This is a genomic window from Sulfurimonas sp. (assembly GCF_026988655.1).
Classification (GTDB): Bacteria; Campylobacterota; Campylobacteria; order Campylobacterales; family Sulfurimonadaceae; genus Sulfurimonas.
Genome location: NZ_JALSKT010000085.1, coordinates 1 through 57,671, shown reverse-complemented (window position 1 = coordinate 57,671; position 57,671 = coordinate 1). Strand labels below are relative to the sequence as shown.

Here is a 57,671-nt window from a genome sequence, read left to right as displayed (position 1 = left end):
AATCTTGAAACATACTTAAAAAATAAAACTTTCATCTTAGTTACTCAAAAAATGAATCTTTTAAAAATAGCAGATAGAGTTATGGTCATAAATGAAGGAAAAATCATCATTGATGCACCTAAAGAAGAAGCCATACTCAAACTTCAAGCTGGAGGTAACGAAAATGGCAAAAAATAAACCTGCAAAATTCGATGAAAAAGATTATGAGTTTATGAATTCAATGAGCGCTGCGCTGTTGCAACAGTCACCTTCACGTATGAGCATTGTTCTTAAGATATGGCTCTTTACACTTTTAGTAGCAATCATATGGGCTTCTTTTGCCGAGATAGATGAAGTAACAAGAGGCAATGGTAAAGTAGTGCCTTATGGTCAAAACCAAGTTATACAAAATCTTGAAGGGGGAATCGTTGAATCAATCTTAGTCAGAGAGGGAGAAGCTGTTAAAAAAGGACAAGTACTTCTAAAAATAAACAATGCAAAATCACTCTCAAGTAGCGAAACAAACCAAATGAAATATGCTGAGCTTTTCGCTAAAAAGGCTAGACTCTCTGCAGAAGCAAATAACTTCAACTTTAAAGAGATAAAAACACAAGATGAAGAGCTAAAGAGACAAATGAAGTTAGCAAAACAGCTGTATGAATCTGACAAGATAGAAATCTTGGCAAAAGACAATGCTATAGTCAACCAAATAGAGCAAAGAAAACAAGAGCTTAAAGAGGCAAAAGCTAAGATCAAATCTCTTGAAAAATCATTAGAATATGTTACAGAAGAGATAGCTATGACTGCTCCTATGGTACGTGAAGGTGTAAAATCAAAAGTAGATTTTCTCAAACTAAAACGCGAAGCCAATGGCATCGAAAATGACATCGAAGCTGCCAAGCTATCACTCCCAAGACTACAGTCTGCTATACAAGAGTACAGAAGCAAACGTATAGAATCCAAACAAGAGTTCATCAATAAAGCAAAAAAAGAGTTGAATAAAGTAACAGCAGAACTCTCAAGAATTCAAACGCAGCAGATTGCTTACACAGACCAAGTCAACCGAACTGTAGTCAAGTCACCAGTCGAGGGAATCGTTCAAAAACTTTTTGTCAATACCGTCGGTGGGGTTGTAAAACCAGGACAAGACTTAGTTGAGATCGTACCTACGAGTAAAAAGCTGTATGTTGAGATAAAAATCAAACCAAGCGATATTGCTTTTATTCATCCTGGGGCGGAAGCTATGATAAAGATATCGGCTTATGACTTTGCTATTCATGGTGGGCTTAAAGGGAAGGTAGTTGATATATCTCCAGATACCATAACAGATAAAAAAGACAGTACTTACTACATTATTCATGTCGCAACCCAAAAAAACCATCTTGGTTCAGATACACACCCACTCAAAATCATTCCTGGAATGACTGCAAGTGCTGACATAGTAACAGGGAAGAAAACGGTAATGCAATACATCCTAAAACCTATACTCAAATCAAAACAGTATGTCTTTTCGGAGAGATAAGATGCAAACTATATTTTTAAGTACAGATATGGATATGATAAGTGAATGGAAAATGCGTCATGGGCTTGACAATACTTTAGATTTTGATGAGTGTGATGCACTTCTAAACGCAGTAAAAGAACTAGATAAATATATCATAGTGGCGGATTATGACACTGTATCACACAGTATCAACAAAATGATAGCTGCAAACTTGTTGCCACAAAGAGTAATAGTTTTAGAGAGAGTTCCTGAAATTATTACAGGAAAAATGCTTATATCTAAAGGTGTAAAAGCCTATGGAAATTCCAGAATGTTAAAAATGCATTATGAACAAATGATAGAAGCAGTTGAAGATGATAAAGTATGGACCTACCCCGAGCTGACACTAGCCCTCACAAAGAATCTACGCCAACAAAACATCTCTCAAGAAGCACAAAGTTTGATACAACGCAGACTAACAGCTAAAGAACAAGAAGTAGTTTATGCTGTGCTTCAGGGTCTGACAAACGATGCTATAGCCAATGAGCTTCACATCACTCCAAGAACCGTAAAAGCCCACATAGGTTCTGTCTTTTCAAAACTTCACGTTAATGATAGAGTTTCTCTTATTTTACTTTTAAGATAGAGCTAAAAAAACTCTATCAACTTTGATCAACGTTTATTTCTGTATTTACCTCTAATATTACTGTTTGATCCTCATTTGTATATACATCATGTGTTTCACTAGTCATTTCATCAGTTGTTTTATGATTACCTAAAATAAATTCAGTGTCTTTTCCTTCTGTATTGTCTTCTTCTTCTGTGTTCTCATTTTCAAGTCTTAAAATATCATCATCAGTAATAGTTACAACATCTTCGAGATTAATATTTGTATGTTCATTATCAGTTCCATTGAGATTTTTTATATCAGAGTGTGCACTATTATCATTAAGGAAAGCTCCTAAATCTATATTCATATGATTATCAGATCCAATAAGTGAATCAGAATCATCTATATTATTGTGGCTATCATCATCGTTATCAGATTCTATGCCATGGTGACCTTTATCTTCATCATCATGTTGTCTATCATCTCCTTTCTCATGCTCTTCATCTTTTTTGTCATGATTTTCATCATTTTTGACTGACTCATCTTGTTTGACTGACTCATCTTTTTTGTCAGATTCATCTTTCTTGTCAGATTCATCTTTTTTGACTAACTCATCTTTCTTGTCAGATTCATCTTGTTTGACTGACTCATCTTTTTTGTCATGATTTTCATCATTTTTGACTGACTCATCTTTTTTAGAATTTCCTGCTACTAAATCGACATTTGATACAGTTGTATCTGCAAACTGAATGTTTTCAACATCATCATATATGTATTGAATCTCTTGAGTATCAATATTTTCAACTGTAAATCTTCCATTATTATCTTCATGATTTACTGTGTAATCAGCTCTATTTCCGTCCAAGACAACAGTGTCATTTCCATCACCACCTCGAACTACTTCATATTCTGCTCTGGAATCACCCTCTGTGATATTTATTGTATCATCACCTGAACCTGCTCTAATTACATCATCTGTATCGCCTGTTACTACTGTATCATTTACGAAGTTCTCGTTTATTGTTCCATCTTCATTAAATGTGACACTTTTTCCATCTTTACTAACTTCACCCCAGTCACTAACATCTGCATGTTCTGTAAAATGTTTCGTTCCCTCATTATCTCCAAAAGTACCAATTTTCACATCTTTGGTAGCCTCTACAGCACTCTCATCAGGTGTAAAACGAACTTCAGAGTCAGCTTTATATTCTTTGCCAACTTCCATAGTTTGCCATTCACCATTGGAGTCTTTAATTTCAATAGTACCATGTTCTGGAGCATCATCAAGATGAATATGTTCAGCTTTTCCAACTTCTATAGTCTCAGTTTTCGTCAGTTTTGCAGTTTCTTCATAAATAGGTTTTGAGTAAGTTCCATCATCATTTTGTATAATACCTTGTGCCTGCATAGCTTCTGTATCTACGACTTGAACATAATCATTATTTCCCGTAACATTAAGAGTGACATTTGCAGTAGACTCTGCCTGACCATCACTTACTGTATAGCTAAATGTTACATCTTGATTCTCTCCATCATTCATTGCTTGAAGATGTTGGCTTGGAGTAAATTCTACTTTGCCATCAACTACCCTTGCAGTTCCTAAAATTTCATCCCCATCAGTTACTTTTACAGTTTGTCCATCACTTACATCTTGACCTTGGATTTGTGTGATACTTAGAGCATCTCCATCTGCATCTGTATCGTTTGCTAGGACATCTATTGTTATGGAGCTATCTTCGTCTATTTCAATACTATTCGCTACATTCGTATTTTGTACGACAACATTATCATAGTGAACGCCACCATCATTATCTCCAGTATTTAAACCAAAAGTACCTATTTCTGGGTGTTCATTTGGAGCTGTAAGTTTTTCTTCGCCATCTACGCTTACAACTATACCGCCATCCTGAGAAACATCAACAGAAAGAGTAAACTTATCACCTAACTCTGCTTTATCAATGGTATCTAATATGGTTTTATGCCCATCTTCTACTTTAACTAAGTTAAAATCTTTATGTGTATTAGCCATATTATTTTCATAACTAGTAGAATAATCAACCCATTGCACAGTATAATAATTTTGTGCATCTTCGTATCCAAAAGTAACCCCAACATCATTGTTGTATGTATTCCCAGTATTTGCATCAACATCAACCGTAATGTTATAATCACTCATATGAGCATTATCACCCATATCATGCGCGATGATACCATCTGCGAAATTACTTTTTTCACCAACAGTACCATTATCAGCTTCCCAATGCCCAGTATCTCGATTATTAAAACTTATCTCTTGCCAGCCATCAGTATTATTATCATTAAAATTATCACTAAATACAGTTTCAGTAGATGACGTATGCGCATCATCTGCAGCAACTGGAGCATAATTATCCGTACTTCCAGTAACATTAACAGTAACATTCGCAGTTGATTCTGCCTGACCATCACTCACCGTATAGCTAAATGTTACATCTTGATTCTCTCCATCATTCATCTCTTGGAGATGTTCGCTTGGAGTAAAAGAGACTTTTCCATCATCTGTAAGTTTTGCAGTTCCTAGTTCGTTACCATCACTGTCTTTTATAGTTGCTTCTTTACCATCACTTACATCTTGACCTTCAATTTTTGTGATACTTAAGGTATCTCCATCTGCATCCGTGTCGTTTGCTAAAACATCTATGGTTATTGCACTGTCTTCATCAGTTGTGATATTTTGACCTGCAGCTGTTACATCACCTGTAGTGGTTAAATCAAAATTGCCTACACTGTCTTTTATGCTTCCATCAGAGGCTACACCATTCATATCCCAATGAGCAACTGGTGAACCATCTACTGAGATAGCTACATCTTGATATTCACCTTGAAATATTTGATTAGTATCCAATCCTCCACCAACACTATCTTGTTCTTGACCCAACATAAGAACACCATCACTATCGATAGTGTGACCTTGTCCTATAGTCTGTGTTCCCTCTAAATTTCCATCAAGATAAAACTTTGCTTCACCTGTTGCACTATCCCATGAAACACTAAATTCATGTTGCTCATCATCAAAAAGTTCATTACTTGTAATACCTGTATTTACATTAGCTCCATCGATATATAATTTTACATTATTACCATCACTAAATACTAAGAACTCATTACCTGTATTTCCTTCAGAAGCATATGAGAATACTGATGCTTGACCTTGATCTGCTTCACCAGTTAGACTTATAGTAAGATCAACAGAAGTTGCTCCACCAAGTAAATCAGGATTATCACCTCTGCTATCCAATACTAAAGCACCATCAGTTCCTGTACTATTTACTTTAATAGCACTTGTTACATCATCACTTGCTTCAGGAGCATAATTATCCGTACTTCCAGTAACATTAACAGTAACATTCGCAGTTGATTCTGCCTGACCATCACTCACCGTATAGCTAAATGTTACATCTTGATTCTCTCCATCATTCATCTCTTGGAGATGTTCGCTTGGAGTAAAAGAGACTTTTCCATCATCTGTAAGTTTTGCAGTTCCTAGTTCGTTACCATCACTGTCTTTTATAGTTGCTTCTTTACCATCACTTACATCTTGACCTTCAATTTTTGTGATACTTAAGGTATCTCCATCTGCATCTGTATCATTTGCTAGGACATCTATAGTTATTGCACTATCTTCATCAGTTTCTAAACTACCTAAAGTAGTTGAAAGTCCATTATCATCATATCTTGGTGCATACTCTTGATCTTTTACACTCCAGCTATCTCCTTCATGCTCACTTTCTAAAAGGAAAGAACTTCTAAAATCTGCACTATCTAATACCTCTCTATCAGCACCAATACTTACTAAAGCATCTTTTGCATCATCACTAAGTTGACGTGTCCATTCATCTGATGTTGTAATAATTACTTTAGAAGCATCTTCCACATTGTCTAAATTTGAAATGGCATCTACTAAATTTGTTGATGCAGATGCATCCCCATAAGTATCAAAGGTTTGCGTAGATACTAAAGAGTTGTCTTCGTCTAAAACTGTCACTGTGATACCTCTGTAGTTACCCCCAACATGCTCACCATCAATTGTTACACCTCGATTTTCTGTTCTAAAAGATGCATCATCATAACCTGATGAATGTATTTCGATAGTTGCCGTAGTCGTATCATCTGCAGCAACTGGAGCAACATTTTCTACAATATCATGCACACTTACACTAACTTCTTGCGTAGAGCTCGTTCCATCTGCACTCGTAGCAGTTGCTGTAAATGTATAACTGTCTTGTGCTTCAAAGTCTATTGCATTATTACCATCTACGACAACTCTACCATCATCTTCAACTCTAAATGGAACATCATCAGGGAGAGAATATGTAATCGCATCACCATCAACATCTGTTGCACTAAGTGTTACTCCTGTGTATGTTCCATCAGCTACGTTCTCATCTACTGCGTTTGCTGTTGTATCACTATCGCTAACATTTGAAATCCTATTATTTACAGCAGTACCTGACTCTGTTGCAGTAGCACTCGCATTTGTAGCAAGTGTAACCGCATCTTTTGCATCATCAAAATTCACACTCTCACCAGCCGCATCTGCAGCAGCACTTGTTGTCTCAATGGCCGCACTAAGCGTTGAAGCTGCATTTGTAGCATTCACAGCTGCACTATCTGCAGCTACTTGCGCAGACTGAGCAAGTGCTAAATTTTCTTCTGTTGGATTTTCTTGTGCTGTTTGTGCTGCTTGATCTGCTGCTGTTGCTGCATCATTTGCTGTTTGGGCTGCAGTGTTTGCTGCCTCTGTTAGGTCGGCTACGTTTTGGATATCAGTTGCTATTACTGAGTCTATTCTTGTTTCAGAGTTATCTGCTGCATCTGTGGCTGTTGTTGCTGCTGTAGTTGCAGCTTCTACTGCTTGGCTTGCATCTCTTGTATCTACTGTTTCGTTTGCTGCATCTGCTGCAACGCTAAGAGTATTAATTGCGGCATCTAGGGTATTGGCTGCGTTTGTGGCTGCTGTGGCTGCCTCAGTTGCTGTAGCTTGTGCATCTTCTGCGGCTGCTAGGTTTGCTGGAGTTGGGTTTGTTGCTGCTGTAGTTGCGGCTTGATCGGCTGCTTGGGCTGCATCTGTTGCTGTTTGGGCTGCAGTGTTTGCTGCCTCTGTTAGGTCTGCTACGTTTTTCTGAACAATAGAAAGCTCACTAAGTAAATGTTCTCTATTGACATCTAAAATAATATTTTCACTTCCAATTGCAGTTGCAACCGTACTTGTATCCTGTTCTATATTACGTAATGTTGTATTAAGAGTCTCTGTGTGTGTATTTATTGTGTCAAATTCGGTAGCTGCATCAAGAGTTGAAACTGATTTAGTGTCGTTACCATAAGATGTTTCTATATTATCTTCATTAAAAGCATCATCATTTACAAGAGTTTCAATTGAATCAATATTGCTAACGACTTCATCTTCTGCAAAAATATCAGGGGCTAAAGAAGCATCAAATAACTGTTGATTATTTCCAAGAAGGATAAGGTCTGTACCATCAGCCATTGCCAAGATTAGGCTATCTCTAGGAGTATTAGAGTCGGCTCCAACAACTACTTCACCTTCATGAATTTTATCGCCTTCTGACAATTCACGTAAAGATCCGTCTGCTGCTTTTACATAGAATGTACCATCTATACTTGAAACTGTTCCGATTACTTTTGACATAAAAAACTCCTAAAACTATTGAATTAGGAAAATTATAGGACAATGAAAAATTTATTGGTATTGTACTTAGGTACAGTATGAATTTTGGGGATTGTTTTGGTGGTGGACGAGGAGAGATTCGAACTCTCGGTACCGTTACCAGTACGCATCCTTAGCAGGGATGTGGTTTCAGCCACTCACCCACTCGTCCGTTTGAAGAGTGAGATTATAGTCAGAGTTTCATAACAATTAGCTTAAATTTGTGCTAATATCTTTGCAATTACCTCTGCAGGTTTTTTTGCCTGATAAATTGGACGTCCTACAACGATAAAATCTACAAGAGCATTCTTTGCAAAGTTTACATCTGCAACACGTTTTTGATCACCTGCGTCTTCACCAAATGGGCGGATACCAGGAGTTAAAGTCATAAAATCTTCATTTGTTATATTTTTAATGCTCGCACTTTCAAATGCAGAGCAAACAACACCATCAAGTCCACTTTGCATAGCATCTTTTGCAAATTGATCAGCTTTTTGCGAAATACTAGACTCATATACTGCATGAAATTCTTCCTCGCTAAATGAAGTAAGCGCTGTCACTGCTAAAACAATAGGACGGTTTTCATACTTCTCTAATCTTTGCATTACAGTCGTCATAGCACGACGACCAGCACTTGCATGTACATTAAACATATCCACACCAAGCCCCATGATAGACTCTGCAGCATCTGCCATAGTATTTGGTATATCATAAAGTTTAAGGTCTAAAAAAATTTTAAAATCTGGATTGATTTGTTTGATAGCTTGAAGAAAACTCTCTCCATCACGGATATATGTACGAAGTCCAACTTTAAGCCAAACATCATAATCTTTTATTTTTTCAATAAGTGCTAAATTTTCTTCTTTTGTGGGTAAATCAAGGGCAACGCATAATTCCATAATAATTCTCTTAGTAATTTAATTATGAAATTATAGCATTTTTACGCGGTAGAACTATTTAGACTTGACCATAGCTTCAATTTTTGCAACGATTGAAGGGTCTTCAAGTGTTGAGATATCTTGCGTAATTGGCTCACCTTTAGCGATTGAGCGTAAAATACGACGCATGATTTTTCCACTTCTTGTTTTTGGAAGTCCTGGAGCGAAAAGGATATCATCACATAAAGCGATATTTCCTATCTCTTTTTTGATGATGTTGTTGATGATTTTTGCCTCTTCAACCTCATCTGCTACACCTTCATCATCTTTTAAAACAACATAAGCGAAGATTCCTTCTCCTTTGAGTTCATGTGGTTTCCCAACAACAGCAACTTCAGCAACGTTTGGATGTTTTTTGATAGCTGCTTCAACTTCTGCAGTTCCCATTCTATGTCCACTTACATTGATGACATCATCAGTACGACCTGTGATTGTGATATACCCATCTTCATCATAGTTTGCGCCATCACCTGTAAAGTAGACCGCTTTACCATCTTTTTTTACATCACCAAAGTAAGATTTTACAAATCTCTCTTCATCTCCCCACACACCGCGAATCATCGAAGGCCAAGGACGCGTTACACACATGTAACCACCCTCTCCGACTTCAACTTTCTCACCCGTAGCAGGGTCAAGTATCTCTGCCATTATTCCAGGAAGAGGGAATGTTGCGCATCCCGGTTTAATAGGCGTAGCTCCCGGAAGAGGAGAGACTATATGCCCTCCTGTCTCAGTCTGCCAGTATGTATCAACGATAGCACATTTGCTTCCCCCTACCTCTTCATAGTACCATTTCCACGCAGGCGGGTCAATAGGCTCACCAACAGTTCCAAGTACTTTCAGGCTTGAGAGGTCATACTTAGCCGGTTCATCTTCACCCATTTTATGCAGCACTCTAATAGCAGTCGGAGCAGTATAAAACTGATTGATTTTATACTCTTCCACCATTTTCCATGGACGACCCGCATCAGGGTACGTCGGTACACCTTCAAACATGATAGTTGTAGCACCCATTGCCAAAGGTCCATACACTATATATGTATGTCCTGTAATCCAGCCAATATCCGCAGTACACCAGTATGTATCATTCTCTTTTACATCAAACACCCATTCCATTGTCATCTGTGCCCAGAGAATATATCCCGCAGAGTTGTGCTGTACTCCTTTTGGTTTTCCTGTCGAACCAGATGTGTAAAGCAAGAAAAGCGGATCTTCGCTATCCATAACTTCGGCTTTACATGTAACGTCCTGCATCTTTATAAGTTCATTATAAGAGTAATCACGTCCTTCAACCCATCTTATATCTTCATTGTTTCGCTCAACAACAAGAACTTTTTGAACGGGACCACCTTCTGCCAAAGCTGCATCTACTACCGGTTTTAACATATATGGTTTATCTTTTCTGTATGCACCATCAGCAGTTATAACAACTTTCGCATCAGCATCTTCTATTCTGTCTTTGAGTGCTTCAGCAGAAAATCCGCCAAATACTATAGAGTGAATTGCACCGATTCTCGCACAGGCAAGCATTGCATAAGCAGCTTCAGGAATCATCGGCATATAGATAACAACTCTGTCTCCCTTTTTAACCCCAAACTCATTTTTGAGTAAATTTGCAAAACGATTAACATTGTAATAGAGTTCCAAGTAGGTAATAATCTGCTTGTCTCCACGATCACCTTCAAAAATAATCGCAGCTTTATTTTTACGCAGATCCAAATGACGATCAATACACTGTTCTGAAACATTTAACTTTCCACCTTCAAACCATTTGACAAAAGGGTAATTTGACTCATCCATTACCTTTGTAAACGGTTCTTTCCAGCTCAGCTTTTCTTTGGCAAATCTGCCCCAAAATCCTTCATAGTCCTCAGTAGCTTCATCCTGTAAATCCTGATATTCACACATGTTTTTGATTCTGGCAGTCTTTGCCAACTCTTTGTTTGGTTTAAAAATCGATTTTTTTTCTATTTCTGACATTTATTTCTCCTGTGTTAGTTTTAAGTAAATCATTGCTGTCATAATGGCATCATTGACAGCATTGTGTGCGCCCATATTGGGAATATTACAATTTTTTAAAATTGTATCAAAACGCAAATCAATATTAGCTTGAGGCATTAATGCTATCGTTTTGTCAAAATATATTTCAGAAACTTCAACCATTTTATTTGGCAAAGTTATTCCGAGCATAGGCTTTATATATTTGTTTATCATTGCAACATCAAACTCAAGATAGTACCCCACCAAAGTGGCACCTTTGATATAATGCAAAAACTCTTTAATTCCCTCCGACGGTTCTTTTGCATTCTCTAAATCACATGGACGGATACCATGTATTGTTATGCTTTTAGCATCAATATCACCAAAATTTTTCAAATACACTTCAAAAGTTTGTGATGTCAGTATTTTATTATTTTTAATCTTAACTGCACCTATAGAAAGTATTTCATCTTCTTTTGGGTTTAAGCCTGTAGTTTCTGTATCAAAAACTACAATTTCATCACTTTGTTCAAAAAGAGAAGAAAAAGATTTATCCTTAAGCATTGAGAGATTTCTCTTTTTTTTCATCTTTTCAAACACAGAAAAAAGCATTATGCAACCATCTCTAAATGAAAATGAAAGCTAATAAACTTTTTGAATCTGTTTACTACTTTAAAACTGTCTTTTAACAGGTCTCTGCTGGTCTTATCCAAATCTTTGGGATTGATGTAATTCAACTCTTTTTGATTGTTGGCATGAAGCATCGCTTTGAGTCTTATAGATAAAAGCGTATCAAAGCTTTCTATCAGTTCTGTTGCAAAAACCTTGTCAAAAACACCTCTGTTGTTCAACTCTTTAATGCGTTCTATTGTATTGGTTGTTTTGATTCTGTTTTCAAGTGCCAGACATCTTATACCGTGAACAATTGCAAAGATGCCGCCTTTTTTCAAATCCAGTTTGTTTTCATGCTCTTTTTCAAGCTTAAAACCGCTAAAAAGAGAAATCGGTGTTTCAAAAAAAAGTGTTGCTTTTGCAAGATGTGCCAAGACATCATTTCTTTTCTCAAAACCCTCAAACAAATACTTTTTTGTTTCATCAAGTAAAGCACAATCGCCTGCAACACACTTTGCATCTAAAAAGATACTCAAATTTTGCAGACTTCCTGTTTCAAAACTCGCGATCCAGTTATCTATTTCCTTTTTGAAACTCTGCATATTACGACGCCAGTATGCATTACTGACCATCACATTGCCTTCACATTTTGCAAAGCCAATTTCCAAAAGAGCACTATTGAGCTTTTTCATAGGCTCTGTAAACAGTTCTGTATCAATATCATCGGTAATAATAAGGGCATTATCTTGATCAGTTTTGAGTATCTGCTCTTCTCTGCCCTCAGAACCCATTATAATTAGAGCACATTTGTCCTGTAAAGACTCATCAACATAGATTTCAAAAACTTTCGCATAAATTTTTTGATTTAATGTTGCAACAAGCTTACTTATATAGCGTACCTTTACACCATTGGAATCAAGTGTAGTTACAAGATTTTTCAAACCATTTTGAATCTCTTTTAAATCATCAAGAGACTCTGCTTTGTCTATTTGAACAGAAATCAAATAGGAGTGATTTGCAAAATAGCTCAATAAATCCAACTGTTCCAATATTCCGACAATTTTATCTCCGTCTTTTACAACCAAACGCTTAATCGCATTATGTGTCATAAGAACCAAAGCATTAAATAAAAAATCATTTATCTCTATGCTAATAATATTTTTAGATGCTATATTTACAATAGCATCACTCACATTAAATGAGCCCATCAAGACATTTTCTCTCAAGTCCGTATCTGTAACGATACTGTACTCATCATTATCTGCAACAATGATACATGTTGCTTTTTTCTTTTTCATCTCTTTGAGTGCATCAATAATGCTTACATCTGCCTCAACTATATAAGCCTCATGAAGATAAATATCTCCTACTTTGGAGACTAAAAACGGGGTTAATTGACTCTGCTGTGAATGTTCTTTTAAATGCTGGTGTCTTGTGACGAAGTCTTGTAAAAAATACTCTTGTATGCGTTTGTTTTGTATCAAGTCAAGAAAGTCATCTTTTTGAATCTCATAACAAATCAAATCTTCGCTGACAACAAACTTGCTCTGCGTTGTACTATAAATCAGAGCATCTGCATCAAAACTGTCCCCTTCACCGTAAACCGTATACAAAGTATCATCAATATATTCGGACACATATCCTTTTATAATGATATAAAAAGCAACAGATGGAAGGTTTTTGCTGATAAGCAGTGTATCTTTAGGATAGTATGCAATGTCGATTTTTTGCATCAGGCTACTCAGTTCTTTTGAACTAAGTAACTCAAAGGGGTGAATAGACTCAATAAGTTTTTTTTGGTCTAAAATACTCATGATTAATGCTCGGATGCACCCTCAGCGCCAATACCAGTTTGACTTCTGATGTATTGTGCTTCAAAGGCTTCCATCTCTTCTTTGGCAGCATTTGATTTGTCAGTTACTGAGAAGAACCAGATTCCGACAAAGGCAACTGTTACAGAAAAGAGTGCCGGGTATTTATACGGGAAAATCGCTTCAGCATTGCCAAAGATCTGTACCCAGACAATCGGACCAAGAATAACAAGCATTACAGCAGTTGCCAATCCTAAAGTTCCACCGATAACAGCACCGCGAGTTGTAAGTTTTTTCCAGTACATTGAAAGTAACAGTACAGGAAAGTTTGCAGACGCCGCAATAGCAAAAGCAAGACCGACAACAAAAGCGATATTTTGTTTCTCAAAGGCAATACCCATGATAATAGCTACTATTCCTAAAACTACAGTTGCAATTTTTGAAACTTTCATCTCTTTAAGTCCGTCAACTTCTCCTTTTTTATATACAGAAGCATAAAGATCATGAGAAATTGCAGAAGCACCGGCAAGTGTCAAACCTGAAACAACAGCTAAAATCGTTGCAAATGCTACAGCTGATATAAAGCCCAGAAAAAAGTCACCGCCAACAGCATGTGACAAGTGAATAGCTGCCATATTGTTTCCGCCAAGAATTGGAAAACCACCGCTTATTGCCTGTTTTGCCAGATCCAGATACTGAGGGTTTTTAAACACCATAACGATAGCACCAAAACCGATGATAAATGTCAATATGTAAAAATATCCGATAAAACCTGTTGCATAAAAGACTGATTTACGTGCTTCTTTGGCATTTCCAACTGTAAAAAATCTCATAAGTATATGTGGCAGACCGGCTGTACCAAACATCAAGGCGATTGCCAAAGATATTGCAGAAACAGGGTCTGAGACAAGTCCCCCCGGAGACATGATTTCTACCCCTTTTAATTCTGTTGCATGTGCAAAGAGTGCACCAAAACTAAAGTCATAGTGTGCCATAACAGCAATAGCCATAAAAGTAGCACCTGAAAGTAGTAAAAATGCCTTAATAATCTGTACCCATGTTGTTGCAAGCATACCGCCAAATGTTACATACAAAATCATTAAAACGCCGACCAAGATAACCGCGACTTCATACTGCAAACCAAACAGAAGCTGTATCAGCTTTCCTGAACCGACCATTTGTGCAATAAGATATAAAATAACAGTTGCAATAGAACCAAAAGCTGCCAATATACGAATAGGTTTTTGACGCAGTCTGTACGAAGCAACATCAGCAAAGGTATATTTTCCCAGATTTCGCAATGGTTCTGCAATTATAAAAAGAATAATCGGCCAACCAACTAAAAATCCTATAGAGTAGATAAGACCATCATATCCTTTAAGATAAACAAGTCCTGAAATTCCCAAAAATGACGCTGCAGACATATAATCACCTGCAATAGCCATACCGTTTTGCAGTCCTGTGATGCCACCACCCGCAGTATAAAAATCTTTTGCAGATTTTGTTCTTTTGGCTGCCCAGTATGTTATTCCCAAAGTAGCGCCGACAAAAATAACAAACATCACAATTGCTGGCACATTCAGTGGCTGTTTTTGAATCTCACCGCTGATAGTTCCAGAAGCAAAAGCTACGATACTGCCAAAAATTAAAAATAAAAATATTCTGTTAAACATCTAAACGTTCCTTTAATTTGTTTTTTACCTTTTCTGCGAGATCATCAAACTCGCTGTTGGCTCTTTTTGTATATATACCTGTCAATATGAAAGCAAATACAATTATCACCATACCGATAGGGATACCTATAGTTGTAACTGTCTCGCTAGAAAGTGTTACAGCCAATGCTGAAGGATCAAAAGCTATCGTAAGTATAAATGCAAAATAAACTACAAGCATAGCTACCGTTAATTTCAGAGCAAAACCCTGTCTTGTTTTTACAAGTTTTTGATAATCAGGATCTGCTTTCACCTGTTGTATTTGTTCTTTAGTCATAATCGTTCCTTTTCTTAAAAGTTATAGTTTGCAATAAGTCTGTACTCATTCCAACCAGTGTCATTTCCTGGAGTTGCTTCCGCAAATTTTCTAGGAAAATTTCCACGAAAACGAAGCTGCAGTTTTTCAATTGTTTTTGGATAGTATTTAATATCAAATCCAGCCTCTGTTGCTGTTCTTTGTATACCGTATCCAGAGTTTGCATCTGTATCAAAAGAGGCATAATAAGCAGCTGTTGAAAGACTTACTCCGTGTTTTTTAAAATTATATACAGCAGCAACCTTTGTTGCCTTTGTTCCAGCTAAAAACATATGACGAGTCACCATACCCTGCGTATATGCCGGCATACCACCAAACTGTGTGAGTATGGCATTTTTATAAGAATCATCTCCAGCTGCATTTGAAGATGTTTGTGAATACGCTAGATATGCAGCAAAACCTTCATATTTTACCCCAACTTTACCCGCCCAGTAAAAAGAGTCTATCTCACCAGTTCCCCCAAGTGGAGAGTACTGCATATATTTTCCGCCAACACTGTTTTGTTTAATCATCTGCAGTTTTACAAATGGTTTTACATCACTGTTTAGCAAACAATTCCAAGAGATACCAGCATCAGCATAGAGTGTATTATAAAGGTCCCAGGCATAATCATTTGAGAGATCTATATGGAAATTCTTCGCTGTATATTTCAGTTGAATATTTGTAACACCGGCAGTTTTTCTTCCTGTTGTTGCACTCCCCAAATTCAAGTATTCTCCCGTTTGTACTCCAGTTGTATCATTAATCCCTCTTGAAGTATACCCTGAAGTAGCAGCAAGTATTCCGCCTGTTGAATAGATATTTGCAAATGTTCCATATGCGATTTTATCTACATGTGCTATTTGTATAGTAGTATTTTCTATATCCTTACTTACAAATTTATATGCTCTAAAAGTATTAGGAAGTGTTCTTGCATCATCTGATCCCATCATCAAAGAATCATATCTCTGATAACCAAGCTTTGCATCACTCTTTAGTCCAACTTCACTGAAGTTATATCCAAGATAGCCCTCCCCAAGGATTGAATATGATTTATATCCAGTTCCAAGGAGTGCTGGTGATTGTGTAGCATGTTGTTGCAGTCCTAAGTTTTGAACTGTATAAAATGCAGTAGCTAATCGAATACCATTAAGTGTAGCTGTCTCATACTTAAGATGCCCACCCAAAACAGTAGCATCTCTATGCGTATCTGCTCCTGAACCACCTTGATACTCTCTATCTACATAGAACATTCTTATCTGTCCACTTGTTTTTCCTTTGCCAAACATCTCTTTAATATCATCAGAAAGAACATGCACCTCTGGTGTTTCCGTAACACCATGTTTTAACTTTATATTTACACCATCGTAATCAGCATATACATTTGTCAGCAATGCTGTAACAAACATACTTAATACAATTTTTTTCATAAATACCTCCACTTTTTGATAGGCTAATCATAAATCCAAAACATAGCATGAACGTAGCAATTCATATTTTTAGCATAAAATTGCAATCTTATTTTTACTGTGTATCAAAAAGTAACAACAAAGACTCTAAGTACCTTACTTACTTTTCTATCATATATCCCATTCCACGGACATTACTGATGATATCTTCTTTTAAACTTTTTTTCAGTCTGTTGACCTCTGCTCTTATAGTTGCATTATCTATAATTTGCTCATCCCATATATAGATACGGAGCTGTTCAAAGTCTACTATTCGCCCTCTGTTTCTTGCTAAGATATCTATAATTTGTGCTTGTCTTTTTGTAAGAATCTGTGGGGTATTGTTAAACAAGAGTGTATTACTCTCCTGATCATAGGTATAATTTTTTGAAAGCCTTAAAAAAACTAAAGGGACATCTCTATCTATCAATATCCTGTCTATTTTTAAAGCGAGTTCCTTTAGATGAAAAGGCTTTTTTAAGTAATCATAACAGCCTAAATCATAGGCACGGGATATATCTTCTATATCTACAAGAGCACTAATATAAATTGTAGGTATATGTATTTTACGCTCATGCAATTTTTCCAAAAGCGTCAATCCATCTATATTTGGGACATTTATATCCAGAATCAGTAAATCATAGACATCATTTTGTAAACTTTGGAATGCTTCAAAACCGTCTATAAAACTTACTATTATATGGCCCTGCTCTTGAAGATACTCTTGTATAGACTCATTTAACATTATTTCATCTTCGAGTAAAAGAAGCTTCATTATAGACCCATCATTTTAAATTTATACGTGAAAGTAGTCAACTTATCGCTTGAATCGATTTCTATACTCACATTATCCTCTTGACAAATATTTTTCACCAGCTGTAAGCCCAAGCCAAACCCTTTTACATTCTCATTTTCCCTATAATATGCATCAAAAATTTTCTCTGGATTTTTAATAATATTAGACCTGCTTGATACACTAAAAGTCACATCTGCTCCTCTTTGCTTTAGATACACAAAGACTGTTTCTTCTGCCAAGGTATATTTGATTGCATTTGTTATTGTATTGTCTACAATACGTTGTAGTTTTGTTTCATTAAAATAGATGTAAACCTTATCTAAATCGCTATTATATGAAAAATTCACTTTAGAAAGATTGGCGACATCTCTAAAAAATTCTATCCGTGTATTAAGATAAGAAACCAGTTCAATAGACATTTTCGGATAAGGCACCTGATCTTTTTTTACCAAATAACTTAAATCATCATATATATTAAATATATTTTTTGCAGCTGCCTCAATTTTAGCAAGCTGTCTATCTTTTTTATTTTTCATTTCATACAATTCAATACTTGTTAAGATAACACTAAGAGGAGTGCTTGTTTCATGCACAGTGTAACGCAAAAACTCTTTTTGTGCTAAAAGTATCTCCTCAGAAAACTTTTTTTCTTCTAAAAGTTTTGCATTAACTTGTTCTAAATACAATGTTTTCTTTTGTACTTTTTTTTCAAGAATAGTATTTATCTCTCTAAGCGATGCTTTTTGCTTTTTTATTGTTTCTACCATATCATTGGCATAGACAACCATCTCTTTAAATTCCTTAAAATAAATTGTATCTGAATGCAATAACTCATCAGTATGCGCTGCATTCTTAAAAAAATGCAAAAATGCATGAATATCATTTTGTATTGATGCATAAAATATTTTATATAATCCAAGCATTATTGCAAAAAGTATAAAAGAAAGAGTCGCAATTGCCAAAGTATTTTTTATCAGAAGTCCTTTCAACTGTTTCTGTGTATCGCCTTTTTGAGAAACAACATGTTCTTGTTTGTAGAGTGCTCTTTCGTAATCCTGATAATTTTCTTTTATCAATAAATAAGCGAAGACAAGAACAAAAATTAACATAAAAATAGTTGTAATCGTATTTGCCTGATTGATAGTCAAAGATTTAAATTTTAGTTTTTGCATTTTTCAGTCCCTTTTTCTTATCCAAATTATACCTATTTTAATCACAAACTTAATTTTAAAAGTACAAGACATATTTATAAAAATTTCACTATAATTTCAAAAATAAAATACAAGAGGTATAAAATGTTTACAAAACAATTAAAAGAATACGACTTAACAAATGTAGCAAAAGATCAATACGCGAAATTCTCTACAAGTAAAGGTGATATCTGGATTAAACTTTATCCTGAAGAAGCGCCAAATACAGTTGCAAACTTTGCACACTTAGCAAACAGTGGTTTTTACGACAACTTAAACTTTCACCGTGTAATTCCTGGTTTTATGGCTCAAGGTGGTTGTCCACAAGGTACTGGAACTGGCGGACCAGACTGGGCAATAGCATGTGAAACTGACAAAAATGTACATAAACATGTAAAAGGTACACTTTCAATGGCACACGCTGGACCAAACACTGGTGGTAGTCAATTTTTTATCTGTTTTGTTCCATGTCCTCATCTTGATGGTGTTCACACAGTTTTTGGTGGAATTGAAGAAGATGATGCAGAGAGCTTCGCAGTTTTAGACTCTATTGAAGGTCAAGATGCGATTAACTCTATCTCTGTAGTAGAAAAAAGAGACTAGGAAAAAATATTTTAGTACATATCTGTTGTAGTGTTGACTCACACTTTTTTTTAGAAAAACTCCAAAAGGATTATCCAGAAGAAAAACTTACTGGTTTTTTTTATGATCCAAATATTCATCCATATTCTGAATATCAACTGCGTTTACTTGATGTCAAACGCAGCTGTAAAATGCTCGGGATAGACTTGATTGAAGGTGAATATGACTATGAAAGCTGGCTAGAAGCTGTTCGTGGACTAGAACGTGAGCCTGAAAAAGGCGCTCGCTGTGAAGTCTGTTTTGACAAACGTTTTACAACAAGCGCAAAAAAAGCACTCGAACTTGGTGAGAAAAAAATCACAACTACTCTGCTTGTAAGTCCTTTAAAGTCTCAAGAACAACTCAAACGTGTCGGAGATGAGTTTTATGCTTCTCATGGTGTTGAGTTTATTGCAGTTGATTACAGAAGTGGTGGTGGAACACAAGATCAAAGCCGTGTCACAAAAGAAGAACAGCTGTATCGTCAAGATTATTGTGGTTGTATTTTTGGACTCACAATGCAAAGAGAACAACAAGACAAACTTATGGATGAGATGTTTTCGCCTATTTCTGGACAAACTCTGCCTGCTTCCATTGAAGAGCGTATAGAAATGTACACGAAACGTAATAACCTAGAAGATGAAGGTAAAGAGTATAAAATTACAAAACAAAAATTTTTAAACTATAGACAGTTTAATTTTAAACTTATCTCTGGTAAAAAAGATCTCATAGAAGCTTATGCTTTAAGTTACTCTACTCTACCTAGAAAAAGAGCACAAGGGCGTATAGAATTTTCTTATAATGATATTCACCATTTTAATCGTGAAGAAGTTAAATTTATCACACTTCAAAGCTACAATGAGTGGACAAATTCAAGCTATTTGAACATTAATGAACTCATCTACAAACCTTTAGACTTCGACCAAGAGCAATTACTGCGTTTGAAAATCACTCAAAGCAACTATGACCTAACACCAATCATTGTTGTAGATGAAATCCCTCAAACTAAGCTCACTATTTATCTTGATGCAAAGACTTACGAGGACACTAAAGAAAAACTTATTATCTTTTCTTAACAATAAATTGGATAAAATAGCATAAAATTATTACTATAAGGCTATTTTAATGCTAATGGATGTTACAGAAATTCAAAAAATATTACCACACCGCTATCCTTTCTTACTTGTTGATAGAGTTACAGACTTGGTGAAGGGTCAATCTATTACTGCTTACAAAAATGTATCTATTTCAGAACCAGTTTTTCAAGGGCACTTTCCGGGTCATCCTATCTACCCTGGTGTTATGATCTTAGAAGGTATGGCACAAGCTGGTGGTGTACTCTCATTTTTAAGTATGGGAGACCTTACAGAAGAAGAAGTGCAAAATAAAGTTGTTTACTTTATGAGTATCGACAAAGCAAAATTTAGAACACCAGTAAAACCTGGAGATAAACTAGAATACAGAATTACTGTAATCAAACAAAAAGGTACAATCTGGATGCTTAGAGGTGAAGCTTACGTTGATGATAAACTCGTCAGTGAAGCAGAACTCAAAGCTATGATTGTAGATAAATAAGAGTTTATTTTGTCAAAAATATCTGAATTAGCCGTCATTGAAGATGGTGCAGTAATAGGAAAAGATGTTGAAATCGCTCCATTTTGTTTCATCTCAAGTGAAGCGACTATTGGTGATGGAACAACGATAGCCCAAAATAGCTGCGTTTACGGAAAAACAACCATTGGTAAAAATAATAGAATATTTTCTCATGCCGTTATAGGTTCTATTCCTCAAGATTTAAAATTTAATGGAGAAGATGTTGAACTCATCATTGGTGATGACAACACTATTCGTGAGTTTACACTTTTCAATCCAGGAACAAAAGGTGGTGGTGGTAAAACTATCATCGGTAATCATAACCTTTTTATGGGCTATGTACATTTAGGTCATGATGTCATCATAGGCAACCACTGTATCCTAGCAAACGCAGCGACATTAGCAGGTCATGTTGAGCTTGGTGATTATGTTGTTGTTGGTGGCATGACACCGATACATCAGTTTGTTCACATTGGTGACTATGCCATGATTGGCGGAGCAAGTGCCTTAGCGCAAGATGTGCCTCCATTTTGTATGGCTGAGGGCAATAGAGCGACATTACGTGGGCTTAATCTTACAGGACTTAGAAGAAACATCCAAAGAGAAGATATTAATGCACTTAAGTCTGCATATAGAGAACTATTTGAGTCTGGAAAACCACTCAAAGATGTAGCAAGCCAACTGCTTGAGAGTACAAAAAGTCGTCATGTTATCGACTTATGTAACTTTATAATAAAAACTAAACGCGGTATTCCGTTTGAAAGGAAGGGTGTATGATACATAGACACTGTAGTTTTTGTGATGCGCAAGAGAGCGAATCCAATCCACTCATAGCAGGCAATGGAGTTTATATTTGTAAAAACTGTGTTGTTTCTGCATATAAAATCATGTTTGGTGATGAAAAAGATTTGGCAAAAGAGTCAAATGCTGAGTTAGTCGATGCTGTTCATCAGCTTATGACACCAAAAGAGCTTGATGCCTTTTTAGGTGAGTATATCATCGGTCAAGAAAGAGCAAGAAAGCTTTTAAGCGTTGCTGTTTATAATCATTATAAACGTATCTTTAAGATGCATAATATTACAGATGATGATACTGAGATTGCAAAATCTAATGTTTTACTTATAGGACCAACAGGTTCAGGGAAAACACTTATGGCTCAAACAATAGCAAGAGTATTGAATGTTCCTCTTGCCATCGCTGATGCAACAAGCTTAACAGAAGCAGGATATGTTGGTGAAGATGTTGAAAACATTTTAACCAAACTCATCCAAGCTGCAGATGGTGATGTTGAACGTGCACAAAAAGGTATCATCTTTTTAGATGAAGTAGATAAAGTCTCTCGTATGAGTGAAAACCGTTCTATTACTCGTGATGTAAGTGGGGAAGGTGTACAGCAAGCTCTGCTTAAAATCATTGAAGGTTCATCCGTAAATATCCCGCCAAAAGGTGGAAGAAAACATCCAAACCAAGAGTTTACAGCGATTGATACTACAAATATTTTATTTATCTGTGGTGGCGCATTTGATGGACTTGAAGATCTTTTAAAACGTAAACAAGGTGAAAATGTTTTAGGTTTTGGTCACGAGAAAAAAACTAAAGATGAGAAAAAACCTACTTTTGATATGGTTGAACCTGATGATCTTGTTCATTATGGTCTCATCCCTGAGCTTGTTGGACGTCTTCCAATTATTGCATCATTAGATGAAATAAGTGAAGATGATATGGTACGTATTTTAACTGAACCTAAAAACTCTCTAGTTAAGCAGTACAAAAAACTTTTTGCTATTGATGAAGTTGAGCTTAACTTTGAAGAAGATTCTCTTCGTGCAATTGCGCAAAAAGCTATCAAAAGAAAAACTGGTGCTCGTGGATTACGTGCAATTTTAGAAGAAAGCATGATAGATATCATGTATGAACTTCCAGAGTACAGTGGATATGAAGTACTTATAACCAAAGAAGTTATTGAGGACGGAGAAAAACCTGTCTACATTAAAAAAACTTCAAAAAAAACTGCATAAGGCAAGTATATGATATTTAACAAAATTGTAGGATTATTTTCAAATGATTTATCTATTGACCTCGGGACTGCAAATACAATTGTAATTGCAAAAGGTAAAGGTATCATTATAAATGAGCCTTCTGTTGTTGCTGTCAAAACTGAAAAATATGGACAACAACGTGTTTTAGCTGTTGGACATGAAGCAAAAGATATGGTCGGGAAAACTCCAGGAAATATCAAGGCAATTCGTCCAATGCGTGATGGTGTCATTGCTGATTTTGATATGACTGAAAAAATGATACGTAAATTCATTGAAAAAGCACATGGACGTACTTCTTTAATCTCTCCACGTATCATTATCTGTGTTCCCTATGGTCTTACTCAGGTGGAGCGTAAAGCTGTTCGTGAATCAGCTCTAAGCGCTGGTGCTCGTGAGGTTTTTCTTATAGAAGAGCCTATGGCTGCAGCTATTGGAGCGGGTGTTGACATCCGTGAACCACAAGGACATCTTGTAGTTGACATCGGTGGAGGGACAACTGAGATAGGTGTTGTCTCCCTTGGTGGACTTGTTCTTTCAAAGTCTATCCGTACTGCAGGCGATAAAATAGATCAAAATATCGTCAACTATGTTAGAAAAAAATACAATCTACTTATAGGTGAAAGAGTTGCCGAAGAGATTAAAATCAATATCGGTACAGCTGTTAGTCTTGATCAAGATTTGACTATGGTTATTAATGGACGCGATCAGGTTGAAGGACTTCTTAGCTCAGTAGAACTCACAAGTGAAGATGCAAGAGAAGCCATGAAAGAGCCACTCAAAGAGGTTGCAGAAGCTCTTCGTGATGTTTTAGAACAAATGCCACCAGATTTGGCAGGAGATATCGTCAATCATGGTATTATCTTAACGGGTGGTGGCGCTCTTATTCGTCAACTTGACAAGTACCTCTCTGACATTGTTAAAATTCCTGTTTTTGTAGCAGATGAACCACTTTTAGCAGTTGCAAGAGGAACGGGACGTGCCTTAGAAGAGATAGACTTACTTCAAGAACTATTTGAGAATGAATAAACAAGTATTTAGCTATTTTTCTCTTATAGTAGCACTCTTTGTGGGTGCTATTTATTATTCAAACACATTGCAACCCCCTATCATTTCTACGCTAAACGCAGTAAAAACTACTTATCACAACACTACTAACTACATCAGCACTACAATTGAAAAACATTTTTTTCAAGCTTCCCAGATTCAAGAACTTAAAGAGCAACTGCAAACTTACGAAAATTCACATCTACAATCACAGCAACTTGCAACTGAGCTTGCTGATCTCTATAAAGAAAACAATTCTACCCTGACATTTAATCCACAAGTTGAGCTTGTACGTACCATTGCTTACGAGCAATTTGGCAACTTAAATAGGCTTTGGATAGAGATACCAGACTATAATGCTTCAAAAATTTATGGACTTACCTATAAGGAATTTGTAGCCGGAATCGTAATACCAAAAAATGGCAGAGCTCTCGCTTTGATGAACAACGATATACAGAGTTCTTACTCAGTAAATATCGGAGAGAACAAAGCACCTGGAATTGCGCATGGAAATAATGATGAAAATATTATTGTTAGTTATATTTCAGGCTGGATTAGTATCAAAAAAGGTGATGAAGTAACAACTTCTGGACTTGATAATATCTTTTTTAAAGGATTAAAAGTAGGAAAAGTCCTTTCTGTAAAAACGCTACAAGGCTACCAAAATGCTGTAGTAGAGCCCTATTATAAATCAAATGAACCAAACTATTTTCATCTAATTAGGAGAGTAAAATGAAGTATATTCTCATTTTCATGCTTATCATACTAAGTCTCAACGCCCAAGAGTCAAAACAAAAAGTAACACTAGGTTTAGGACCTTATATCCAAACGCAGCCTTATGAAGGTGCGAAGCCTATTTTTGTTCCTTCTCCTGTTATATTTTTTGATAACTCTCTTTTTTATATTCGCTGGAGCCGTTTTGGAATGTACTTTTTAGGTGCGAAAGAGGATACATATGCTTGGGGTTTCTCTCTTACTGCTCAGCCTAGAACATATGGCTATAAAGCTAGTGATTCTAAAACTTTAGAAGGCATGGATGAGCGAAAAACTACTTTTGAAGGCGGTATTGCTTTTAGTGCAAGCTTTCATGATGCCTATATTGAAACGATGTTACTCACGGATATGCTTGGAAGATACAACTCCTTAATAGTTAAAACAGAAATCGGTGATGAGTATCATTTAGGAGATTTTAGTTTTTATCCAAGCCTTATAGCCATCTACCAATCTCAAAAATTTTTGGATTATTATTATGGTGTAAAAACCTCTGAGGCAACGGCTCAACGACCAGCCTATACTCCAAGTGATGGTTTACTTTTAGGTTTGCAAACATACATTAACTATCCATTGACCAAGAACCTATCAACACTCGCAAATATACGGGCAGATTATATCCCGCAAACTGCTTATAATAGTCCTATAGTCAAGGATAAATATATCTATTCGGGACTGCTCTCGCTTATCTATACTTTCAAGTACTAAGGCTCTCTCAAACTCATCAAATATTAAGTACCTCTTGTGTATAATAAACAAATTTTTTATATACATTTTTCAAGAGGTAACAAATGCCAAAACGCACCGACATAAAAACTATTTTACTTATAGGTTCTGGTCCGATTATAATCGGTCAAGCTTGTGAGTTTGACTACTCTGGGACTCAAGCTGTTAAAACACTAAAAGAGTTAGGTTACCGCGTTGTGCTTATCAACTCTAATCCTGCAACGATTATGACTGACCCTGAATTTGCAGACAGAACTTACATAGAGCCTATCAAAGAAGAGATCATCGCAAAAATCATTAAAGATGAAAATGTAGATGCTGTTTTACCTACCATGGGTGGACAAACAGCCCTTAATGTTGCTATGAGTATGCATGAAAAAGGTATGCTTGAAGGGATAGAGTTTTTAGGTGCAGATCCAAAAGCTATCAATAAAGGTGAAGATAGACATCTCTTTAATGAAGCAATGATAAAAATTGGTATGGATTTACCAAAAAGTAGAAATGCTTACAGTGTTGAAGAGGCCATAGAAGTTGTCAAAGAGATTGGTTTTCCTGTAATTTCTCGCGCTTCTTTTACACTTGCTGGCGGTGGTTCTGGTGTAGCATACAATATGGAAGAGTTCAAAAAACTCGCACAAGAAGGAATCTCTGCATCTCCAGTCAATGAAATCGAAATCATGGAATCTATGCTCGGCTGGAAAGAGTATGAGATGGAAGTTATTCGTGACAAAGCTGACAACTGTATCATCGTCTGCTCTATTGAAAACTTTGACCCTATGGGTGTACATACTGGTGATAGTATTACAGTAGCACCTGCCCTTACACTTACAGATAAAGAGTACCAAAGAATGCGTGACGCTTCTTTTGCAATTTTACGTGAGGTTGGTGTTGATACTGGAGGCTCAAATGTTCAGTTTTCTATTGATCCTAAAACTGGTCGTATGATTGTTATCGAGATGAATCCTCGTGTTTCACGCTCTTCCGCTCTAGCATCGAAAGCCACGGGCTACCCTATAGCAAAAGTTGCAACACTTTTAGCTGTTGGTTTTACACTTGATGAGATTACAAATGATATTACAGGGACACCTGCTGCGTTTGAGCCGGTCATTGATTATGTTGTTACAAAGATACCTCGTTTTACATTTGAAAAATTCCCTGAAGCACAAAGTACACTTAGCACTTCTATGAAATCTGTTGGTGAAGTTATGGCTATAGGGCGTACTTTTAAAGAGTCAGTCCAAAAAGCACTCTGCTCACTTGAGACTGGTCTATGTGGCTTTGACGAGATAGATGCTGATGATGAGTTTATTCGCCATGAAATTCGTCGTCCAAATGCAGAAAGAATTCTCTATGTTGCTGAGGGTTTCCGTCGTGGTATGAGTGTTGAAGATATGTTTGACACTTGTGCGATTGACCCATGGTTCTTATATCAATTGCAAGAGATGATAGACAAAGAGTCTACTATTACAGATAAAATCCTTTTTGATGCAGACTTTATGAGAAATGTAAAAGTAGATGGTTTTTCAGATAAACGTATAGCTCAACTTATAACAAAAAACTCAGATCATCAAGTACATGAAAACGAAGTTTATGATGCAAGAAAAAAACTCTCAGTACATCTAGAGTATAATGAAGTCGATACCTGTGCAGCAGAATTTGAAGCACTTACACCATATCTCTACTCAACAACAAACATTACTAAAATACCAAATGTTTCTAAACGCAGTAGTGAGAAGAAAAAAGTACTTATCTTAGGTGGTGGTCCTAACCGTATTGGACAAGGGATTGAATTTGATTACTGTTGTGTCCATGCTGCCTTTGCCCTTAAAGAGATGGATATAGAGACGATTATGTATAACTGTAACCCTGAAACAGTCTCTACTGACTATGATACTTCTGATGTGCTTTACTTTGAGCCTATAGATTTTGAGCATGTAAGAGAGGTAATTGAAAATGAACAACCAGATGGAATTATCGTACATTTCGGTGGACAAACACCACTAAAACTTGCAGATTCGCTCACCAAAATTGGTGCTAAAATTTCTGGAACACCATCAGCAATTATTGATTTAGCTGAAGATAGAGAGCAGTTTTCTGATTTTGTAAAAAAACATGGTCTAAGACAACCTGAAAATGGTTTAGCGCGCAAAAAAGAAGAAGCTGGTCCAATCGCTGAAAAAATTGGTTTTCCTGTTCTTGTGCGTCCTTCATTTGTTTTAGGTGGACGTGGTATGAAGATTGTTTACAGCCATGACGAGTTAAATGAATACATGGCTCTAGCGATTAGTGTTTCAAATGAAGCTCCTGTACTTATTGATAAGTTCCTTGACCAAGCTATTGAGCTGGATGTTGATTGTATCTCTGATGGCAAAGAGGTTTATATTGGTTCTGTTATGCAACACATAGAAGAAGCTGGAATTCATTCTGGTGACTCTGCTTGTTCACTTCCTCCAATGAACTTAAGTAAACAAATGATAGAAAAAGTTGAACAACAAACGAAAACTATTGCACTTGGTCTTGGTGTAGTGGGTCTTGTGAATGTTCAATATGCAATCTATCAAGATGAAATTTACCTTATAGAAGTTAACCCACGAGCTTCTCGTACTGTACCTTTTGTAAGTAAAGCAACAGGTATGCCTCTTGCAAAAGTTGCTACACGCGTCATGATGGGAGAAAAACTCGTTGATTCTCTGGATTTTTATGATAAGTACAATATTGTAGAAGAGGTCAATGGTCTACGTCGTCCTCGTTTAAAAGGGCATGTTTCTGTAAAAGAAGCAGTATTTCCTTTCCATAAACTCTACGGTGCAGATTTAGTTCTTTCTCCTGAAATGAAATCAACTGGTGAAGTTATGGGAATCAGTAAAAACTTTGGTGTAAGTTTTGCAAAAGCACAACTGAGTGCTGGAAATAAGATTCCAACAACTGGGACTTGTTTTCTCTCTTTTGTCGATACAGATAAACAACATGCTGCCGAGATTGCTAGCGGTCTCATCAGACATGGGTTTAAACTCGTAGCGACAAAAGGAACACAAAAAATTATTGAAGAAGCTGGCATTGCTTGTGAACTTGTATTGAAAATTTCTGAGGGTCGTCCAAATATTGAAGATAGTATGAAAAATGATGAAATTTCAATGGCGATTAATACCTCAGATAATAACACCAGCAAAAAAGATGCCGTTGTGATCCGTCAAGAAGTTCTCAAACGCAGTATCCCCTACTTCACAACGCTCAGTGCAGCAAGAGCACTTATCTTAGCGCTTGATGAAATGAAAGATGAGCAATGGTCAAACGCAACAGCACTTCAAGACTTTCTAGTATAACCTCTCAGGTTATACTCGTTCAAACTGATACAACAGTTGGTTTTTTATCTCAAAATGAAGCAAAACTTCAAGATATAAAATCACGACCATCTAACAAATCATTTATCAAAGTTTTAAAAAGTTTTAAAGCACTACAAAAAGACAATAAACGAATCCCTCAAAAATATAAAAACCGTGTAAGACGCTCTACTAAAACAACTTTTATAGTCAAAAATCTTTCCTTTAGAGTAGCAAAAGAGACTTTATCATCTGCAATACTTAGAAATGCAACTTGGAACTACTCCACTTCAGCGAATAAATCAGGAGAACATTTTTGTCGTGACTTTTGTGAGAAAAAAGCTGATATAATCATAGAAGATAAAAATGGTCTCTATGAGGGAAAGCCTTCAAGACTGTATAAAATAAATAGCACGAAGATAAGGAGATTACGATGAGTAAACTGTTTCAAGCATTCCTTAGTGGATTATTTTTCACTTTTATTTTAGACTTTTTTATCATCCTTGGCATAAAAGAAAACTACATAGATGTGCATAACATAGATGTCTACTACAACATTTTATTTGTTGATCATCAAAATATATTTCTTTTTTTATTTTTTACTTTTATATTGGGTTATTTAGTAATATATGCAAATACAAAAATAGCCCTTGTAAGTATAGGTATACTCTTTATTCTCGCTTTTAGCACACTCATTCCTCCTATAGGAAATACTTTTGGTGAGCTACTTTTAATGAAAAAAAATGTAAATATTAAAACAGATAAATTTTTCTATCATGGAGACATCTATTATGATGGACGAAAAAAAGTAACATTTTATGATTATAAACTAAAACAAGTTATAATTCTGGACAAAAATAAAATAGTAGGTGAATATTAAATGATAAAAACAAAATTACAATTATCATCAATTGCAAGTGGTGTTGCACTTGGAGCTGCCGGAGTAGCAATGATGAGTACATTAAGTGGTTGCGAGCAAAAACAAGAACAACAAGCTCAAAACAAATTTCTTGTCATCGAACAACAGCCTAATGGCAAATATATTGTTGTTGAAGAGATGCCTACTGATGGTCCTTCTCGCGCGATTATTCGTGAAAGAGATGCCGATGGACGAGTCACTGAGCGTTTTATGAATGAAGATGAAATGAAAAAGCTTGCAGAACAAGAATATCAAAAAGTAGAAAATGGTACAAGTGAAACCATACAAGATAATGCAGGAAGTGCAGGAATGGGACTAGCTGGCACTATACTTGCCGTTGCTGCGGGGAGTCTTCTTGGAAATATGATAGGTAATGCACTTATGAACAACAAAAACTTTTCAAGAAATTCAACAAACACAAACAGAAGTGCCTATAGTCGCTCAGCCGCAGGTAAAGCAGCTAAGAGTGGTTCAAGTAGAAAAAGCTTCTTTGGTGGAGGCAGTAAAAGCTCTTCTTCTAGTAGAAGTAGCGGAGGGTTCTTCGGAGGTTAATCATGATACTAACAACAAAAGTAAACGCAGTAGATGATGACACCTTAGATGAGATAGGTTTTTCATGGCATACAGATAGTGATGGCAGTAAATATATAAGCGATGAACTAGTTACCATAACGCCTCAAGAAGCAGAAGCTTATTATGAAGCGGCTAATACTCTGTATGATATGTATGTTGAAGCCGCTGAGTATGTAATTAAAAACAATCTTTTTTTTGATTTAGGCATCCCGTTTAACCTTATTGAGACTATCAAAAAAAGTTGGGAAAATGATGTACATTGGCATATCTACAGTCGCTTTGATTTAGCTGGTGGCATAGATGCTCAAGAGATCAAACTCATTGAGTTTAATGCTGATACACCGACAGCACTTTTTGAGACTGCTCTACTCCAATGGGCAATACTCAAGTCCAATGATATGGACGAAGAGAGTCAATTTAACAATGTATATGAAGCCATATCTAACAACTTTAAAAGACTTATAACACTCTTTGATGATACAGATACTTTTGATGCAAATTATGATGGATGGAAGATACTTTTTTCCTCCGTAGAGGGCAATGATGAAGAAGAGAGTACAGTAAGACTTTTACAACAAATGGCAACCGATGCGGGATTTGTCACGAGTTTTGAGTTTTTGCATAATGTTCATTTTGATGAAAATGGTATCTATGATAGTGAGGGCAACCAATACGAATACTGGTTTAAACTTTATCCATGGGAAGATATCGCCATAGAAGAACCAGAGTTGGCAACGACGCTCACAAATATCATTGAGAATCAAAAAGCCATTATACTTAATCCAGCCTATACCCTACTCTTTCAATCTAAAGGGATGATGGCAATTTTGAGTAAATTATTTCCTGATTCTCCTTACTTATTACAAACATCATTTGAGCCACTTCAAGGTGTTAAACAGGTAGAAAAACCTGTTTTTGGTAGAGAAGGTGCAAATACAAAAATAATTGAAGCTGATGGCACTACAAGTCTAGCGACTGCGGGTCCATATGACAATTATAAAAAAGTTTATCAGGAGTTTGTAGAATTTCCAAAAGATGCAAAAGGTGCGAAGTACCAAGCAGGAGTATTTTTTGCTTATGAAGCTTGTGGACTAAGTTTTAGAAAAGGTGGAGATATTTTAGATAATATGAGTAAATTTGTAGGACATGTGATAGTTTCATAGCGAAGATTTTTCTTAGCTATGAAAAATATTTATCTCTAACTATCTGACTCGAAAATATCTCTCGTATATACTTTATCTACTACATCCCTAATCTCATCTGAGAGTCTATTTGCCACTATGACATCACTCATCTTTTTAAACTCATCAAGATCCTTTATAACTTTAGAGTTAAAAAACTCATCTTCATTATATGTTGGTTCGTAGATAACTACTTCTACACCTTTGGCTTTTATACGTTTCATAATGCCTTGAATAGCAGAACTTCTAAAGTTATCTGAGCCTGATTTCATTGTGAGTCTATAAATCCCTACTATTTTTGGATGGCGATTGAGTATAGAATCTGCTATGAAGTCTTTACGTGTACTGTTTGCTTCTACTATGGCACTTATCATATTACATGGTACATCTGCATAGTTAGCACGAAGTTGTTTCGTATCTTTTGGAAGACAATAACCTCCATAACCAAAGCTTGGGTTATTGTAGTGTGTTCCTATTCTTGGATCTAATCCTACACCTTCAATGATTTGTCTTGCATTAAGATTATGTGCTTGTGCATAAGAATCTAGCTCGTTAAAATATGCTACACGCATTGCAAGGTAAGTGTTTGAAAAGAGTTTGACAGCTTCTGCTTCTGTTGAGTCAGTAAAGAGGATGTCTATATTTTCTTTTTTAGCACCACCAGCTAAAAGATTGGCAAATGTTTGCGCACGCTCAGATCTTTCACCTACAATTATTCTACTTGGGTAGAGGTTATCGTGAAGGGCTTTTCCTTCTCTTAGAAATTCTGGAGAGAAGATAATGTTGTTTGTGTTAAATTTTTTACTGATCTCTTTGGTGTAGCCTACAGGTACCGTTGACTTTATAACCATTGTTGCATCTGGATTTATCTCTAGTACATCTGCTATGACATACTCAATGCTTTTAGTGTTAAAGTAGTTTGTCTCAGTGTCATAGTCAGTAGGTGTTGCTATGATGATAAAGTCTGCATTTTTATATGCTTCTTCTTTATCAAGCGTTGCTTTAAAGTTTAGATCATCTCTTTGGAGATACTCTTGTATCTCTTTATCTTCTATAGGAGATATTTTTTTATTAAGCATTTCTACTTTTTCTGGGATGATATCTAGGGCGACTACTTCATTCTTTTGAGAAAGAAGAATTCCGTTTGAGAGACCTACGTATCCTGTTCCTGCTATTGCTATTTTCATATTATATTATTACCTAAAATTTTAAATTATTATTGATACTATTATACAGATTTTTCTTTAAAATTACGATATTTTATTTGCCTTGAAGCTTCTTCTTCAAAATGATTTTTCCACTCTCTACACCGGGCTGATTATAAGCATCTATATACATAAATTTTGCACATAGTGAAGTTAAAAGTTCATATTCATACATCAAACTTGAAATGGCAGTTTCACACACTCCATCTATGGTCATAACATCACAAGGAATATCTTTAAGATTATTGATTGACTCGATTGTTGCATCAGCTTGGTTTTTAATCAGTGAAGAAAATTCCATGTTATTGAGATAGTCTAACTCTTCTAAACCTTCAAGGGTGATATCTGGTATTTGTAAATCATTTTCAAAATTTTCTACTTTAATTACCGTAACTGTTTTATCTCGTCTTCCCTCTATGATAAGCTGTAAAAATGAATGCTGATCTATGGGTCCAATGATACCAACAGGTGTCAGTCCAGCTCTTGAGCCATTGACATCAATCTTTCCAAGACTCTCTCCCCAAAGCTGAATATACCACTTGTTAAAGCCTTCTAGTCGTGAAGAGTATGAGAAAATAACATTTATATTAAATTTATTTTTATACTCTACTAAAAAACGTGCCTTATTGAGCAATCTCTCTTTAATAGCAGTTTTATTTGCACTAAAAAAGCCATCATAAATGCGTTTTGTGCCACGCATAAGTTCATCAATATCTATGCCAACAATCGCCAAAGGTAAAAGTCCTACTGCAGAAAATACAGAAAATCTTCCACCTACATTTTTAGGAATTTCAAACGCAGTCATGCCATGCATTTTAGCGTATGTATTGAGTTTAGAATCATTTTCTGTGATAACCACAGTATTATTTTTATCACATTTTATAAGAGAGTTAATGTACTTAAATATGGAAACTGTCTCAACGGTAGTACCCGACTTTGAGATTACTATAAAAAGTGTATCTTTTAAATCTATCATTTGGATTTTAGACTGAATATCTATAGGATCTGTTGTCTCAAGAAAAAACAACTTCTTTTGTAAATTTTTGCTATGTTTTAAAAATTTATAAATAGCATAAGTACCTAAACTACTCCCACCTATACCGATAACAACGATGTTATTTTGTTGTACCGTTTTTGCGTACTCTTTAAACGCAGTAGTATCTTGAAATGGTAAATTATAGTAACCTATATCATCTTTTTCATCCAAAATTGCTTGAAAAACTGTCTCATCTGAAATTGTCGGGTTAAAGTTGTGTGCATATGTCATTGAAAGCTCTCTATTTTTTTTTCATAATTTTTAATCTCTAGTATTTTATCATATTTCTGTGCACCTTTGAGTAAGAGTGTATACTTTTTCTGTGCTTCTTTTTTAATAAGTGCAACTTGCTGAGCATTATCACAAGTAGATAAAAGTTTTTCTAGTGCCAAAACGCGAAATCTATCCATCCCCCAGTATTTAAAACTGAGTTGGTCATTATGTCCTGCATATTTTGTGATGAGTTTTTTATCCACAAGACCTATAGTGTAATTCATCGCAATACGAAGCCATAAATCATAATCTTCACAAACTTCTAAACTCTCATCAAAAAACCCTACTTCATCCAAAAGATTTTTCTGGATAAGGGTAGAAGAAGGGGCAATATTACAATAAGAGAGAGATTTTTCAAATATCTCTCCACCATACTTTTTAAATTTCTTAGGAATTTTCACTTCCTTATCATCACGAATCCACTTCTCATCTGTAAAACTCATCAAAATAGTAGGGTTTTGTAGGTGAAAGTTTACTTGTTCTTTGAGTTTATCTCTCTGCCAAGTATCATCAGAATCTAAAAACGCTATCCACTCATGCACTGCGTTTACAATGCCAAGATTTCGTGCACGAGAGACTCCAGCGTTATTTTGATAGATGTATTTTACTTGTGGAAATTCTTCTTTGATGGAAGCCGTATTATCTGTAGAACCATCATCAACGACAATGATTTCAGATGCTGCATAGCTTTGATCGAGTACAGAGTAGAGTGCACGTCTTAAAAATTCATATCTATTGTAAGTGGGAATTACAACAGTGATATGCATCAATTTACCAGACTTTTATCTCATTATAGAGGCTATCTCTCTCAACTGGAGTAAATCCGCTGTTTTTTATCAATGCTGTAAAATCTTCAAGTACAACACCATTGGCACTTTTTGCACCTGCAGCTGAGTTTATCGACTCTTTTTCTATCGTACCATCGAGATCGTTTGCTCCAAACTCTTGTGCGACAAGTGCAAGATTAACCGTTGAAGTAACCCAATAAGCTTTAAGATTTGGTACGTTATCAAGCACTAATCTTGCTACTGCCATTGTTTTTAGTACCTCGTTTGCTGTCACAGGTTTATCTATTTTGAGATAATTATTTTCTGTTTGATACACAAGAGGAATAAAGCAGTTAAAACCACCTGTAATATCTTGAAGTTCACGAATTCTCATCATATGATCTATGCGATTTTCACGAGATTCTATGTGTCCAAAAAGCATCGTGACATTTGATTTTTTGCCTCGCTCATGCCATTTACGATGAATCTCAAACCACTGATCTGATGTCACTTTTCCTTTACAGATAAAGTCACGTACTTTCTCATCAAATATCTCAGCACCACCACCGGGCATAGAGTCCACTCCATTTTCCACCATCAAGTCAAGTACTTCATCATACGTCAGTCCATGATGGCGAGATAAAAAATCAACCTCAGCAGCTGTTAAGGCTTTGACATGAAGATGAGGATACGCAGCTTTTATCTTTTGAAATATAGTGATATACCAGTCTAGGGTTACATCAGGATTGTGTGCAGAGACGATATGCACTTCTTTAGCACCGTGACTCTCTACTTCTTTGACTATCTCCATAATATCTTCATGACTCATAGTATAAGGGTTGGGGTTTTTTCTGTTTGCAGCATAAGCACAAAACTTACACACATCTGCACAAATATTGGTCGGATTTATATGACGGTTGATATTAAAGTATGTTTTATCACCATGTAACTCTCTACGCTTTGCATCTGCAAGGTCACCAAGTTCAAAAAAATCCATATCGTAAAGTTTTAACGCATCTTCAAAATTTATTCTATTTTTCATATTTTACCTTATAATCCGGGGGCTTTCCACATTGAATTCGTGATATTATCATCAACAAGCTTTAATTGCACTTCATAAGCCTTTTGCCATTTGACTTTTAGTCTGTCATAAACTTTCTTATTCTCAAGATTTGGCGTGTAAACTTTATCCCAGACTACAAGCTCATTTGCTGCGTTTGCAAGGCTTGTATATATCCCACAGCCTACTCCAGCAGCCATTGCCGCACCCAAAGCTGTCGCTTCAGTTACTTTTGGAATTTTCACTTTATAGCCAGTCACATCTGCAAGTATCTGTGACCATAATGCGCCTTTACTTGCCCCACCTGCAAAAACTATCTCTTGTATCTCAATGCCACTAAATTTTTGAATCTTTTGAAGGTTTAAACTTGAAACTATCGCTGCATTTTCTTCTAGGCTTCGAAACATTGCCGCACGATTACACTCTGCTGCGTTTAGATTGAGATTTAAAAAGCTTGGTGCGGCGTGGTACCATTTGCCATATTTCATAGTGTCTGAAAATATTGGCAAAATATCATAGGAACCTACGGGAACTTCTTTGGCTTTTTCTTCTAAAATTTCATATACATCACAACTGCGTTTAGTAGCTTCATGCTTTTCAAGTTCACAAAAAGCATCGCGAAACCAACGCATCACCAAACCACTAAAAAAAGTAATTCCCTCTGCTTGACTTAAACCTGCAATAACATGTGGATTTATTCGTATGCCCATATCTTTTGGTGGCTGCGTTTGAGAAGGAATATTGACGACTTGTTGCCAAAAAGAACCACCTAAAATGGCTACTTGATTTACCCCAACCACACCTAGTCCAGCAGAACCCAGCTGCACATCACCGCCACCCATAACAACTTGAGTTTTTGTACTAAGTCCAGTTACTTGAGCCGCACTAGATGTCACAAAGCCCATCGGAGTCCCTACTTCTAAAACTTGAGGGAAGATATCTGTTTTTAATCCAACTTGCTTTGCCATTTCGCTCATAAAGCTGCGTTTAGAAAGGGAAAATACACCCGTTGTGCCGCCATTACTTGGATCACTTGCGATGACACCTGAGAGTTTTGCTAAAATCCAATCACCTATCATTGAGAGTTGTGCGACTTTTTTATATATCTTAGGACGATTGTTTTTAAGCCATAACAAACGCGGTAGAGCACCAAGTGCAAAAGTTTGACCCGATATTTGGTAAAATTCTTCTTCCAAACCACTACAATGTTCTTTGAGATATTTTACTTCTTGGGCAGCTCTTGCATCTACATTGGCTACAGCCCAGAGTTCATGACCCTCTATATCATAAAGCACAATCCCCTCACGCATACTTGTTGCACTCACAGCTAAAATATCTACTGCGTTTAGGCTTACTGCGTTTAAGGCTTCTTGTATACATTGACACACTAAAATCCAGTTGTTTTCAAAGTCAAAACGCATAGAATCACGCACACCCTCTTCTTCTAGGTGTGTCCACTCTTTTTGTGCTGCTGTGATTTGATTGCCCAGTGTATCAAAAATAACAACGCGGATACTGCCTGTTCCCGCGTCTATTGCCATAAGGTATTTATTCATTATTATTTTTTCAATTTAGCCTGTTCTAGTTCCCAGTACTCCATCGCAAAACTATCTTTTAAGCTAATACTTTTGTAACCACCTAACTTATCAGCTCGTAAAACTGCTAGCATAGTATGTTCTACTATATCATTAACAATTGCTGCCTCACGTTTATCTTTTCCAAAAGAGATCAGTGCAAGATTTTTAATGATCATATAATTTGGTGCAGGATTGAGCATCACTTCATCAGTCGCAAATTCTTTAAAGTAAGCTTGATAAGCCTCAGCATACTTCATGATGCCACCCTCTAAATCTGTATCTTCCATAATAAGAGGAACTCTTTTTGTGCGGATGATATGCTCAGGTGTCAAAACTCCACGTGATGCAAATTCTCTAAGATTAGGCTGAGAGGCATAAAATCCAGCTAAAGGAGACTGATTGATGTTAATAGAGACATCATATCCCTTTATCTCTGAAAAAATACGCGTTATCTTTGCTATGTCACACTCACTGTGTACATAATTATGTTCTATATGTACAAGAGCATTTTCATCTAAAAACTTTTCTGCTCTTGCTACTGCGTTTATCATTTTCTCATAGGATATTTTTGCATCATCATCAAAGGTAAAGATCCCATGATTATGTAAGATAATACCCTCAATAGATTTCCAATCAAGATCTTTTGTCATCTCGTAAATTCTGTGTGCAAGCTCAAAGCCAGGCATAACATAATCAACTATCAAAAAATCAGGATACAGTTTTGCGATATTTTCTTTCCCCGTTACTGCGTTTGAGATAGTCACCACAGCATCAGCATGGGTATGATCTATAAATTTATATGGTATTAAAGCATGCAGTATGGCTTCAACAGAAGGATTTGGAGCCTTTTCATCTATCATCGCTTCACGCTGAAGTTTTACCATCTCAGAATCACTTAAACTTTCTCTTTTTGCCATCTCTAAAAGTGCATCAAGTCTTACAGGAGAAAAACCTTCTCTTTGAATTTCTGAGAGATCCCAACCGCTTCCTTTGACAAATAAAATATCTTCTCCCCCAACCTTACTTTTGAGAGATGTATTGCCACCACCATGTAAAACAAGCTCATTATCCTGTCCTAAAAGATTAGAAGTATATACTCGTAAATCCAAATCATCCTTGCAGGCTTGTGCTTTTTTATCATTAAATAAATTTTCCATTTTTATCCTAAAACTTCTAATTCATCTGAGTACTTATCTTCACAATATGGCTCATAAGATGCTTTATATACAGCATAATGTGCCGAAGCCTTATGACCCTCAAGAGCAGCTTCATTCTCCCAAGTCTCTACCGCCATAAATCTTCTTCTCTCATTTTCATATTGAAAGATCTCATAAAACAGGCACCCCTTTTCAGCCTTACTTGGTTGCACCATCGCAGATAAAAGTTCTTTCATTTTCGCTTCAGACCCCTCTTTTGCAATAAATGTTACACTTTTTGTTATCATCATATCTATCCCTTTACTCATTGTTTATAAGTTATACATAAGTGCCTGACAAGAATAAATGACATAATTTATGACATTTATTCTTGTCAAGCACTTAAAATATTATAGCTAATAAAGATTACTATACTATAATTTAATAAAAATTTGAGATAAATACCATGAACTTACTACTAGAAATAGAAAATATCATTGAAAAAAATGGTTCAGACTTTGAACTTTCAAAACTCTTTAGACAATATATCAAAGAGTATAAAGAATCGCTTCCTGAGCTTTTTACAAAGAACCAAGGAAAAGATTTTCTTGTTCGCCATACAAAAAAACTTGACTCCATCATAGACCTGATGTATAAAACGGTCTTGCGTAGAGTCTTTGGCAACTATCTCCCAATGCGAAGCTCTATCCCCATAGCCATTGTCGCACTTGGCAGTTATGGACGTGAGCAGCTTAGCGTGCAAAGTGATATCGACTTACTTATCGTTTATAAAGATGTTGAGGGCTATAACACCAAACTCATCATAGAAAAACTTTTCTATCTGGCACTCGATGCAGGGATGAAGCTCGGACATAGAGTGCATGAAGTAGCGGATCTTTATCAAGCTAGTACGGAGGATGTTACCATCAAGACCTCTTTAATGGAATCACGCTTGATTACAGGTTCTCCTTTTACCTGGCATGCAACCCAAAGAGAGCTAAATAAAATTAGACTTGATAAACAAAAAGAGTTTATCATAGCCAAGATTGAAGAAGCCCAAATAAGGCGAAAAAAATACCCAAGCACAATGCAGCCAAATATCAAAGAGAGTGTTGGAGGGCTGCGTGATACGCATTTGATTTTTTGGATTGCAAAAACCATTTATGGGATTGATACTATTAAAGAGTTAAGTGGAACAGTTTTTAGTGAAGATGAATATAAAGAATACCGTATAGCATTAGAATTATTGTACCGTGTACGAAGCGCTCTGCATCTCATCACCAAAAAGCAAGAAGACAGGCTCTTGCTCGAATATATTCCAGAAGTGAGTAAACTTCTTGGGTTTAAAGAGCAAAAAAAGCTAGCTTCAAAAGTCTTAGAAGCTGAGTGGCGTATCAATAATTTCGTACAAATATTTGTCAAAAAAATGGTACGCCAATTTATATACGATACAAATAATATCATGACCTTTAAACGCGGTAGAATCCAAAAAGGCTTTTACTTAAACGACTCAAGACTGTATGCTTCCTTTCATCTGCCAAAGCAGGATATAAAGGTACTTTTACAATTACTTATAGACTTAGAAGATAAACACTACCGTTTTGATGCTGGATTTTTATATCAATTTACTACAGCAAAAATCATACATCCATTAAGTGGTAAAATCTACATACTTCTCAAAGAGCTAATGAAAAAAGAACATATTGCTTGTTTTTTAGAACTTTTTTATGATGCAGGAATACTTGAAGAACTCTTTCCTAACTTCAAAAAAGTCATGCATCTTCCACAGTTTGACGGATACCATCAGTACCCTGTTGATGTGCACTCTATCAAATGTGTTGAAGCCTTAGAAAATATCAGTGATCCATTTTTGAAAACACTCTATCAAGCCCTTAATGGGGATGAAAAGCTTTTACTTAAAATAGTTGTCTTTTTCCATGACAGTGGAAAAGGAAGAGTGCAAGACCACAGTGAAGTTGGTGCTAAACTTGTTGCACAATTTACTAAAAAAATCAATATAAGTGAAGAAAATATCAAGCGGGCAGTGACATTAACACGCCACCATGTGCTTATGAGTAGTGTTGCGTTTAAAGAAAATATTCATAATGAAAAAACATTGTATAAATTTATGTCAAAAATCGAAGATACAAAAAACCTCAAGCTACTTTATCTACTAACCTATGCAGATATTAGTGGTGTTGGAGGAGATATTTATAACTCATTTAACGCTAAACTTCTTTTTGATTTATATCAAAATGCCTTAGAAGTTGCCGAAAATAAAGGAAGAATCACCGATGCAAAAAAACGTCTTTTGATTGAAACAAGAGTAAAAAACCTAGCAGAGTTTAAAGAGCTGCCAAGTCTATTACAGAAAAAAATACTCACAATAGAGTCTAGTCTTTTCTTCTTTAAACACTCCCCTCAGGATATTATTCATATTGCTAAAATTGCTAGAGAGACAAAAGAGTACAGTTTTAGTGTCAAACACGAAAACTCTCTTAGCATAGAAATATTTAGACATATTCCTCTCAATATCAGCTATCTTTTAGCAACTTTGGCACATTTGCAAGTAGGTTCTATGGAGATTTTTACACTTTTTGATGGGCTAAAATATTTTAAAATTGAATTTATCCAAAATGTTGATGAAAATATTTTAGTTGAAGTTCAAGATATCATTGACAATGCTTTTGATATGAGCAAAAAGGTCCCTCTCAAAAAGATTACTATTTTAAAAAATGAGATCAATATTGACTGTGAACACTCACTCACCCATGCGGAACTCACCATTCATACAGCTAATCAAACAGGATTACTTGCTTATGTTATGTACAAGTTTGAAGAACTTGGAATCAATATCATCACAGCAAAAATACATTCAAGCAAACACAAAGTAAGAGATAGTTTTTTAATGGAAAAACAAAACAAAATATGTAATAATGTTGAAAATATTTATGAAGTATTAAGTGCTAGACCACAATAAAAAATAAGGAAAATTTATGTGCGGAATTGTCGGTTATTTAGGAAAAAAGAACACAAAAGAGATTTTATTAGAGGGGCTTAAAGAGCTCGAATATAGAGGCTATGATTCAGCAGGTATCGCCATTTTAAGCGATAACAATTTCTCAAGCTTTAAAGCTGTCGGAAAACTCGTTAATCTCGAAGACAAAACAAAAGATTTTGTAACTGATAAATTCGCTGTCGGTATTGGACATACAAGATGGGCTACACATGGAAAACCTACAGAACTTAATGCGCATCCTCATGTTGGAAGCAGCTCTTATGTTGTCCACAATGGTATCATTGAAAACTATGCAGAACTTAAAAAAGAGTTACAAGAAAAAGGTGTTCACTTTTTAAGTCAAACAGATACAGAAGTTATAGTACATCTCTTTGAGGAAAAATTAAAGAAGAGTGCTGATGCTTTTGAAGCCTTTAAAGAAACTATCTCTGAGCTTGAAGGTGCGTACGCTATCTTACTTGTAACAAAAGGTGAAGATGAAAGAATCTTTTTTGCAAAAAACGGTTCACCAATGCTTGTTGGTATCAACACAGAAAATGAAAAATACTTTGCTTCATCAGACACACCTCTTATTGGGCATTGTAGTGATGTTAACTACTTTGAAGATGGAGATTACGGTTATGTTACTCCTGAGAAAATTGTTATATTTGACAAAAATGATACACAAAGAGAGCCTATCTTTACAAAACTCTCAACAAACAAACTCTCTGCACAAAAAGATGGCTACCGTTTCTTCATGGAAAAAGAGATATATGAACAAAGTGATGTGATTGTTGATACACTCCTTGGACGTCTGAGCGAAAATGAAATCATTTTAGATGAAATAGACAGCTCACTTTTTGATGGTATCAATGAAATCAAACTTTGTGCTTGTGGTACTTCGTATCACTCAGCACTTACAGCTTCATATATGTTTGAACGCTACTCAAAAGTAAAAACCTCCGTTGAAGTTGCTTCTGAGTTTCGTTACCGTGAACCTATTATGACAAAAGATACCCTTTTTGTCGTTATCTCACAAAGTGGTGAGACAGCCGATACTTTAGAGACTTTAAAGATGGCAAAAAATGCAGGTTTGAAAACTCTTGTAATCTGTAATGTTGACAACTCTTCTATGGTTCGCATCGCAGATGCAAGTATATTAACTCGTGCAGGGATTGAAAAAGGTGTGGCTTCTACCAAAGCATTTGCTACACAAGTTGTGGTTTTTTGGATGCTTTCACTCTATGTAGCAAAACTAAGAAATACACTTGATGCCCAAGAGATAGCAAAACAGATAGCTCTTCTTCGAGAAGTTCCTAGAAGTGTAAAAGTTGAAGACTCTATGCATGAACGTATCAAGCGTTTATCAAAAAGATATCTTCATGGACATGGTTTCTTTTTTATAGGAAGAGATCTTTTTTATCCACTTGCACTTGAGGGTGCCCTAAAACTTAAAGAGATATCATACTTGCATGCTGAGGGCTATCCAAGTGGTGAGATGAAGCATGGTCCAATCGCACTTGCTGATCCTGAGTTGTTCACTATTGCCCTACTTCCCGAGCATTTATTATATGAAAAATCAAAAAGTAATGTAGAAGAGCTAAGTGCAAGAGATGCAACTATCTGTGCCATCTCTCCTTTAGTATTTGATAAGGCAGATGATTATATTCAAACGCAGCCACAAAGTCATTATATGTTAGAATTTTTTGAGATGATGGTTGTAGTACAAATATTGTCACTTGAAATTTCTGTAAGACTTGGGAATGATGTTGATATGCCTAGAAATCTTGCTAAAAGTGTTACTGTAGAATAAATAAAATTGAAAGAATAATAAATTTGATTTCTTCGGGAAAATCCCGAAGAAGATGAAGCTACTAGTGGCAGCCACATCCTGTACCGCAACTCTCGTCACTACTTTGTGCTTTAGGAGCAGCAGCACCAGTTGAACATGCACTTACACCTGGAGGTGTAGTCGGTTGTACAGCTTGGTTATCTACTCCACCGTTTGCATTGATCTCTTCTATCGTTGTCCAAATAGACTCAGCAGCTTGCATATAGCGTTTTGCTGTTTCACTTGTTGGAGCTACAAAAGTGATAGGTTTACCCTCATCACCACCAGTTCTGATAGCAGGCTCGATTGGAATTTCAGCAATGATTTTTGTATCAAACTCATCGGCCATTGGTTGTGATGTTCCTTTTCCAAAGATGTCATACTCAACACCAGTATCTGGAGCAATAAATCCACTCATATTTTCAACAATTCCAGCGATAGGAATGTTCAGTTTTTTAAACATATCTAATGAACGACGTGAATCATCAAGAGAAACGCTTTGTGGCGTTGTCACTGTTAGACCTGCAGTTACTGGAACAGCTTGAGCAAGTGTAAGTTGTGCATCACCAGTTCCCGGTGGCATATCGATAACTAAAACATCTAGTTCTGACCATAAGATATCACGTAAAAATTGTTCAATTGCTTTCATGATCATTGCACCACGCCAGATTAATGACTGACCTTCTTCCATTAATGAACCCATAGACATTACTTCAAGACCATAGGCCTTAATTGGAAGGACTTTGTTGCCATTTACTTCAGGTTTTATGTCAGAAATCCCAAGCATACGAGGGATATTTGGACCATAGATATCTGCATCTAAAAGACCGACTTTTTTCCCTTGAGCTGCAAGTGCAATCGCTACATTTACTGCAGTAGTTGATTTACCAACCCCACCCTTACCAGAACTTACCATAAGAAAGTTTTTGATTTGCGGTGCTATATTTTTCCCTTGAGAAGAACTTTCTCTTGGCATTTGAGGAGCTTTTACATTAATAGTAATACCTTCAAAACCCTCTCTCATAAGTTCAGCAGTTGCTTCATCTTTAATTTGTTGTGCAACTTCTGGAGCTGATGAAGTGATTTCAACGCTCAAGCTAACATCATTTCCATTTACTACTATATCTTTTACAAAACCAAAAGTTACGATATCTTTGGTGAAACCAGGATACATTACTTTTGAAAGTGCTGATTTTACATTTTCTTCAGTCATATTGTCTATTTTCCTTTAATTTTATTTTATAAAATTTAAGGGAACCTTTTTCATTCCCTTTTTCTCACGCCAAAGGAACAAGTCCCTTTAGCTACGTTAACGCTTGGTTTCCCTCGACAGGAAGTCCACGGCACTTTGTGCCTTTTCGTTTGTGTTTCATAAATTTAAGGGAATCTTTTCATTCCCTTCTATCATTTTTATCTCTTTTTACAAAGAAATAATTTTTGAATTATAGTATATCTAAATAAGACAAATATTGTCTTGTTTAGAATCTACTTTTTTCAAAAATTACTTTAAGCTAAAAGAGCGGCTTCTTCCTCTGCTTCTTTTGCTTTTGCATCTGCTGCGATTTGTGCAATCGCTTCAGGGTTATCCATAATCTCTTGCGTTATTTTGTAAGAACAAAATTTTGGTCCACACATAGAACAAAATTCTGCCTCTTTAAATACATCTTGAGGGAGTGTTTCATCGTGATACTCACGCGCTCTTTCACTATCAAGTGCAAGTTCGAACTGTTTTTCCCAGTCAAATGTATAACGTGCATCACTCATTTCATCATCAATATCGCGCGCACCTTTACGACCACGGGCAATATCAGCAGCATGAGCGGCAATTTTATAGGCAATGATACCTTCACGTACATCTTCTGCGTTTGGAAGTCCTAAATGCTCTTTTGGTGTTACATAACATAACATTGAAGCACCATGCCATCCACCGACAGCTGCACCAATTGCAGAAGAGATATGGTCATATCCAGCTGCAATATCAGTAACTAATGGCCCTAAAATATAAAAAGGAGCCTCATGACAAAGTTCTCTTTGAATTTTCATATTACGTTCAATTTGATTGATTGGCACATGTCCTGGACCTTCAATCATAACTTGAACATCTTTTTCCCAAGCTTTCAGTGTAAGTTCACCTAAAACTTTCAATTCGCCAAGTTGTGCTTCATCAGATGCATCTGCTAAACAACCAGGACGAAGAGAATCTCCAAGAGAAAGACTAACATCATATTTGGCACAGATATCTAAAATATCATCAAAAGCAGTATAAAAAGGATTTTCTCTATGATAATGCATCATCCAAGCAGCCATTAAAGAACCACCACGAGAAACGATTCCCATTTTACGTTTTGCAACTTTTGGCATAGTCTCAAGAAGGAAACCTGCGTGAATTGTAAAGTACGAGACACCTTGTTTTGCTTGACGCTCAAGAACATCAAGCATTACTTCTATAGTTAAATCTTCGATTTTGTTTCCAACATCATGAAGGATTTGATAAATAGGCACAGTCCCAATAGGAATCTTTGAAGAAGCAATAACAGCTTTTCTAATCTCATCCAAATCACCACCAGTTGAAAGGTCCATTGCTGTATCTGCTTTATAGTGTTGAGAAACTTGCATCTTCTCAACTTCACCCTGAACGTCTGAAGCTATTGCTGAAGAACCAATATTTGCATTGATTTTACACTTACTTGCGATTCCGATAGCCATAGGTTCTAATGCTGTATGGTTAATATTTGCCGGTATAATTAATCTACCACGTGCTATCTCACTACGAACTAGTTCAGGAGATAAATCTTCTATTTTTGCGACATATTCCATCTCTTGTGTGATTATGCCTTTTTTTGCATAGTGCATCTGTGTTCTCACAGAATCACTTTCTCGCTCTTTTACCCATGAAGATCTCATAAGTTTCTCCTATTTATTATATTTTAGATTCTTTTATATATGATGGAAATATAATCAAATAAAGTTAATCTAACATAAAGTAAACATATTGATAAGATTATTTATGCAATATTTGACTCTATCTAGGCACTAATTTACACATTCAAGATAAAAAAAAGCTTTTTGGGTGTATAATTTCGTAACACTTTTAAGGATGAGGAGACTATTTGCCCGATTTAACACTTGTACTCTTAGCAGCAGGTAGCTCTAGTCGTTTTGACATGAATGTTAAAAAACAGTGGCTCCGAATCGCTCACAAGCCTTTATGGCAGTATGTGGCAGACAATTTTTACAGCACTAAACTCTTTACTAAGATTATCATCGTCTCGACGGCAGATGAAATTCCTTTTATGCAAAATTATGCAGACTATACCTTTATTACAGGTGGAAATACGCGACAACAATCCCTTAAAAATGCTTTAAACGCAGTAGAGAGTGATTATGTTTTAGTAAGTGATGTTGCAAGAGCTTGTATTAACAAAGAGCTCTTAAACAGAATCATTAGCTGTAAAAATGATGCTGATTCTATTGTTCCTTTTTTAAAAGTAACAGATACTATAGTTTATGAAGATAAAACAATAGATAGAGATAAAGTAAAACGTATCCAAACCCCTCAACTCTCAAAAACTTCCATTTTAAAATCATCATTACAAACAAAAGAAGAGTTCACAGATGAAAGTAGTGCAATCACTGCGTTTGGAGGAACAAGAGTATTTGTTACAGGCGATGAAGAGGCGCATAAAATCACATACACACATGATCTCAATAAATTACCATGTCTTGAAGCACCATCATCTGATATTTTAAGTGGTAATGGCTTTGATGTGCATGCTTTTGATGATAAAGGTGAAATGTTTCTTGGCGGCGTGAAGATAGAGAGTGAGTTTGGATTTAAAGCCCATAGTGATGGGGATGTAGCACTTCATTCTCTTATAGATGCACTTTTAGGTGCTGCGGGAATGGGTGACATTGGGATGTTATTTCCTGACAATGATGACGCATATAAGGGAATAGATTCAAAAGAACTTCTTTCACGTGTAGTCAATAAACTTTACAATTATGGTTTTATTATTGTGAATGTAGATATCACAATAGCAGCACAAAAACCAAGAATTGCTAAGTACAAAAATGAAATGAGAAAAGTGATCGCAGAGCTTTTACATATAGATAAAGCAAGAGTGAATGTCAAAGCAACTACTACTGAAAAACTTGGCTTTATTGGCCGAGCAGAAGGTGTTGGTGTATTGGCAAATGCAAATTTAAAATATTATAACTGGAAACGATAGGACAACATGAAAATATTAATTATAGAAAACGAAGTTTATTTAGCACAAAGTATAGCAACAAAACTCGGAGAGCTTGGACATGTCTGTGAGATGTGTACTTCTACAAAAGATGCCATTAGAAGTAACAACTATGATGCAGTCTTGCTCTCAACAAACATAAATGGCCAAGACTTTATTCCTGTCATCGAGACTTTTAAAAATTCAATCGTCATTCTCATGGTTTCTTACATTAGTAATGATACTGTTTCAAAACCACTGAGTGCAGGGGCAAAGGACTACATCCTAAAACCTTTTATGATAGAAGAGCTCGTCAGAAAAATCGACCATTATCAAGATTATGAAAGACTCAAAAAACGTAATGAAGCATATGAAAAATACATCGAATATAACTTTGCTGCAACAAAGCATGGTCACTCTCTTGAAGATTTAAACCTTCCTATCTTTGTCTCCTCAAATTTTCAAAAATATAGCGATGCTTTTGCCTTTGAATATGCAAAAAAAGAAAATTTACCAATCCATTTCATAACGCTTACGAGCTCTAAAGCTATGAGTCAGATTGACTCTTTACCTCAGAACTCTATAGCCTATATCGTAGATTATCAAGCACTTAAAAAAGCAGATAAAGAACTCTTTTGTGAACTTATAGATGGGAAAAAAGCGATAGTTGCGAGTAATGATAAAATAGAAGATGTTCATTTCCCAGTTATTGAAATAAAAAGTGAAAACAATGTTTTTGACAAAGGTGAAATCTTACCTATTGAAGATTATGTAAAATTTATTGTTCTAAACTACCAAGACAAATATCCAGACACTGAACTTTCTAAAAAATTAGGTATTAGTCGTAAAAGTTTATGGGAAAAAAGAAAAAAATATGACATCATCAAGAAAAAATAAGACACTTTATATAGATAAAGAAGCTGCATCAGTTTTAGAACTTGTAGCCAACTCTCTTTTAAAACCTGTCACAAAACTGATGAATGAAGAGGAGTCTCAAGAGGTCTTAAAAACAGGACTGATTGATGGGCAGTCATTTCCTTTCCCTTTTGTTTTAGCTCCATCTGGAAAAAAAAATGAAGAGACCATCAAGTCTTTACAAGCTGGAGATGAGATCACAATTCTTTGTGATGGGCAAGAGTTTGCTACATTAACTACAGAAGAAACATTTCAGATTGATCCCAAAGAACGTGTCAAACATATCTACGGTACTGATGATTTGACACATCCCGGAGTTATGGCAACAATAAAACGCATAGGTAATTGGGCTTTGAGTGGAGAATATAAAATTCTTCATGGGATAAAAAATAAGAACAAAATACTTATAGAAAAAGCCAAAGAGCGCATAGGTGCAAAGCATACAAGCTCTTTAATGATGGGAGCAAATCCACTCCACCGTGCGCATGAGCGACTTATCAGACAAAGTCTTGAAAACACTGATTTACTCGTAATTTTCCTACTTAAACCATATGATAGTGCAAACTTAAAATTTGAAATACGAAAAGAGGCACTTGAGTACTTTATCAACAACTTTCTACCAAAAAATCGTGTCATCATTGTACCACTTGAAAATAGTTATATCTTTGCAGGCTATAACGAGATTATTATTGATGCTATTGTTGCAAAAAACTACGGCTGCAATCGTCTAACTATCGGACGGAATCATGCTGGACTTGGAATGTTTTATGATTGTAATTCCAATAAGTCTATCATAGACAAGGTTACTGGCATAAACATAGAAATTACAGTTGCAAGTGAGTATGTTTATTGCGACGAATGTAAAACATTAGTGAGCAAAAACACCTGTCCACACGGACAACACCATCAAATATCTTATCATGCTGATTCTATTTTAGCACTGCTTGAAGCGGGGATTTTACCTCCTGCTGTTCTTATGAGAAAAGAGATTTCCTCATTTTTACTCTCAAAACTTTTTCCAAATAGATTTAAAAATCTTGAAAAACTCTATTATGATACTTTTCCCGTAAAAGGACTTCTAGAAGAGCACTCCGAAAAAGATTTTTATCTTGAGCTTATGAAGCTATATCAAACTACATCATTAACATAAGGAAACAAATGCACTGGTTTTTTCTAACGCTTGGCTATAGCGGGCTTTCTCCCAAAGCACCTGGAACGATGGGAACACTCGTATCTTTACCACTTGGTATGGTTATCTTAATCTACCTTGATGCTACAACACTTTTTTTAGCTGCTTTACTTATCTCGCTTATTGCTATAAAAATTATTAATACATACGAAGAAGAGACAAATAACCATGATGACCAACGTATAGTCATTGATGAGCTTGCAGGTATGTGGTTTGCACTTAGTGTTGCCCCTGCTGCTGGTGTGGCATTTGACAATGTATTAGACTTACAAAATGGCTTTTTAGTTCAAGCACTACTCTCTTTCGTACTATTTCGATATTTCGATATTACAAAACCGTCTATTATTGGAAGGATTGACCGTGAAGCTAAAGGTGGTGTAGGAGTTATGGGTGATGACATCATTGCTGGTTTTGCAGCAGGAATCTCTTCTGCTGTTCTTTGGCAAGGCTGGCTTTACCTCGCTAAAATACTATAATGTAGAGTTCTTAAAAAGTTTACTTTTATAGCTTTAGGGGGTTGTAGGGACATAATGTCCCTGCCGTTATAATGGGCTTTGCTCATTATAGTATATACAACTAGTATATTTCTTTTACACGCCCTACTTCACCACTCATAAGTCGTACTTTTATACCGTGAGGATGTGTAGCCGATTTTGTTAAGATATCTCTAACAATTCCATCAGTCAGGTATCCTGTGTCTTGATCTTGTTTTAAGACAATAGCAACAGAATCACCATGCTTAATGTCTGCTCGTTTTTGACCACTTCGCATTATATTTTAAACCTCGTAATTTCACTATATGCTTTTTGTGTTAAATCTTCTAGCATATCATCATAAGCGATATACTCACTTCCAAGTTCTAATGCTCTTTGCTTTAAAGGAGAAAATTGTTTTTTATTTTTCATATCAAATGCAAATTTTGGTAATCTATCTACCATACTAAGCGCACCCATATCTGAGAAATCTAGAACTGCATCATAGGCTGATAAATCAACATGCATATCTTCAGCTATTCTATTTATATCTGCCTTTGAAAGCTCTACATCTTTAGTAAAACGCATCAACTCTTCTAGATTATCATGAAAATAACTCAGATGAAAACCACAAGCTAAAAATGAAAATGCTTTTGCGTAATGATTTATTCCAATGATAGCAATTTTTGAGATAAACATATCTTTGAGTTTTTCAGTTAATACACGTATGCTAAATATATCACCACGTAAGGTTTCTCCCTCTTTATAGATAATATCGCACATGCCACTGCGTTTGACTAAGGAAGAAGCATCATCTAAAGTATCTACTACATCTGCTACATATTCACTCGATATAACAGCACCATTTACATGGGATTTTTTCATATTTGAAAAAGTAAAATAAAGATCATCTGCTCTAATATTCATAGGAATTATCATTGTATCATCACTGTTTTGCTTAAACGTTTTGTTCAGTTTTGCACTAAAACTACTATTGCCCGCATGTTCACCTATATATCCAAACAGTTTCGTTTGTTTAGATATTTGGTTTTCATTATTCATCATTCTTCTATCCCCCACAAAGCTTTTGCTTCTTCTTCTTCTATTTTACATCTATAACACATAGTATCATTGCTGTTTGAACTAAAAATACTGCCACACTCATCACATCTTCTTACATTAAAAGAGATCAAATTAACCGCTTCAGGCTCAAAAAACTCTTTCATTTTATAAGAGCTTGAAAGTGTTATGGCATCGGGTTCACATACATCATGACAAATATGACATTTGATACATAAAAATGGATCAAAATCAATCTTAGAATTTTTCAAGTCAGATGTCAATGCCCCAGTTGGACAAACTCTATAACACATTTGACATGCTGTACAACTCTCCTCATTCATCAATTTTTGGGAAGTAAAACTAATTTCAGTTGCATCAATAATATGAAAAGTAGAAGGCTTCTCGACTCTTTTTAGTGCAGTAAAGAGAATTTTTCGCTTATTAGGAAGTGTTTTTTTACGAAGGAGCGCAATATCTGTTTTTGCCAATGAGTGCTCGATGAGTTCATCACTTGCCTTTTGCACTTCATCTTCAAAACTTTTTTTGACTTTTGCAACACTTTTAAGATTTAGATTGTTTAAAAAATCTCTTCTGTCTGTTGTCGCTTCATTCTCACTATTGTACTTCACATCTTCAAGTTTAATTGTGGCATCATTTTCCATAGCTTCAAGAATATATGTCGCTTCTTCATAATTTTCTAAAATTTGCTTATGGCATGTTGAGGCAATATCACACTCATTACAATACCCCATGTCAAAAACTATCTCTTTTTTAAGTGTTACCATTGAGAGAATATGCTCAACACTTAAAGCAGAGATACAAGGTACATTTTTACGACAAGAGATCAGATTATCTTCATCTTCAATAAAGTCAAAAAAGAAATCAGTAGGAGAAAATTCTTCAAGTGTCAGTGCTTCACTTGGACAAACTCCACCACAAGCTCCACAAGTCACACAAGTTGAAAAGTTAATTGCAGGAAGTGCTGTTCCTTTTGTGATAACGATAGCATTTGTTGGACAGACTACTTCACATTTATTACATTCGCTCTCTACACTAAGCGAACGTACACATAAACCGGCATTTAGTTTTAACATAAAAATTCTTTATAGTAATATTTAGAAAAATGATTTTATCACAAAATACTGAAATTCTTATGAGCCAATAGACTTTTGCTGCGTTTCGTTATAAATAGATAAAGAAGGAAAAGCAAATTCTAAAGAGTTTTTCTCCATTATTTCCATAATTTTTTCCATAATATCTTGTTTTGTGGCAAGCCACTCTTCCCATGCAACAGATTTTGAAAAACAATAAACTAAGATATTTATACTTGAACTACTAAACTCATCCAAGTATACTAAAAGAGTCTTTTTCACCCCTTCTAAGTCATCTTTTGACACAAGCTTGACACTATGCCCATAAGCTGGATTTTGATGTACATATTTTGTATTTTGTGTTGCAATATCAGGATGATCTTGTAGCATATCTCGTATCTCAACAATGGCCTTGTTAATGTCTTCTATTTTAGAATCATATTTGACTCCAAGATTCATTTTAATGCGTCGTCCAAGTTTTCTTTTGTTCCAGTTTTTTACATCTTTAGAAGCAAAGGTACCATTTGGGATTGCTATAAGTGCATTATCGAAAGTCCGTATCGTTGTTACACGCAAACCAATCTCTACAACCACCCCTTCATTCCCATCTATCTCTATCCAATCTCCTTGAGAGAAAACATTACTAAAAAGTATAGAGAGCGTTCCAAAAAAATTCGATATTGTATCTTTTGCTGCAAAGGCAACAGCAAAACCACCAATCCCAAGACCTGATAGCACTGCAGTCAGATCAACACCTGCAAAATAAAGGGCAATCAATATCCCGATAATAATAATAATAAAGTTAATGATTTTAATACCAACGTTAATAAGTTCACTTTTAATCGGGGTAGATACCGCATCAAAACTACTCAACTTAATGGCAGCGACAGTATTTACTAAAATATAAACAATAAGCGTAAAATAAACACCATAAATAATGTTAAATGCACGAGAGAGAACATCTACCGCACTAAAATCATTGTAGACATAAATCAACATATTTATATTTATAACAATAACCAAGGTTTCAATAGTGATTTTAAGTTTAGAGAGAATAATGTCAGAATATTCTTCTAAAAAATCAATTTTTGAAAAGCCCCTTTGGATAGAAACGTAAACAACTTTTCTGAAGCCATAAATAATAAGTGTTAAAAAAATCATAATCAAGATTTTAATGATACTCAATCCATAAGGTTCTAAAATAAAATTTATATTTTGTACAAAGTGAAAAGACTCAAGATAAACTACAAGACCCATTACATGAAAAGTATAGTATTTATTAAGTCTATACATCTTGTTTTCAAACTTGTAAATATAACTTATCATATCACTATGAATATCCTGTAAAGCATGAAATTCTCTAATATTTTCCTTTAATGCTTTTACTACACTCGAAGATTCTTGCAAGTTCAAATATTTGTCATAATCTCTCTTCGTTAACTGCAAAACTCTCTTTTGCTCATCAACAATATAAGAAGATAATTTTTTTTCAAATTCTTCTAAACTTGGCAGATCAAGTGCCATCAGTACATTCTTAAACAAATTATTTTGATATTTTACTAAGATATAAGATTTTAATTGCACCTCATCACGTAAAACAGCATAGCTATTTCCTGCTCGTTTATTTATGGCTATTATTTTTTTGAGTGAAAAGATTTTTGAATTTATATCTTGTACAACCATGCCATTGTCAATATATTTCTGTTTGTCAGACATAATTTTGTAGAGTTGCTTTTCATATAAATTTTCCTGTTTCTCAATCAACTCACGAATACGCTCTTGGGACAAATTGTTTTCATTGAGTTGTAAATTAAGCTCTATTTGTTTATCTAAAAATGGACTGTATTTAACAGCTGCGTTTAAATTAAGTGTAAGAAAAAAAAGTATAAAAGCTATTAGTATCTGTTTCACTGCGTTTAGATTCCTTCTGCTATCATAGCATCTGCAACTTTTTTAAATCCTGCAATATTTGCACCATCAACATAATTGCCTTCCACGCCATAATCTTTGGCAGTAAGCGCCACCCGTTTACATATCATTTGCATAGTCTCTTTGAGTTTTTCATCTACTTTTGCATAACTCCATTTTGTCATGGAAGCATTTTGACTCATTTCAAATTCACTTACAGCCACCCCACCTGCATTGGCGGCTTTAGCCGGAGCGAAGCAGAGCTTATGACTTTGCAGTAGTGCTATTGCTTCAGGAGTTGATGGCATATTTGCACCTTCAGTGACACTCACACAACCATTAGTTATAAGATTTTGCGCATCGAGTTCATTAAGCTCATTTTGAGTAGCGCAAGGAAAGGCTGCATAACATGGAATATTCCACACTGCATGTGCACCCTCTGGATAATTCTCAACTGGAATATATTCTGCTTCAGAATGTACTTCAGTATACTCTTTTAAAGAAGTTCTGCGCTCAAGTTTGAGAGTTTTTAACAGTTCTAAGTCTACACCTCGTGGATCATATATAGTACCGTGCGAGTCTGAACAACTCACAACAATAGCTCCAATTTGTTGCAGCTTTTCAATCGCATGCAGTGCAACATTTCCAGCACCACTTACCGTACAAATTTTTCCATCCAATGGCTCTTTACCTTCAATCTCAAGCATACTCCCAGTAAAATAAACTGCACCATAGCCTGTAGCTTCAGGGCGCATAAGAGAGCCACCAAAGAAGTATGGCTTCCCTGTTAATGCGCCTTCATAAGAAGATGTGATTTTTTTATATTCACCAAAAAGATAACCAATTTCACGACTACCAACACCAATATCACCAGCAGGAACATCTATGCGAGGACCTATATATTTATAAAGCTCACTCATAAACGCAGTACAAAACTTCATTATCTCAAAATCACTTTTTCCTTTTGGATCAAAATCACTGCCACCCTTTCCTCCTCCGATAGGCAATCCCGTCAAAGAGTTCTTCAGTATTTGCTCAAATCCTAAAAATTTTAATACCCCTTCATTTACCGTTGGATGGAAACGAAGTCCACCTTTATATGGTCCAAGTGCATTATTAAACTGCACTCTATAACCAGTATTTACCTGCACATTATTATTGTCATCCAACCAAGTCACTTTAAATTTTATAATTCTATCAGGAACTACCAAACGTTCAAGGATTGCATATTTAAGATATTTTTCATCAGATTCTAACAATGGAGCGATGGAATATATCACCTCCTCCATTGCTTGATAAAATACAGAATTTTCTGCACAGTCCGTTTTTTCAAATTTTTTAATCTCTTGTTCTGCCATCGTCATATTTATTTTCCTTTAAGCTTGTACTTACTTTTCTCTTTTTGTATATGAATTGTACCACAACCTATTCCAATGTTCTAAAATCTTTTATCACAGAAGTATTATATATTTTTGATATATTATAATTTTTTATATATACTGAATAATTATGTGATAAAATATATTAAAATTTTCACATAAAGGAATATGTATGTTTCAGAATCTCAGTATTAAAAAGAAGATGAATTATCTTATTGTGATGGCAACTTTTGCAATCTTTGCTGCCACAATTTTTGTCTTTGGGGCAATGACAGATATAGAAGATGATTATGATCATCTACACAACACCTATGCAATCAGGATTTAAAGTTCTAGATATAGAAAAACGGCTCAATTATGTGAGCAGAACAACAAGAGACTTGATGATTGGAGGAAACAATCAAACAGATCTTCATAAACTTCGCGCTAACATAGATGCTATTAAAGAAGATTTTTCTGCTTTAGAAATTATTATGAAAGAAGATAAACACTTTCCCCTCCTAAAACAAGCCAAAGAGTCAACAGTCCTTTTTTTGGATAACTCCTATAAGATGATGGAAACCCTTACTGCTGATGAAATTGCCAACGATAAGATAAATGTTTATGCTAAATATAAAACAGAATTAACCCCTTATGCAGAAAAGTCAAGAAAATATTTTAAAGAACTTGTCAAAATTAAAGAAGAAGAACTTCATTCTTTTTCTAGCAAACTAGAATCAAAAATATCTTTTTACAAATATTTTGTTTTCTTAGCAGGACTACTTGTTGGTGTCGTCGTATTTATCTTTGCAAGTAAAATCAGTAACTCAGTGATAACAGGTATCCAAGAATTTACAATGATCATTTCACGTACTGCAAAAGGTGACTTTAGCAATATGTCTACAAACACTTCTTTAGAGACTGAACTAGGAACAATGGGAAAAAATCTCAATGAGCTTATCCAACATATCAACACTCTCATTTCTCAAATCAATACAACTATTACAAATGCTTCAAAAGGTGACTTTAGCACAAAAATCTCTTCTCAAGGGCTTGATGGTGCTTTTGTAGTTGCCATAGACAATGTGGCAAGCACAATCGATATAATGGAAGTACAGTACAAAAAAGTTCTTCGAGATGCTTTTAATACTCAAATTAGTATTCGTAGCGTAAACGTCTCAGAATCTCTTACTGTTATTCAAAAAGATTTAAAAACAAATATTGAAAACATTAAGACAGTGTCTGCTTCAACAAGATTTGCTGCAGAACTTGCAAATGATTCAAGACAGAACATCAATACTGTTGTGGATAATCTTCATGAGCTTCATGAGCAGGTAAATAATAATAATAATACCAATATAGAAGAACTAGCAACTCAGGCTGGGGATATTACTTCAGTTATAGAACTCATAACTGACATCGCTGACCAAACAAATCTTCTTGCTCTCAACGCAGCAATTGAAGCAGCACGCGCTGGTGAACATGGACGTGGATTTGCTGTGGTAGCAGATGAAGTAAGAAAACTTGCTGAGAGAACCCATAAAGCCACAAGTGAGATATCCATCTCAATCAAATCACTGCAGCAAGGGATGAGCGATATTCAAAGTAGTTCTGAGAATATGAAAGAGACTGTTGATTCCTCAACACAAACTATAGAGGAGTTTGAAACTACCCTAGTAGAGCTTAGCGACAACTCTAATAAGATTGTCACACAATCAGTCTTTATGGAAAACAGTGTCTTTATTGTTTTGGCTAAAATCGACCATATACTTTACAAATCTCGTGCTTACAACTCTCTCGTATCACTGAAAAAAGTACTAAAAGCAGTTAATTCTCACCAATGTAATTTAGGAAAATGGTATGATTCAGAAGGTAAAGAACGTTTTGGAAATACCGTGAGCTATCCTCAAGTTGCACAGCCACATAATATTGTCCATACAAACGCAAATACAAATCTCGCCTTTATTGACAATGCAAATCCGGAACAAAATGTTCTTGCTAATCAGGATAAAATTATTCATAACTTTGATGATATGGAAGAAGCATCTCAAAAACTTTTCGTTTTACTTGATGCTATGTTAGAAGAAGTTCATACAGAGGGATAAAGACTATTCCCAGTCACTAAATTTTGACTGGGAGTGTTTATCTTTTTTATAACGTCTTGAATTTTTATTTTTTTCAAGCTGATTTGTAGTATATGTGATATCTTCTTTAATAT

The 57,671-nt window shown here is 35.5% G+C and carries 48 protein-coding genes and 1 tRNA gene (1 of these 49 running past the window's edge); 24 read left to right on the top strand and 25 right to left on the bottom strand.

What is annotated here, in order from left to right; all coding sequences use genetic code 11:
• The 3 genes in view from MV052_RS10075 to MV052_RS10065 are tightly spaced (at most 1 nt apart) and all read left to right on the top strand, a layout consistent with a single transcriptional unit that may run on beyond the window.
• Positions 1–177 carry the end of a type I secretion system permease/ATPase gene (locus MV052_RS10075; RefSeq protein ID WP_297443962.1) on the top strand. It extends 1,995 nt beyond the left edge of the window, so 177 of the gene's 2,172 nt are visible here — the last part of the coding sequence; its start codon lies off the left edge, out of view; its stop codon occupies positions 175–177.
• Positions 164–1,501 (top strand): HlyD family type I secretion periplasmic adaptor subunit, encoded by a 1,338-nt coding sequence (locus tag MV052_RS10070; protein ID WP_297443960.1) that lies wholly within the window; start codon positions 164–166, stop codon positions 1,499–1,501. Before MV052_RS10075 ends, MV052_RS10070 begins: the two co-directional genes overlap by 14 nt.
• Before the next feature lies 1 nt (position 1,502).
• Complete coding sequence (locus MV052_RS10065; protein ID WP_297443958.1) at positions 1,503–2,108, top strand: LuxR C-terminal-related transcriptional regulator; 606 nt, start codon at positions 1,503–1,505, stop codon at positions 2,106–2,108.
• A 16-nt stretch (positions 2,109–2,124) separates the two neighbouring features.
• Here MV052_RS10065 and MV052_RS10060 read toward each other — a convergent pair whose 3' ends face one another.
• The 11 genes from MV052_RS10060 to MV052_RS10010 form a co-directional block, all read right to left on the bottom strand.
• Entirely contained in the window at positions 2,125–7,761 is a 5,637-nt protein-coding gene (locus MV052_RS10060) for an Ig-like domain-containing protein (protein ID WP_297443956.1), read from the bottom strand.
• A gap of 100 nt (positions 7,762–7,861) precedes the next feature.
• Positions 7,862–7,951 (bottom strand) — tRNA-Ser (locus MV052_RS10055).
• A 43-nt stretch (positions 7,952–7,994) separates the two neighbouring features.
• Complete coding sequence (gene pyrF, locus MV052_RS10050; RefSeq protein WP_297443955.1) at positions 7,995–8,678, bottom strand: orotidine-5'-phosphate decarboxylase; 684 nt, start codon at positions 8,676–8,678, stop codon at positions 7,995–7,997.
• A gap of 54 nt (positions 8,679–8,732) precedes the next feature.
• Positions 8,733–10,697: an acetate--CoA ligase gene (acs, locus tag MV052_RS10045; RefSeq protein ID WP_297443953.1), complete on the bottom strand. Its 1,965-nt coding sequence runs from the start codon at positions 10,695–10,697 to the stop codon at positions 8,733–8,735.
• Complete coding sequence (locus MV052_RS10040) at positions 10,698–11,309, bottom strand: 3'-5' exonuclease (protein ID WP_297443951.1); 612 nt, start codon at positions 11,307–11,309, stop codon at positions 10,698–10,700.
• The gene (locus tag MV052_RS10035; RefSeq protein WP_297443949.1) at positions 11,309–13,123 is read right to left on the bottom strand and encodes a putative nucleotidyltransferase substrate binding domain-containing protein; all 1,815 of its coding nucleotides are present in this window, start codon (positions 13,121–13,123) and stop codon (positions 11,309–11,311) included. The genes MV052_RS10040 and MV052_RS10035 overlap by 1 nt, the downstream gene beginning before the upstream one ends.
• 2 nt (positions 13,124–13,125) lie before the next feature.
• A complete protein-coding gene (locus tag MV052_RS10030) occupies positions 13,126–14,793 on the bottom strand; it encodes a cation acetate symporter (RefSeq protein WP_297443947.1) in 1,668 nt (555 codons plus the stop codon).
• On the bottom strand, positions 14,786–15,109 hold the full coding sequence (locus tag MV052_RS10025) for a DUF485 domain-containing protein (RefSeq protein WP_297443945.1): 324 nt from the start codon (positions 15,107–15,109) through the stop codon (positions 14,786–14,788). Before MV052_RS10025 ends, MV052_RS10030 begins: the two co-directional genes overlap by 8 nt.
• A gap of 14 nt (positions 15,110–15,123) precedes the next feature.
• A complete protein-coding gene (locus MV052_RS10020; protein ID WP_297443943.1) occupies positions 15,124–16,557 on the bottom strand; it encodes an OprD family outer membrane porin in 1,434 nt (477 codons plus the stop codon).
• Between the two features lie 139 nt (positions 16,558–16,696).
• Positions 16,697–17,350 (bottom strand): response regulator transcription factor, encoded by a 654-nt coding sequence (locus MV052_RS10015; RefSeq protein ID WP_297443941.1) that lies wholly within the window; start codon positions 17,348–17,350, stop codon positions 16,697–16,699.
• Positions 17,350–18,543 (bottom strand): HAMP domain-containing sensor histidine kinase, encoded by a 1,194-nt coding sequence (locus MV052_RS10010; protein WP_297443939.1) that lies wholly within the window; start codon positions 18,541–18,543, stop codon positions 17,350–17,352. Before MV052_RS10010 ends, MV052_RS10015 begins: the two co-directional genes overlap by 1 nt.
• A gap of 123 nt (positions 18,544–18,666) precedes the next feature.
• Here MV052_RS10010 and MV052_RS10005 point away from each other — a divergent pair, with 123 nt between their 5' ends.
• The 13 genes from MV052_RS10005 to MV052_RS09945 all read left to right on the top strand — a co-directional run bounded on the left by MV052_RS10005 (position 18,667) and on the right by MV052_RS09945 (position 31,330).
• The gene (locus MV052_RS10005) at positions 18,667–19,164 is read left to right on the top strand and encodes a peptidylprolyl isomerase (RefSeq protein WP_297443937.1); all 498 of its coding nucleotides are present in this window, start codon (positions 18,667–18,669) and stop codon (positions 19,162–19,164) included.
• Between the two features lie 8 nt (positions 19,165–19,172).
• Positions 19,173–20,258, top strand: coding sequence for an epoxyqueuosine reductase QueH (locus MV052_RS10000; protein ID WP_297443992.1), 1,086 nt, complete (start codon positions 19,173–19,175; stop codon positions 20,256–20,258).
• A gap of 49 nt (positions 20,259–20,307) precedes the next feature.
• Positions 20,308–20,757 carry a 3-hydroxyacyl-ACP dehydratase FabZ gene (gene fabZ / locus MV052_RS09995; protein WP_297443935.1) on the top strand — a complete coding sequence of 150 codons (450 nt, stop codon included), beginning with the start codon at positions 20,308–20,310 and terminating at the stop codon, positions 20,755–20,757.
• A gap of 9 nt (positions 20,758–20,766) precedes the next feature.
• Entirely contained in the window at positions 20,767–21,552 is a 786-nt protein-coding gene (gene lpxA / locus MV052_RS09990) for an acyl-ACP--UDP-N-acetylglucosamine O-acyltransferase (RefSeq protein WP_297443933.1), read from the top strand.
• Positions 21,549–22,793 carry an ATP-dependent Clp protease ATP-binding subunit ClpX gene (gene clpX, locus MV052_RS09985; protein ID WP_297443932.1) on the top strand — a complete coding sequence of 415 codons (1,245 nt, stop codon included), beginning with the start codon at positions 21,549–21,551 and terminating at the stop codon, positions 22,791–22,793. Before lpxA ends, clpX begins: the two co-directional genes overlap by 4 nt.
• A 9-nt stretch (positions 22,794–22,802) precedes the next feature.
• Positions 22,803–23,840 (top strand): rod shape-determining protein, encoded by a 1,038-nt coding sequence (locus MV052_RS09980; RefSeq protein WP_297443930.1) that lies wholly within the window; start codon positions 22,803–22,805, stop codon positions 23,838–23,840.
• Positions 23,833–24,594 carry a rod shape-determining protein MreC gene (mreC, locus tag MV052_RS09975; protein WP_297443928.1) on the top strand — a complete coding sequence of 254 codons (762 nt, stop codon included), beginning with the start codon at positions 23,833–23,835 and terminating at the stop codon, positions 24,592–24,594. Before MV052_RS09980 ends, mreC begins: the two co-directional genes overlap by 8 nt.
• Positions 24,591–25,337: a MipA/OmpV family protein gene (locus MV052_RS09970; protein WP_297443926.1), complete on the top strand. Its 747-nt coding sequence runs from the start codon at positions 24,591–24,593 to the stop codon at positions 25,335–25,337. Before mreC ends, MV052_RS09970 begins: the two co-directional genes overlap by 4 nt.
• Before the next feature lie 83 nt (positions 25,338–25,420).
• Positions 25,421–28,678 (top strand): carbamoyl-phosphate synthase large subunit, encoded by a 3,258-nt coding sequence (gene carB / locus MV052_RS09965; RefSeq protein ID WP_297443924.1) that lies wholly within the window; start codon positions 25,421–25,423, stop codon positions 28,676–28,678.
• The gene (locus tag MV052_RS09960) at positions 28,639–29,112 is read left to right on the top strand and encodes a hypothetical protein (protein WP_297443922.1); all 474 of its coding nucleotides are present in this window, start codon (positions 28,639–28,641) and stop codon (positions 29,110–29,112) included. Before carB ends, MV052_RS09960 begins: the two co-directional genes overlap by 40 nt.
• Entirely contained in the window at positions 29,109–29,555 is a 447-nt protein-coding gene (locus MV052_RS09955) for a hypothetical protein (RefSeq protein WP_297443920.1), read from the top strand. Before MV052_RS09960 ends, MV052_RS09955 begins: the two co-directional genes overlap by 4 nt.
• Positions 29,556–30,146 (top strand): hypothetical protein, encoded by a 591-nt coding sequence (locus tag MV052_RS09950; protein WP_297443918.1) that lies wholly within the window; start codon positions 29,556–29,558, stop codon positions 30,144–30,146. It abuts the gene before it with no gap.
• A gap of 2 nt (positions 30,147–30,148) precedes the next feature.
• Entirely contained in the window at positions 30,149–31,330 is a 1,182-nt protein-coding gene (locus tag MV052_RS09945; RefSeq protein WP_297443916.1) for a glutathionylspermidine synthase family protein, read from the top strand.
• Between the two features lie 35 nt (positions 31,331–31,365).
• Here MV052_RS09945 and MV052_RS09940 read toward each other — a convergent pair whose 3' ends face one another.
• From MV052_RS09940 to MV052_RS09910, 7 genes are all read right to left on the bottom strand, one after another.
• Entirely contained in the window at positions 31,366–32,535 is a 1,170-nt protein-coding gene (locus tag MV052_RS09940) for a nucleotide sugar dehydrogenase (RefSeq protein ID WP_297443914.1), read from the bottom strand.
• Between the two features lie 73 nt (positions 32,536–32,608).
• Positions 32,609–33,820: a glucose-6-phosphate isomerase gene (locus MV052_RS09935; RefSeq protein ID WP_297443912.1), complete on the bottom strand. Its 1,212-nt coding sequence runs from the start codon at positions 33,818–33,820 to the stop codon at positions 32,609–32,611.
• Complete coding sequence (locus MV052_RS09930) at positions 33,817–34,629, bottom strand: glycosyltransferase family A protein (RefSeq protein WP_297443991.1); 813 nt, start codon at positions 34,627–34,629, stop codon at positions 33,817–33,819. Before MV052_RS09930 ends, MV052_RS09935 begins: the two co-directional genes overlap by 4 nt.
• Positions 34,630–34,633: 4 nt before the next feature.
• On the bottom strand, positions 34,634–35,671 hold the full coding sequence (mqnE, locus tag MV052_RS09925; protein ID WP_297443910.1) for an aminofutalosine synthase MqnE: 1,038 nt from the start codon (positions 35,669–35,671) through the stop codon (positions 34,634–34,636).
• Between the two features lie 8 nt (positions 35,672–35,679).
• Positions 35,680–37,245, bottom strand: a complete 1,566-nt coding sequence (gene lsrK / locus MV052_RS09920) for an autoinducer-2 kinase (protein ID WP_297443908.1) — start codon at positions 37,243–37,245, stop codon at positions 35,680–35,682.
• Between the two features lie 2 nt (positions 37,246–37,247).
• A complete protein-coding gene (locus MV052_RS09915; protein ID WP_297443906.1) occupies positions 37,248–38,423 on the bottom strand; it encodes a class II aldolase/adducin family protein in 1,176 nt (391 codons plus the stop codon).
• 2 nt (positions 38,424–38,425) lie between these two features.
• Positions 38,426–38,713 carry a putative quinol monooxygenase gene (locus MV052_RS09910; RefSeq protein ID WP_297443904.1) on the bottom strand — a complete coding sequence of 96 codons (288 nt, stop codon included), beginning with the start codon at positions 38,711–38,713 and terminating at the stop codon, positions 38,426–38,428.
• 155 nt (positions 38,714–38,868) lie between these two features.
• On the opposite strand from MV052_RS09910, the gene MV052_RS09905 reads away from it, so the two are divergent.
• Together MV052_RS09905 and glmS are read left to right on the top strand one after the other, a co-directional pair.
• The gene (locus tag MV052_RS09905; RefSeq protein ID WP_297443903.1) at positions 38,869–41,382 is read left to right on the top strand and encodes a nucleotidyltransferase domain-containing protein; all 2,514 of its coding nucleotides are present in this window, start codon (positions 38,869–38,871) and stop codon (positions 41,380–41,382) included.
• Positions 41,383–41,398: 16 nt separating this feature from the next.
• Positions 41,399–43,213, top strand: a complete 1,815-nt coding sequence (gene glmS / locus MV052_RS09900) for a glutamine--fructose-6-phosphate transaminase (isomerizing) (protein WP_297443901.1) — start codon at positions 41,399–41,401, stop codon at positions 43,211–43,213.
• A gap of 61 nt (positions 43,214–43,274) precedes the next feature.
• Here the strand turns inward: glmS and MV052_RS09895 are convergent, their stop codons facing one another.
• Together MV052_RS09895 and thiC are read right to left on the bottom strand one after the other, a co-directional pair.
• Positions 43,275–44,444: an Mrp/NBP35 family ATP-binding protein gene (locus tag MV052_RS09895; protein WP_297443900.1), complete on the bottom strand. Its 1,170-nt coding sequence runs from the start codon at positions 44,442–44,444 to the stop codon at positions 43,275–43,277.
• Positions 44,445–44,737: 293 nt separating this feature from the next.
• Positions 44,738–46,135 carry a phosphomethylpyrimidine synthase ThiC gene (thiC, locus tag MV052_RS09890; protein WP_297443898.1) on the bottom strand — a complete coding sequence of 466 codons (1,398 nt, stop codon included), beginning with the start codon at positions 46,133–46,135 and terminating at the stop codon, positions 44,738–44,740.
• A 206-nt stretch (positions 46,136–46,341) separates the two neighbouring features.
• Between thiC and MV052_RS09885 the strand changes: the two genes are divergently transcribed.
• From MV052_RS09885 to MV052_RS09870, 4 genes are read left to right on the top strand one after another with little or no spacing between them, the layout of a single operon-like run.
• Positions 46,342–47,460 (top strand): bifunctional 2-C-methyl-D-erythritol 4-phosphate cytidylyltransferase/2-C-methyl-D-erythritol 2,4-cyclodiphosphate synthase, encoded by a 1,119-nt coding sequence (locus MV052_RS09885; RefSeq protein ID WP_297443897.1) that lies wholly within the window; start codon positions 46,342–46,344, stop codon positions 47,458–47,460.
• A gap of 6 nt (positions 47,461–47,466) precedes the next feature.
• Positions 47,467–48,354: a response regulator gene (locus MV052_RS09880; protein WP_297443895.1), complete on the top strand. Its 888-nt coding sequence runs from the start codon at positions 47,467–47,469 to the stop codon at positions 48,352–48,354.
• Entirely contained in the window at positions 48,332–49,522 is a 1,191-nt protein-coding gene (locus MV052_RS09875; protein ID WP_297443893.1) for a sulfate adenylyltransferase, read from the top strand. Before MV052_RS09880 ends, MV052_RS09875 begins: the two co-directional genes overlap by 23 nt.
• 8 nt (positions 49,523–49,530) lie before the next feature.
• Positions 49,531–50,037 (top strand): phosphatidylglycerophosphatase A, encoded by a 507-nt coding sequence (locus MV052_RS09870; protein ID WP_297443891.1) that lies wholly within the window; start codon positions 49,531–49,533, stop codon positions 50,035–50,037.
• 100 nt (positions 50,038–50,137) lie between these two features.
• On the opposite strand, the gene MV052_RS09865 is transcribed toward MV052_RS09870, so the two are convergent.
• From MV052_RS09865 to gdhA, 5 genes are read right to left on the bottom strand one after another with little or no spacing between them, the layout of a single operon-like run.
• Positions 50,138–50,332 (bottom strand): YwbE family protein, encoded by a 195-nt coding sequence (locus tag MV052_RS09865; protein ID WP_297443889.1) that lies wholly within the window; start codon positions 50,330–50,332, stop codon positions 50,138–50,140.
• Entirely contained in the window at positions 50,332–51,099 is a 768-nt protein-coding gene (locus tag MV052_RS09860) for a hypothetical protein (RefSeq protein ID WP_297443887.1), read from the bottom strand. Before MV052_RS09860 ends, MV052_RS09865 begins: the two co-directional genes overlap by 1 nt.
• On the bottom strand, positions 51,096–52,190 hold the full coding sequence (locus MV052_RS09855; RefSeq protein ID WP_297443885.1) for a 4Fe-4S dicluster domain-containing protein: 1,095 nt from the start codon (positions 52,188–52,190) through the stop codon (positions 51,096–51,098). The genes MV052_RS09860 and MV052_RS09855 overlap by 4 nt, the downstream gene beginning before the upstream one ends.
• Positions 52,191–52,247: 57 nt before the next feature.
• Positions 52,248–54,098: a mechanosensitive ion channel family protein gene (locus tag MV052_RS09850; RefSeq protein WP_297443883.1), complete on the bottom strand. Its 1,851-nt coding sequence runs from the start codon at positions 54,096–54,098 to the stop codon at positions 52,248–52,250.
• 5 nt (positions 54,099–54,103) lie between these two features.
• Entirely contained in the window at positions 54,104–55,459 is a 1,356-nt protein-coding gene (gdhA, locus tag MV052_RS09845) for an NADP-specific glutamate dehydrogenase (RefSeq protein WP_297443881.1), read from the bottom strand.
• Positions 55,460–55,646: 187 nt separating this feature from the next.
• Between gdhA and MV052_RS09840 the strand changes: the two genes are divergently transcribed.
• Together MV052_RS09840 and MV052_RS09835 are read left to right on the top strand one after the other, a co-directional pair.
• Positions 55,647–55,802, top strand: a complete 156-nt coding sequence (locus MV052_RS09840) for a hypothetical protein (RefSeq protein ID WP_297443879.1) — start codon at positions 55,647–55,649, stop codon at positions 55,800–55,802.
• On the top strand, positions 55,759–57,558 hold the full coding sequence (locus MV052_RS09835) for a methyl-accepting chemotaxis protein (RefSeq protein ID WP_297443877.1): 1,800 nt from the start codon (positions 55,759–55,761) through the stop codon (positions 57,556–57,558). The genes MV052_RS09840 and MV052_RS09835 overlap by 44 nt, the downstream gene beginning before the upstream one ends.
• The last annotated feature ends 113 nt before the right edge of the window (positions 57,559–57,671 follow it).

Bases quoted from the DNA above. Each gene is read 5' to 3' on its own strand.
- MV052_RS10070 (WP_297443960.1), top strand. From the start codon at position 164: ATGGCAAAAAATAAACCTGCAAAATTCGATGAAAAAGATTATGAGTTT.
- MV052_RS10065 (WP_297443958.1), top strand. From the start codon at position 1,503: ATGCAAACTATATTTTTAAGTACAGATATGGATATGATAAGTGAATGG.
- MV052_RS10060 (WP_297443956.1), bottom strand. From the start codon at position 7,761: ATGTCAAAAGTAATCGGAACAGTTTCAAGTATAGATGGTACATTCTAT.
- pyrF (WP_297443955.1), bottom strand. From the start codon at position 8,678: ATGGAATTATGCGTTGCCCTTGATTTACCCACAAAAGAAGAAAATTTA.
- acs (WP_297443953.1), bottom strand. From the start codon at position 10,697: ATGTCAGAAATAGAAAAAAAATCGATTTTTAAACCAAACAAAGAGTTG.
- MV052_RS10040 (WP_297443951.1), bottom strand. From the start codon at position 11,309: ATGCTTTTTTCTGTGTTTGAAAAGATGAAAAAAAAGAGAAATCTCTCA.
- MV052_RS10035 (WP_297443949.1), bottom strand. From the start codon at position 13,123: ATGAGTATTTTAGACCAAAAAAAACTTATTGAGTCTATTCACCCCTTT.
- MV052_RS10030 (WP_297443947.1), bottom strand. From the start codon at position 14,793: ATGTTTAACAGAATATTTTTATTTTTAATTTTTGGCAGTATCGTAGCT.
- MV052_RS10025 (WP_297443945.1), bottom strand. From the start codon at position 15,109: ATGACTAAAGAACAAATACAACAGGTGAAAGCAGATCCTGATTATCAA.
- MV052_RS10020 (WP_297443943.1), bottom strand. From the start codon at position 16,557: ATGAAAAAAATTGTATTAAGTATGTTTGTTACAGCATTGCTGACAAAT.
- MV052_RS10015 (WP_297443941.1), bottom strand. From the start codon at position 17,350: ATGAAGCTTCTTTTACTCGAAGATGAAATAATGTTAAATGAGTCTATA.
- MV052_RS10010 (WP_297443939.1), bottom strand. From the start codon at position 18,543: ATGCAAAAACTAAAATTTAAATCTTTGACTATCAATCAGGCAAATACG.
- MV052_RS10005 (WP_297443937.1), top strand. From the start codon at position 18,667: ATGTTTACAAAACAATTAAAAGAATACGACTTAACAAATGTAGCAAAA.
- fabZ (WP_297443935.1), top strand. From the start codon at position 20,308: ATGCTAATGGATGTTACAGAAATTCAAAAAATATTACCACACCGCTAT.
- clpX (WP_297443932.1), top strand. From the start codon at position 21,549: ATGATACATAGACACTGTAGTTTTTGTGATGCGCAAGAGAGCGAATCC.
- MV052_RS09980 (WP_297443930.1), top strand. From the start codon at position 22,803: ATGATATTTAACAAAATTGTAGGATTATTTTCAAATGATTTATCTATT.
- mreC (WP_297443928.1), top strand. From the start codon at position 23,833: ATGAATAAACAAGTATTTAGCTATTTTTCTCTTATAGTAGCACTCTTT.
- MV052_RS09970 (WP_297443926.1), top strand. From the start codon at position 24,591: ATGAAGTATATTCTCATTTTCATGCTTATCATACTAAGTCTCAACGCC.
- carB (WP_297443924.1), top strand. From the start codon at position 25,421: ATGCCAAAACGCACCGACATAAAAACTATTTTACTTATAGGTTCTGGT.
- MV052_RS09960 (WP_297443922.1), top strand. From the start codon at position 28,639: ATGGTCAAACGCAACAGCACTTCAAGACTTTCTAGTATAACCTCTCAG.
- MV052_RS09955 (WP_297443920.1), top strand. From the start codon at position 29,109: ATGAGTAAACTGTTTCAAGCATTCCTTAGTGGATTATTTTTCACTTTT.
- MV052_RS09950 (WP_297443918.1), top strand. From the start codon at position 29,556: ATGATAAAAACAAAATTACAATTATCATCAATTGCAAGTGGTGTTGCA.
- MV052_RS09945 (WP_297443916.1), top strand. From the start codon at position 30,149: ATGATACTAACAACAAAAGTAAACGCAGTAGATGATGACACCTTAGAT.
- MV052_RS09940 (WP_297443914.1), bottom strand. From the start codon at position 32,535: ATGAAAATAGCAATAGCAGGAACAGGATACGTAGGTCTCTCAAACGGA.
- MV052_RS09935 (WP_297443912.1), bottom strand. From the start codon at position 33,820: ATGACATATGCACACAACTTTAACCCGACAATTTCAGATGAGACAGTT.
- MV052_RS09930 (WP_297443991.1), bottom strand. From the start codon at position 34,629: ATGCATATCACTGTTGTAATTCCCACTTACAATAGATATGAATTTTTA.
- mqnE (WP_297443910.1), bottom strand. From the start codon at position 35,671: ATGAAAAATAGAATAAATTTTGAAGATGCGTTAAAACTTTACGATATG.
- lsrK (WP_297443908.1), bottom strand. From the start codon at position 37,245: ATGAATAAATACCTTATGGCAATAGACGCGGGAACAGGCAGTATCCGC.
- MV052_RS09915 (WP_297443906.1), bottom strand. From the start codon at position 38,423: ATGGAAAATTTATTTAATGATAAAAAAGCACAAGCCTGCAAGGATGAT.
- MV052_RS09910 (WP_297443904.1), bottom strand. From the start codon at position 38,713: ATGATGATAACAAAAAGTGTAACATTTATTGCAAAAGAGGGGTCTGAA.
- MV052_RS09905 (WP_297443903.1), top strand. From the start codon at position 38,869: ATGAACTTACTACTAGAAATAGAAAATATCATTGAAAAAAATGGTTCA.
- glmS (WP_297443901.1), top strand. From the start codon at position 41,399: ATGTGCGGAATTGTCGGTTATTTAGGAAAAAAGAACACAAAAGAGATT.
- MV052_RS09895 (WP_297443900.1), bottom strand. From the start codon at position 44,444: ATGACTGAAGAAAATGTAAAATCAGCACTTTCAAAAGTAATGTATCCT.
- thiC (WP_297443898.1), bottom strand. From the start codon at position 46,135: ATGAGATCTTCATGGGTAAAAGAGCGAGAAAGTGATTCTGTGAGAACA.
- MV052_RS09880 (WP_297443895.1), top strand. From the start codon at position 47,467: ATGAAAATATTAATTATAGAAAACGAAGTTTATTTAGCACAAAGTATA.
- MV052_RS09875 (WP_297443893.1), top strand. From the start codon at position 48,332: ATGACATCATCAAGAAAAAATAAGACACTTTATATAGATAAAGAAGCT.
- MV052_RS09870 (WP_297443891.1), top strand. From the start codon at position 49,531: ATGCACTGGTTTTTTCTAACGCTTGGCTATAGCGGGCTTTCTCCCAAA.
- MV052_RS09865 (WP_297443889.1), bottom strand. From the start codon at position 50,332: ATGCGAAGTGGTCAAAAACGAGCAGACATTAAGCATGGTGATTCTGTT.
- MV052_RS09860 (WP_297443887.1), bottom strand. From the start codon at position 51,099: ATGATGAATAATGAAAACCAAATATCTAAACAAACGAAACTGTTTGGA.
- MV052_RS09855 (WP_297443885.1), bottom strand. From the start codon at position 52,190: ATGTTAAAACTAAATGCCGGTTTATGTGTACGTTCGCTTAGTGTAGAG.
- gdhA (WP_297443881.1), bottom strand. From the start codon at position 55,459: ATGACGATGGCAGAACAAGAGATTAAAAAATTTGAAAAAACGGACTGT.
- MV052_RS09840 (WP_297443879.1), top strand. From the start codon at position 55,647: ATGTTTCAGAATCTCAGTATTAAAAAGAAGATGAATTATCTTATTGTG.
- MV052_RS09835 (WP_297443877.1), top strand. From the start codon at position 55,759: ATGATTATGATCATCTACACAACACCTATGCAATCAGGATTTAAAGTT.